This window comes from Desulfomicrobium norvegicum (assembly GCF_900114595.1).
Classification (GTDB): domain Bacteria; phylum Desulfobacterota; class Desulfovibrionia; order Desulfovibrionales; family Desulfomicrobiaceae; genus Desulfomicrobium; species Desulfomicrobium macestii.
Window position 1 is genome coordinate 57,672 of sequence record NZ_FOTO01000001.1, and the last position, 56,166, is coordinate 113,837.

Consider the following 56,166-nt stretch of genomic DNA (forward strand, 5'->3'; position numbering starts at 1 on the left):
ACATGTGGGAGGTTTGCGAGGACGAGCAGTACACGCAGATCATGGGCGCCCAGGACCTGTGTCTGATCAAGTACCTGCGCTGGTTCCGGCAAGCGGGCATAAGCAGCCTGAAGATCGAGGGACGCATGAAGACGCCGTCCTATCTGGCCCAGGTCACGGACATCTACCGCACGGCATTGAACGATCTGGAACAGGGCGCGTTTCGCCCCGCACTGTATCTTGAGGAATTGCAGCAACTCGGCACGCGGTCGCTCTCAACCGGATTCTTCACCCCCGAGCGCATCACCCTGCGCCCCGCCCTGCCCAAAAATCTCAAAAAAAATATCGTCGCCAAACTGATCGAACCCGTCCGTCCGGGACTGTGGCTCATGGACGTCAAGTGCCGCTTTCAGGTCGGCGCCCCTCTTGAAATCGTGCTCCCCGGCCTGCGCCGCCCGCTGCTAGCCTCCGGGGACTATGGCGTTGAAAAAGAGGAAGGCTTTCACCTGAGCACCGCCCACAGCGGGCTGCGCCTGCTCCTGCATTGCGACCATCCAGAGCTTGAACCGGGCATCTTCCTGCGCGCCCACCTGCCCGACGCCCACAACGGCCAGGAAGGCTGAATCATGACCGACACGCCCATGCGCATCTGGGTTGATGCCGACGCCTGCCCCAGGGTGATCAAGGACATCCTCTACCGTGCGGCCGACCGGCGCAAGGTGCGGCTCATCCTGGTGGCCAATTCGCGCTTCCCCGTGCCCAAATCCGAATTCATCGATTTCGTGCAGGTCGGCGCGGGTTTCGACAAAGCGGACCTGGCCATCGTGGAGCAGGCCCGCGACGGAGACCTGGTCATCACCACCGACATCCCGCTGGCTTCGGGGGTCATCGAAAAGGGCGGACTGGGCCTTAGTCCACGGGGCGAACTGTTCACGCCGGACAACATCCGCAGCCGCCTGACCATGCGCGATTTTCTGGACGAGATGCGCGGGTGCGGGGTCATGACCGGCGGGCCTTCGGCCCTTGGCGCCCGGGATCGGCAGGAATTTTCCAATCAGCTGGACCGGCTGCTTACCGGACGCGGGTACTGATCAGGATCGGAGCGATGGACGAAATGGACCGGATGGACCGCGCGGACCGCAACACCCGGGCCGGCATTCAGTCTTTGTCCAGCAGGTAGCGCAACTGGGCCACGGAGCGGCCCGTGCGTCTGGCCAGGGCCTGCAGGGCCTCAAATTCGGGGCGGGCGTAATTTTCCTCTCCGATGACGGTTTCCTTGACGTCCACATCGCCCCAGGGCGTGGGCCGCGTGGACGCGGCGCGGGGCAGCACGGCGCGGGTCGTCTCGGTCATGCGCAGCCCAAGGGTCATGGTCTGGGCAAAGGTCAGATCGCGGATACGAGCCAGATCCCCGGGCCTGCACAGCACCTGCAAAAGTCCCCCGGGCCGGTTTTTCTTCATCACTCCGGGCAGGAAAAGCACATCCAGCGCCCCGGCATCAAGCAACACGTTAAAAACCCCGCCTATCTCCTCCCCCGTGAGATGATCGACATTGGTCTCAAGCACCGTGACCCGCTCCAGCCCCGGCCCGTCCCCGGCCAGAAGCAGGACGCGCAGGCCGTTGACCGTGGGCAGCTCCATGGTCCCAAGGCCAAGCCCGGAGCGCTCAAGACATCCAGAGGGACCTGACGTGAACTCGTCGACCATCCGGTCCAGGAGAAGCGCGCCCGTGGGGGTGATCAGCTCCCCGACCAGCTCCGTCGGGTACACGGGCTTTCCCTGCAAAAGGAGTGTCGTCGCCGGGGCGGGCAGGGGCATGAGCCCATGCGCGCACTGCACCGTGCCCGAAAACCAGGGCAGGCGGGAGCAGGTCACGCGGACGACACCAAGCACTTCCAGAGCCCAAAAGGCCCCGACCACGTCGACCAGCGTGTCCACGGCCCCGACTTCATGAAAGTGCACATCGGCCACCGCGCAGCCATGCACCCGCGCCTCGACCTCGGCCAGACGCTCAAGGGCGGCCTCGCTGCGTGAACGGACATTCTCCGAAAAAGGCAAGGCCCGCACAATAGCCGTCAGGTCGGCCAGATGCCGCAGGGGCTGGGCATGAGGGGCGGCGATGTGCATGCGCTTGCCGCGTATGCCCTTGTCCCGGGCTTCGAGGGCCGCGATTTCGACATCTACTCCGGCCCCGGCAAAAGCGGCGTGCAAGGGGGCCAGCTCCACTCCCAGGTCGGCCATGGCCGCCAGGAACATATCGCCGGCGATCCCGGCTGGACAATCAAGATGCAACTCGGGCATGTGTTTCCTCATAATTCGAATTCGTGACGTGTTCAGCTTGGGGGGTATCACATGAAAATCGCCGCAGTTCAACTGTCCGGACTTCCAGGAGATGTGCGCGGCAATCTGGACAAGATCCGCGCTGCGGTCCGGGTGGGGGCCGAAGCGTCCTGCCGCCTGCTGCTCTTTCCGGAAATATCGGACCTCGGCTACGACATGCCGGCCATCGCGCTCGGCGGCCGCGACTGGTGGCCCAGGGTCCGGGACGAACTCTCGGAACTGGCGCGGGAGCATGAACTCTGCCTGGCCTGCGGCGTGTGCCTGCCCGGGCCGGACGGACTGGCCAATGCGCTGGTGGCCTTCGGCCCGAAAGGCGACATCCTGGCCACCTACCGCAAAATCCATCTTTTCACGGCCACGGATGCCGACGAAACCGGGGTCTTCAGTCCCGGCGGCGAGATCGTCTGTTTCGACTTCGAGGGAATCCGCTTCGGCCTCTCCATATGCTACGACCTGCGCTTTCCCGAACTCTACCGGGCGCAGGCGCTCGGCGGATGCCAGGCCCTGCTCCTGGCTTCGGCCTGGCCCCGGGTGCGCACGGACATCTGGCAGACCCTCTGCACGGCCCGGGCCCTTGAAAACCAGTGCTATCTGCTGGGCGCCAACCGGGTCGGAACCCAAGGAGCCTTTCCTTTTGGCGGACGGTCCCTCTTCGTCACTCCCGGCGGCGAAATCACCCTGGCGGACGAAATGCGCGAGGGCCTGACCCTGGGCAGCATCGATCTGGCCGAACTGACCGCCATCCGCCGAAACATCCCGGCCCTGGCTCATCGAAGACCCGAAATCTATGCCGGAGCTGCCTGCAATTCGGCACGGAGCCTTTGACGGAATGCCGAAAAGGTATTATTCCATGAACAACTTACATGCAATTTCCACTGCTTTGAAAGCAACATTGCCTCATCTAGGGCGGCAACCCGCCTCCAAGGAGAAATAACATGATCATAAAGGAATGGATGACCAAGGACGTTGTCACGGTGGACCCCGAAACCTCCATGATGAGAGCGGCCAAGCTGATGAAGGAAAAAGGCATCCGCCGTCTGCCCGTGGTCGATGAAAAGGGCAAGCTGCTCGGGATGCTCAGCGACCGCGACGTGAAGGAAGCCTCCCCCTCCAAGGCCACGACCCTTGACGTGCACGAGCTTTACTACCTGCTCTCCGAGATCAAGGTCAAAAACATCATGACCCCGAATCCCATAACCATCAGGGAATCGGACACGGTGGTGAAGTGCGCGGCCATCATGCACGACAAGAAAATTTCCGGCCTGCCCGTGCTGAACGACAAGGACGAACTGGTCGGCATCATGACCCAGAACGAAGTCTACAGCGTACTTCTGAGCATAACAGGCGTTTACCACGGCGGAATACAGATCGGCCTCCAACTTTCCGACGTTCGAGGCAGCCTGAAGGAAGTGCTCGACTGCATTCGCGGACACAAAGCCCGCATCAGCTCCATCCTGACCTCCTACGACAAGGTCGAGAAGGGCTACCGCCAAGTCTTCATCCGCATCATGGACATGGACAAGTCCGCACTGAACGAACTGCAAAAGGAACTGACCGAAAAATACAACCTGACCTTCTGGGTTCGGGACAACCTCAACTAAATCCGCTTGCCATCACCCCGGGGCCCGTGGACACGTTCACGGGCCCCGTTCATGTCGGCAGGAGCATCCAGGCAGGAGCATCCATGGAAGAGCATTATCCCATCAAGGACACCTTCGTCGAAATCACCACCACCCTGCAGGCAGCCCTGGACACGGATTACGTCCTCGGCCTGCTGTTCGCCACGGCCCTCATTTCCTTCATCATCGGCCGCATGAGCAAATAAGTTCCGGGTTACGTCCGGTTCAAGGCTTTTTCGAATTCCCGCCATTTGTGCGGGAATTCCTGTTTCCGGGGTCCGCGTTGCAGGCCAGGCGTGGGCAGAATGACAGCGCCGAGGCGGTCAGGCGCGTCTGGCTGCCCCGGCCCTCATGCAGAATCAGGGGAGGATGCACCGCAAGGCCCGCCCCGCCGTTCTTGAAGGCGCGCACAAGCACCAGCCGGGCCGTGCTGTCATGGCGCTGATGCACAAAGAGCAGTTCCTTAGGCTGAAGCCGGGAAGCGCGCAGCAGGTCCAGCAATTCGTCAATTCTTTCGGCCAGATGGATGAAGGCGCAACTCTTGCGGTTGCGCACCAGATACCCGGCGGCCCGCACAAAATCCGAAAGCCCGGCCCGGTGCTCGAAGCGCGCCAGCGTCTTGCTCTCGTCCGGGCAAGTCCGGCCTCGGCCGGGATCGCGGTACGGCGGATTCGAGAGCACCAGATCCATGCTTTCAGGCGCAAGGCCCCACGGCCCGCGCACGTCGGCCCGAAGCAGGGCGAAGCGTTCGTCAAAACCCAGGCGGCGGACATTTTCGCGCGCATGGCGCAGCATGTCCGGGTTCAGATCCAGGCCGACCCCAAAAAAATCGGGGTGGTCAAGGGCCAATCCAAGCCCCACCACCCCGCATCCGGTCCCCAGGTCCAGAACCCGGCCACGCACCTGCTCCCGCCCGGCAAAGGCGGCCAGGAGCAGCGCGTCCATGGAAAAACGAAAACCCGTCTCCGGCTGGGAGAGCCCGCGCGGAAAATTCCGCCGGGCCTGTTCCTCGGCCGTCGTGGTCATGCTATTTCAGGACGGCGCGCAGCCGCTCCATGGCCTCCTGGACGTTGGCCAGACTGTTGAAGGCGGAGATGCGGATGTAGCCTTCGCCGCAGGATCCGAAGCCGGCACCCGGAGTGCAGACCACGGCGGCCTTGCTTAAGAGCATGTCGAAAAAATCCCATGAGCCCATCTTGCCGTCGATCCAGACATAGGGCGAATTCTCGCCGCCGACGCAGTCGTAGCCAAGCGCGGTCATTTCCTTGCGGATGATGGCCGCGTTGTTCAAGTAGTGATCCACCAGCGCCCTGGACTGCGCCTTGCCCTCGGGCGAATATACGGCCGCGGCGGCTCTTTGCACCGGATAGGACACGCCGTTGAACTTGGTGGTGTGGCGGCGGTTCCACATGGCATGCAGGCTGTGCGCGCCCCCCTGGCTGTCGTAGGCCATGCAGGTCTTCGGCACCACGGTGAAGGCCAGACGCGTGCCCGTGAACCCGGCGGTCTTGGACAGGGAGCGGAACTCGATGGCCACCTCGCGCGCGCCTTCGATCTCATAGATGGATCTGGGCAGCTCGGGATCGCGGACGAAGGCCTCGTAGGCGGCGTCAAAAAGGATGAGCGCCTTGTTCTCGCGGGCGTAATCCACCCAGGCCTTGAGCTGGGGCCTGGTGATGGTCGCGCCGGTGGGGTTGTTGGGGTAGCACAGGTAGATGAGGTCCACGGGCTCCCCGGGCAGTTCGGGAATGAAGCCGTTTTCCCGGGTGCCATCAAGATAGACGAGCCCTTCGTAGCGGCCGTCCACGTTCTGCCCGGTGCGCCCGGCCATGACGTTGGTGTCGACGTAGACCGGATAGACCGGATCGGGGATGGCGATGCGGATGTCTCCGGCAAAAAGCTCCTGGATGTTGCCGGTATCGCACTTGGCCCCATCGCTGACAAAGATCTCGTCGCCGGAGATGTCCGCCCCGCGCGACTGGAAATCCTCTTTTGCGATCAGGTCGCGCAGAAAATCATAGCCCTGCTCCGGGCCATAGCCGCGAAACGTTCCGGCGTCGGCCATCTCGTCCACGCCCTTGTGAAAGGCCGCCACGACCGCTTCGGGCAGTGGCTCGGTCACGTCGCCGATGCCGAGGCGGATGATCTTCTTGTCGGGGTTGGCCTGCTGGAAAGCGGTCACGCGCCGGGAGATGTCGGCAAAAAGGTAGGAAGCCTTGAGCTTGAGATAATTTTCATTGATGCGGATCATATGTGGTCCTCATTGGTCGGTTTTTCTGTGGTGAATGGAAACGACAAGCCTAACGTCAAAGCGCGCGCAGTTCAAGTCAGGCTCTTTTGCGCCAGGACCGCCTGCCCAGCACGTTGGCGAAAAGCCGCGCCTGGCTTACGTTCAGAAGCAGGGCCGCCCCCATGTACAGGGCCGCCCAGACGGGGATGAAGAGCAGGCAGATCGGGCCGAGCCGGGTGCTCATCCAGCATCCGCCGAGCATGGCCAGACTCAGGGCGAACGAGACGACCATGTCGCGATTCACCCGGAACCAGGCTCCGCAATGCCGCCGCAGCAGGAAACCAAGGAGCACCACGTTGATCCAGGCCGACAGGGACGAGGCCAGGGCCAGGCCCACGTGCCCGAGCACCTGCATGCCCGTGTAGCCGGCAACCACGAAAACGCACAGGCTTCCCAGGGCCACGCGCACCGGGGTTTTGGTGTCGCCCAGGGCATAGTAGGCCGAGGCCAGGGAGCGCACGCTCGAAAAGGCGGGCAGGCCGACCACGTAGCCAAGCAGGGCCATGGCCGTGCCGTGCACCGCCGCCGAAGAAAACTCCCCGCGTCCGAAGAGCAGGTCCACCAGGGGCAGCGACAATCCGGCCAGGCCCGCGGCGGCGGGCAGGTTCACGAACAGGGTCAGGCCCAGGGAGGTGGCCAGTGTTTCCCGGAACTCCGTGCGTTTCTCGGGCGCGGCCAGAATGGACAGCGAAGGCAGGGTGGCCACGCCCACGGCCACGCCGAAAACGCCCAGGGGAAACTGGAAGAGCCGGTCGGCGTAATAGAGGTACGACACGGATCCCTCGGGCAGAAAGGAGGCCATGCCCGTGCTGATCAGGATGTTGATCTGGTACACGGCGGAACCCAGGATGGTGGGCAGCATGAGCGTGCCGATGCGCCGCACCCCCGGTCCCGTAGGCTCCACCGGCCCGATCCAGGAAAAACCCTTGGAGCGCAGGATGGGCTGCTGCAGGAGCCATTGTCCGATTCCGGCCACAAGCACACCCCAGGCCAGATACACGGCCACGTTCCCGCCGACCTTTATGGCCAGCAGGCTTGCGGCTATGAGCACGATGTTGAGAATGCACGGAGCCAGGGCCGGGATGAGAAAATGCCCCATGCTGTTCAGGATGCCCATGCACAGGGCCACTCCGGAAATGAACAGGATGTAGGGAAAGCAGATCTGGACCAGACTCGCGGTCAGCTCGAAAAGCTCCGGCCGCTTGGCCGCGAAACCCGAGGCTATGAGCAGGGTCACGGCCTTGGGGAAGAGCAGTACGAAAACAGTCAGCAGGCCGAGGATGATCAGCAGCCAGAACTGGATGGATCTGGCCAGCACGAAGGCCGCCCCGTCGCCCTCGCTCTGCCGGATTTTGACGAAGGTAGGCACGAAGGCCATGGTTAGGGAGCCTTCGGCAAAGAGACTGCGGAGCAGGTTGGGGACACGAAAGGCCACGAAAAACGCGTCGGCCAGCACGGACGCGCCCAGGGCGTAGGCCATGATCAGATCACGCACGAGCCCGAGCACCCGGCTCAGCATGGTGGCGCCGGAAACGATGGATGCGTTCTTGGCGATGGTTCGGTTGGTGGACAAGGGCAGCTTCCAGAATGCTAGAGAAATGGGGATCAAACCTCTTGAAACGCCTTTGTTTATCTGCCGAGACCAGACGAGTCCACCAGGATTTGCCCGGAAAAAATCGTGACCTTCGGGAACCTTCCCGGAGGCCGTTTCTCCCTCCTCGAAGCATCGCCGTCCGTACAAAAATACAGGTCCAAGACCGCAAGCCCGTTCTGGACAGCGTCTTGGTTCCACCGCTACATTGTCCTCCATGAACACCTTACAGCTCCCCACCCTCGTCAAGCTCCTCGTTCTGCTCGTCATTCTCGGAGGCTGCGCCGGACGCCAACCGGCACCGGGCCTCTCGACCTCGTTCTCCATCCCGGACGCCGCCAACCCCAACGCGGACGAACTGAAAGCCTTCGAGAACATGTACCTTGAAGATCCGGAAAAATCCCTGGCCGCGCGCTTTCTGCTGGACAACCTGCCCCCGGCCGACAGGCTGTCCATGGATGCCCGCGCGCTGAGCGAAAACCTGGACTATGCATTCCTGGCGCGAGACGCCATGCCCTGGGGCAAGACAGTGCCCTGGGACACCTTCCTGCACTATGTCCTGCCGCACCGCACCAGCCAGGAGCCCTTCCAGCCCCACCGGGCCATGCTCTTCGCCGAACTGGCCCCGCTGTGCGCCACGGCCGGGAGCATGGAGGAAGCGCTTGCGCGCGTTGGCAAATGGTGCGCGCAAAAGGCCCAATACCGCCCCACCTCCCGCCGCGACCTGGGAGTGATGTCCATCCTCGACGCAGGATATGGGCGCTGCGAGGAAACGAACATCCTCTTTCTGGCAGCGGCCCGCGCCGTGGGCCTGCCGGTGCGCCAGGCCATGGTTCCGTGGTGGCAGCACACCGACGGCAACCATGCCTGGGTCGAAGCCTGGACCAGGGACGGCTGGAAATTCCTGGAAAGCGGGACTGAGTTTTCCACCCTGAACCAGACCTGGTTCGCGGCCGAGGCGCCGCGCATGGCCAAGGTCGTGGCGTATGTCTTTGGCCAGCCCCAGGACCCGGCGGTGTACCGCATGGGTACCGGCTTCGCCCTCGTCGACAATACCTCCGCCTACACGCGGGGCACCCCGGTCCAGGTCAGCGTGCGCCTGGCCGACGACCAGCCCGATGCGGGCCGCGACGTGTTCTTCTGCGTCTATTCCCTGGGCGGCCTCAGACCCGTGACCAAGGCCGTCACCAACGACGACGGCATGGCCAGGGTCGTCCTCGGCCCCGGGATCTTCTTCGTTTCCTGCGTCGCCGACGGCGGTCTCGCCTGGACCCTGCTCGACACCCGGGACATGGACGAAACGCGGGTTCGGCTCCAGGCCGACGCTCCCCGCGCACTCCCCGAATCCATCCGCTTTTCCCATCCCGGCCCCGCTGAAAGCGCTTTCAATATCTCGACAAGCACAAGGCTCAAACGCCTGCGCAAGGAGCGCGAGCAGCGCTGGGAGCCATTTCTGCGCGACCTGCCAGCGCCGCTGCGCGAACGTCTGGCCCTGGCGGGAGAAAGCACCCCGCACTGGCTGCGCCTTCTGGATCAGCCCGCCGGTCCATCCACGCCCTGGCTCGTGCCCGTGCTGACCGGCCTCGACGACAAGGACCTGCTGCAAGCCGAACCCGGCAGCCTGCCCCGCGACATCGAGCTTGCGACCTTTGCCAGGGAGGCTTCGGCCAAGGCCAGTCTCTCCTATGACGATGAGATCTTCACCCGCTTCGTGCTCTCCCCCAGGCTTCATCTTGAACCATGGTCACCATGGCGCGCCCAGTTGCTTCCGTGGCTCGAAAAGTACATTGGCCTGCCCCTCGAAAAAAAGATGCAGGCCATCCGGTCCCGCATCGACGGCCTGCCCATCCTGCCGGCAACCCTGTTTGGCCCGCCCCTGACCCCAGGTCAAACCCTTGCAGGCGGTTTTTGTTCCTCGACTTCGGACAAGGCGGTGCTGGCCGCGGCAGCCTTGCGCACCATGGGCGTTCCAGCCCGCTGCGCTGTTGATTTCAAGGGCGTGGAGTATTTTGACGGCGTGAATTGGCAATTCTGGGAGATGCAAGCCGCCGTGCCGGCCCGTGGCGCGCTGCACGTCACGGGAGGCAAGGACTTGCGCCCCTTGCAGGATTTCGGCGTAGCCGGAATCGATGAAGGCTTCCTGCGCACCCTCGATGACCTGCCCTGGGAAAAAACCCGGGACGGCCTGACCTGCGCCATGCAACCCGGAGACTACATCCTGCTTGAACCCAGGCGCGAGGACAGCGGCGTTACGGTCCGGCTGACTCCTTTCAGCGTCACGGACAAGGAGACGACGGTCGTTCAAATCGAGGCAGCGTCACAGGAATTAAGCGAATAAAGTCTCCCGCGATTGCAAGCCCCCGTGCTTTGCTCTACATCACAACATATTGAAACCCACCGCACGAGGATAGCCACATGGACAGACATATTCTGTTGACCGTAAGTGATGACTTCAGCTCCTTGCAGGCCGTACGATTCGTTGCCGGCTTCTTTGCCACCGCCGAATACCCGCAGTTGACCCTCCTCTACGTCGCCCCGAATCCCAAGGCAGGGCTGACCGAGGCGGAGATAATCCAGGATTACGGGAACCTGAGCCGCAGGGAAACCCAGACCAAAAGCCTGGCCCAGACTGCCCTCGACAGGGCCGAAGAACTGCTTGTGAACAAGCATTTCCCCCGGGCCAACATCCACAAGAAAATCACCTTCAAACAGCTCGGCACGGCCAAGGACATCATTCAGGAAGGCATCGCCGGCATCTATGACGCCATCGCACTGGGCCGCAGGGGCTTGTCCCGCCTGGAAGAGCTTATCGACGAAAGCGTGAGCAAACAGATATTCACTACGCCCATGGAAATCCCCCTGTGGATCTGTCGCAGTGACGAAAAACCCGCTCCAAGCGTGCTGCTCTGCACCGACGGCTCTCCCGCCAGCCTGCGCTGCGCCGACCATGTCGGCTTCATGCTCGCCAACGCCCCCGAACACGAGATCACCTTGCTGCACGTGGCCTGCGGCTCATCCCCGGCAGTCCCGGAGGACGCCTTGGCCCAGGCCCGGCGCATGCTCGAAGAAAACGGCGTTGCCGGACGCCGCATTCATCAGAAGATTGTAAAATGCACCAGCATCACGGACACCATCCTGAGCGTGGCCCGGGAAGGCGGATACGGAGTCCTGGCCACGGGGCGCACGGGTCGGGGAGAAAGCAGAACCCTGCACCTTCTGGGTTCGGTCAGCATGAACCTGCTCAAACAACTCGAATCCACGACCTTGTGGATCTGCCACTAGGAACCAGAAAACCCCCGCGCCGTCTCCAGACACGGGGGTTTCACCGCCCATCGCCGCGCTCTACGCGAAAAGCATGTCGTGGATCGCGGCCACCACGGGCTGCGGCACCGCGTCTTCCAGAAAAATCTCATACTTAGTGGCCGTGCTGCTGATGGCCAGCACGCGGTTCCCGGACTCTTCCAGACGCGCTAGCACCGCGCTGACACGGTCGCGCTGCGCCGCCACCCGCGAACCGATGAGTGACAGGCTCACGCACGGGACCCCTTCCAGGGCTCCGGCATGTTTTTCGTCCACGATGACGACACGCAGCCCCTCCACGGACTGACACAACCGGCAGTCCGGAGGCAGGGGCACGCCCGCTTCACAGGCGATCCAGCGCAGACGATCATGATAGACCATGGCCTGCAGGGTATCGCGGTTCAGGTTCCCGTTGGAAACGATGGTGCCGATGAGCCCGGAACTGCTGGACCCGGCGGCGATGCGCACCCCCAGACGACGGGCATACTCCACGGCGTCGTCCTTCAGGACCTTGGCCCCGGCGGCGGACATCTCAAGCATGGTCTCGTAGTCCACGGTGTCCAGACGACGGGCCGAGGGCGCAAGACGCGGGTCCGAAGTGTAGACCCCGTCCACATCCGAATATATCTCGCACACGTCGGCCGAAAGGGCCGCCGCCACCGCCACGGCCGTGGTGTCCGAGCCGCCCCGGCCAAGGGTGGTGATCTCCCTGGCCGTGGACACGCCCTGAAATCCGGCCACGACAACCACGCGGCCCTGATCCAGAGCCTCGCGCAGACGATCGCCCTTTATCTCCAGAACCCTGGCGTCCCCGTGATTGCAGTCGGTGATCAGCCCGATCTGCGAACCGGTGAAAGACACTGCAAGGCCAGGCCTGATGCCGTTTATGGCAATGCTCATCATGGCGATGGAGATGCGTTCCCCGGCCGAGACGAGCATGTCCATTTCGCGCGGGTCGGGGTTTTGGGCCAGCTCCCGGGCCTGACCGACCAGCGCGTCGGTGCTCTTGCCCATGGCCGATACCACAACGACCACCTTGTCGCCGCTCTCGTGCCTGGCCACGATGCGCCGCGCCAGATCCCGGATCTTGTCCGGGGTGGCCACGCTGCTGCCTCCGTATTTCTGAACGACAAGGGCCATGCTTTTCTCCTTATTTCGCCATTTTCACGATGCGCGGTAAAAAAGTTCCGCGAATACGCACCAGATCGGCCTGCGCGGCCATGACTTCCCGTATGTCCTTGTAGGCCATGGGCACTTCGTCGAGGCCGCCCGACAGGAGCCGCACACTCCGCTCCTTGAGGACATGCTCCAGATCGGACCTGCGAAAGCGCGCAAGGGCCTCCTTGCGGCTCATGACCCGGCCCGCACCGTGGGCCGCCGAGCACAGGGACATCGGGTTGCCCAGCCCCTCGACCACAAAGGCCGGATCGACCATGGTTCCGGGAATGATTCCGAAAACATCCCGCCCGGCCGGAGTCGCGCCCTTGCGGTGCACGATGACCTCACGCCCGTCGTGAATCTCCCGCCAGGCGAAATTGTGATGATTCTCGATGCCGAAAAGCGGCGTCAGACCAAGACGCCCGGCCACGGCGGCATGGATGAGAGCATGGTTGGCCGCGCTGTAACGGCCCATGAGCTCCATGGCGGCCCAGTATTCCCGCCCTTCGTCCGTATCCAGCCCCAGCCAGGCCAGATGCCCAAGGGCGCGCGGCAACTCCGGATGCAGGCGTCTGGCCAGCGCGCTGTAGTACTTGGCCACTTCCCCGCCGGTGCCGCGACTGCCGCTGTGGGACATGAGTGCCAGATACGTGCCCTCGGGCAGGCCCGGCATGGCCCTGGGCACATCCAGTACGCCCCATTCGACGAAATGATTGCCCGAGCCGCTGGTCCCGAGCTGGGCCCAGGCCGTGTCGTGCATCCGCCGCGGCACGGGGGAAAAGCCCCAGTCCTCGTGCATGACCGCATGATCCTTGCGGACCTTGAACTGACCGCCGACCCCGAAGCAGGTTTCCTGCTCGATGGCCCGCGCCAGCTCGTCGCCGTTCGTATCGACCAGATCCGGGGAAACCGCAAAAACGCTCATCTTCATCCGGCAGGCGATGTCCATGCCGACGCCGTAGGGGATGACCGCTTCCGTCACGGCCAGCACGCCGCCAATGGGCAGGCCGTAACCGACATGGGCGTCGGGCATGAGCGCCCCGCTCACGGCCACCGGCAAGCCGCATCCGTCACGAAGCTGCTGCACCGCCTTGGGGTCGAGATCCTCGCCCCAGGCCCGCCAGGGAACCTCCGTCACGGAAAAGGCCGCGCCCGGCGACGACTCGCCGCCAAGCATCCCGGCCAGGCCGCCCAGGACCGGATGGTCCGCGAACGACTTCGGATCCTGCGCCAGGCGGACGAAAAGACGGCGCAGGGCCTTGCCGCGTACCCCCTCCCCTTCCAGTTGCCGCGCGCAATCGAGGACCACGGGCATAAGACGCTCAGGAATGCCGAGGGCTACCGGACGAAACGGCAGCTTTTTTTCCGTATTGTGGCTGTTCATGGACATGAAATTCACGTATCCGTTTTTTGACATTTCTCCAAGAGAGGGAAAGCTGGAATATTGACCGAGCGCGGCCAAGATACAGAACAACGCACGTATTCGCGTATATTTTCCAAGAGGTCCTTCTCAGAATGCATTGATTTTACGAATGAAGCATTCTAGTGAAGCGCATTCGTAACACGGGAGGATGAAATGGCCAAATTCCTGTTTATTCTCGGCAAGGACGACAACGAGGCGGCGACCCGCTGTTTCCAGTTCGCACGCATCGCCCACTCCAAAGGGCACCACGTCAACCTGTTCTTCATCGACGGAGGAGTGCTCTGGGCGGACATGTCCAGGGACACGGGCCAGAAGACCCTGACCGGCGACTGTCCGGGAGACTATCTGCCCTATCTTGTCGAAGAGGAAATCGAAATCGGAATCTGCACGCCGTGCGCGAGAAACAGGGGCGTGGACGAAGCGCGGTTCTACGCCAACATGGCTCTGGACGGGGGACCACACCTGATCGACTTGGCCGCGGAAGCGAAAGTCTTCAATTTCTAGGCGGAAGTACCTTTTCGGTATGCCGAAAGTGCGTCGCTAACGGCAGAATACAGAAAATCCTACCATTACAAAGATTGATTTTACCTTAAAATCGGGACAAAATTCACATTGTCCGGTTTTGCAGTGACATCTTTGCAGATCCTGCTTGCCAATCTTTTTTTGGGAGGGTTCCATTTCATGGTTACCGACACTGTCGCCCCCGATGCGAAACTCCCGTCTTGCCCCGTGATCTTGCGCCCAGTGGGACGGTTCGTATTACCCGTACACGAAAGCATGGAGCTTTCCGCGACTTGGTTTAAAGTCAACGGCATAGCCGTCGAGGAGATTCCCTGGAAACCCGGACTAAATAAGCGCAACCTGGACGCGCTCAAGGAATCGCTCGGGACGAAAGCAGGCATGGCAAACGAAATCAAGGGGCTGTCTGTCCGTGAGAGATGGGACGAAACGGATGTCAGCGACCTCTTCGGATTTCCGTCCATGTTGCGCTGTTGCAACGGCAGCAGGGCCGATCACAACCTTGAAGTCTATATAGGCATGCCGGAAGTGATCCTGTGTCTGACAGAAAACCGGCCCTTCGACACGTGCGGACCATGCCTCACCGTAAACGGGCCGATCCTGAACCTTTTCAGAAAGTATCATCACGGCAACGAGATTGTTTCGCCAACCGGCTTTTTTTTCTCCGCAGGGAGAGTCGAAGGCTTGAAAACATGGAGCGAACAAGCCGGCATGAGCCTGGAACGTCCGCCGTCCGAATCATTGCACAGGATTCGCCTGCGCTTTGACGCCCATCTTTTCGCTCATCCCTGTGACCCGCCCCGCATCACTGAAGCCGTCAAACCGGTGACCAGCAAGTACCGGATCGAACTGAAGATTCTGCGCTCACGAGAAAACGTCCTGGCCGGATTGAAAGGTTTGGAGGAGATTTACATCCTACAACCCAAGGACAAGGACTGTCCCGATGTCCCCAGGCTAACGGCCTGCTGGGAGTATGAAGGCGCAGGCGGGGACCCGCAAAAACCGCACATACAGATCAAAATGTCCTGCCGAATCGAGGCCAGAGAAGACGCTCTGCGCATGTGGGACGCAATCATCTGCAATTTCAGTTCGGTGCGGGAATTTTTCGGCGGATCATTGAAAAACGCCTGAACTTGGCAAAGACCTGGCGACACGCCCGATCCGCCACCATCGAGCCGAAAAGGGCTTACACCTCCATTTAATCACTCCGGCGCAGCGATCGCAGAATGAACCTGCGGGTCTCCTCGAAAAGTCCCGGATCTCCGAAGGGGCTCAGAAAAACCGTGCGAACCGCCCCGACCATGGCCGCGTAGATCATGAGCGCGCAGTCCTTGACCGGAACCTGGGCGATGGTTCCGTCGGCGATGCCGCGCTCCAGATTCATCTCGATCTCCCTGATCAATTCCTCGAATTTCGCGCCGATCTTATGGCGATCCAGATGCGGATTATCGTCGCTGAAAGGCGAGCAACGGATCAGGGTGGGAAAAGTCGCCCGGTTGGCCAGGGTATAGGAGAGGTAGGAATTCACGAAAATATCGACAGCCTGGAGCCCGCATTCTGCCGTCTCCGTGTCCCGCCTGATACCCAGCAGCATGGCATCGATCATCTCGTGACCGGCCACCAGGAACAGCTTCTCCTTGTTGCCGAAATAATGGGACACAAGTCCGAACGCCACTCCCGCATGCTCGGCGATCATGCGCATGGTCGTTCCGGCGTAGCCGTATTCGGCAAAAAGGGACTGGGCCGCCGCCAGGATCTCGTCGCGCTTACTCACCAGCGTCCATCCTTCTCATAAGAGCTCCCCATCATTATTACGGCAATTCAAGCGCCAGCCCTACAGGGCAATGGTCGGACCCGGGCACATCGGCGTCGATCCAAGCATCCCTGACCGCGCCGCGAAGTTCCTCGGAGACGAAAAAATAATCGATGCGCCACCCCACGTTTCTCGATCTGGCCCCGAAGCGGTACGTCCACCACGAGTAGGCATCCTCCACGTCTCCGTGACAGTGGCGAAACGTGTCCACATAACCGTGGGCCACGAAACGGTCCAGCCAGGCCCGCTCGATGGGCAAAAAACCGGACGTCTTCTCGTTGGCCTTGGGATTCTTCAGATCGATCTCGCGGTGGGCGGTGTTGAAATCCCCGCAGACCACGATAGGCTTCTCCCGCCTTAGCTCCTGGGCGTGCTCCAGAAAAGCGTCGTAGAATCCCATCTTGAAATCGAGGCGATCCTGGCTCATCTGGCCGTTGGGAAAATAGATGTTGAAAAAATGAAATTTCTCGAACTCAAGGCGGATGACCCGGCCCTCGCCCTGAAAACGCGCATCGGGCAGGCCCCGGTGCACGGCCAGGGGCTCAGGGCGGCTGTAGCAGGCCGTGCCGGAATAGCCCTTCTTGCTGCGCGCGGCGTTCCAGTAGCAGTGATAGCCGTCAAAGAGACGATCCCCGCCGACCTGGTCCTCCTCGGCCTTGACCTCCTGCAGACCGAGCACGTCGGGTGCGGCCCGGTCGAGCCAGTCGCGGAAGCCCTTGCCAAGGACGGCCCGGAATCCGTTCACGTTCCAGGAATACATGCGCAGGATCATGCCACGCTCCGCAAGACCGCCACAAGGCCCGACGGAGTCTCGTCGATGCGCACATACCCGCCCTGGGCAAAGGCTCCGGGATTCAGCACGTGTGACCGGGCGATCATCTCCTCGCCGGCCCCTTCGTGGATATGGCCGGTGACGACGATGGCAGGCTGGTACTTCTCGATCAGCGCACGCACCCCCGGACTGCCGACATGGGCTCCCGAAGGCAGCTTGTCGACCACTTCCGCGCGCGGCGGGGTGTGTACCATGAGAATGACGTGCTCGAAGGCTCCGGCACGCTCCAGCACGTCGTGGATCCACTGGCAGATCTGGCTTTCGTCAACCTCGGAAGGAGTGCCGAAGGGCGTGGGAGTGGAATAGCCCACGGCGGCCAGACAGATCCCGCCGCCCAGGTCCACGACCTGGCCGTGAACGTTGATGCCCTGTTCGGTGAGCACCCGATCCACGGCCGGCGTGTCCATGTTCCCGATCTGGGCATGGATGCGCGGATTGATCGCGGCCACGGCGGACACGATGTGCCCGGCGCCATCGCGCGTGCCCAGATTGGTCAGATCCCCGGACAGAAAAACTCCGTCGGCGCGGCCGAGATCGTCAATCCGCTCCACGGCCCCGATGCGTTCGTGAATGTCCCCAAAAACTATCCAAAAGCGGTTTGCCATTTGCCTGTCATCCCCTCTTTGAGTAAATGTCGTGTTTTCACGGCATGGTAAAGGAGCGCCTCACGTCATGCAAGAGTCCAGCAAAAACCTTCTGCGAATTGCCCTGCGCAGACAACGTCAGAATCTGCCCCTGAACCTGGTGCAGGAAGACAGCGCCCGCATCCGGGACAACCTGCTTTCCCTGGAGCGCATCCGCCTCGCCTCCAGCGTCATGCTTTATCTTCCGGCCCGGGGCGAAGTCGATACGTGGCCCCTGCTGGACCATTTCTGGGCGCGCGGCAGCGAAGTCCTTCTGCCCGGCTGCCGCGACAACGCCCCCGGCATAATGGACGCGTACAGCGTAACCTCCCGCGAGGAACTGGGCCCCGGCTGCTTCGGCCTGATCGAACCTCGGGCCGATCGGGCCCGGCTGGTTCCGGCCCCACGGCCCGAGGTCATCATTCTTCCGGCCTTGGCTTTCGACCGGCGCGGATACCGCCTCGGCTTCGGAGGCGGCTATTACGACCGCTTTCTGCCCTCCCTCGGCCACGCCCCCCTGCTGGTCGGTCCGGCCTACGCCTTCCAGGTCCTGGACAGCATTCCGGTCGAGCCATGGGACCGGCCGGTGGAAATGATCGTCACCCCTGAATCCATCCTGCACATCCTTGCGGAGGCACAGTCATGTCTTTGAAATATATCGATTTTCACTTCCCTGGCCTTGACAATGTGGGCTGCGTCTTCACCACCCGGCAGGGCGGTCACGGCACGGGCGCCTACGCCGAGTCCAACATGTCGCTTGAGGTCGGAGACGATGAGAAGGCCGTCCTGGCCAACAGAGCGGAACTGCGCACGGCCCTGGGCTTTCAAGTCTGGCAGGAACTGAGGCAGGTGCACGGACAGACCATGCACATGAATCTGGAGGATGATTGCTTTGAAGGGGCAAGACTGGAGGGGGACGGGCTGGGCACGGACCGGCCCGGGCACGGACTGGTCATCAAGACCGCGGACTGTCAGCCCATTCTGCTGGCGGACGCCGCCGGACGGCACGTTGCCGCCCTGCACTGCGGGTGGAGAGGCAACGCCGTCAACTTTCCCGCCGCCGGAGTGCGCAACTTCTGCGCCGCCTACGGCCTTGATCCTTCCGGGATCATGGCCGTGCGCGGCCCGAGCCTTGGCCCGGGCAGGAGCGAATTTGTCAATTTCGAAACCGAATGGGGCCCGGGATTCTCATCCTGCTTCAACCCGGCCACGCGCTGCATGGATCTGTGGAGCCTGACCCGGGAGCAGCTCATCGAGGCGGGCATTCCCTCCGGCAACATCTTTGCGCTGGACCTGTGCACGGCCTCGTCCCCGGAGTTCTTTTCCTACCGCCGTGACAAAATCACCGGCCGTCAGGTGGGCGTCATCTGGATCAGGTAGCCGCTCCGGCACTGGAGCGGCACCCGGTTCAACCCTTGCGACTCAATGCGTGACGGCCCAGGGGCGTTATCAGGGCGCCGTTTCGGTACCCCCCGATGCGCTTGTTTTCCTGACGCACCTTCAAAAGCTCTTCCTTCAAGGACTGATGCAGGGCCCTGGCCTCATGGCGCAGGTGCGTGTTCATGTCCTGGATGCTTTTGAGCTTTTCCAGGAAAACCTTGTCCTGCTCGCCCATGTCGCAGTTCATGAAGGCCATGATGGCTGTCTCCCGTTCCCGAACCGCCGTCCCGAGACGATCGGCATCCTGGCTCGCGATCAGCCCCAGCTCTTCCTGGCCAAGCGCCATGATGTGATCGTAGGTGTCGCGTGATTCAGCCATTCTGTTCCTTCCTGGCCGAAACCCTGACCGACTCGCGCAAGCGGGCGACCATGTTCTTGGTCTTCTCGACCACGGGCAGGTATTCGTACTCGAGCAGATCCGCGAGCAGAATCCAATCCTCGTTCTCCTGAATCTCGATCATCTCCGAAAAAAGAGACGAAAGATCCGACAGCGACGCTTCGAATTCGGCGGAGGTGTCCGTGGCGAATTCATTGCGAAGCACGCCGACCATGTTCAAAAAATCGCGGTTCACTTCCAGCAGGTCGCCATAAAGCTCCAGGGCCTGATCGTCATCCGCCTGACGGAAGAAATCCGCCACCTGCCGCCCGGCCTTGCCCATCAGGGTCACGACCTTGTACAATTCGCGGGTGATGTCCTGGGCCATTTCAGTGGTGGGCACGGAAACAATTTCCACCCGATTGATATGCGAGGCGTCCATGTCCTCGGCCTGATGAGGGTAAATCTCCGAAAAAGCCTCGTCGTTGACCAGGACATCGGTCACGATACGACTGTTCATGCGTATGTCTTCCATGACTTTTTCGATGATCTGTTCAAGATTTTCGAATTGACGAACCTCAAGTGGGCTCTGCTGGCCGTCTATAATGATCATTTTCCTGTCCTCCGCCTACTGGGAATAATTTTGCCGTATGTCCCGGACTAATCAACATTCATGCCAGCGCAAGCCGATGCCTGAAAACATCGAGCAGACCACGGTACCTGGCGCACAATTCAAGAAAAGCCGCCATGCTCACGGACTCGGCCCTGGACTGGAAGCGCCACATGGGAGCAAGTATCCCAAGCGAGGGGTTGCGCGAAAAAAAATCCTCTAAATTCTGACAGTTGACGAGAAATTTCGGTTTCATTGGCGCATCCGGACGGAGCGCCAGAATCCGGCCCTGCTCTTCGACCAGGGTCAACATGAGGGCGGCGTGTTCAAGATCGCGCACCAGGGCATCGCGGAAATCGGAACCCGGCCCGGGCCAGGAAAAATTTCCCGCACCGGACTTCTGGTCAAGAAATTGACGATAGACCTCGCGCTGAATCCTGATCCAGCGGCTGCGATCCTGGCCCTCGTGGCCGGACACGGAAAAAAGATCCATGAATCCGGACTCATCACGCCGAGCCTGCCAGATCCGTCCCTTGAAACCGGGCGCGACGCTCAAGGCTTGCCCATCAGGATACCCGACCAGCATGTCCCCGACGGCCTCGCCCTCGATGGAATCGCGGCAGATCAGTCCATGGGGGCATTTCTCCCCGAAGGAGCACGGATGACAGGGCAGATCGGGCTCCAGGCTCAGGCTGCCCTCCAGATAGGGCCCGGTGTCGAAAGGCTGGGCCGTGGCCAGGAAGATCGCCGCCACCGGCACGCCAAGGCCCGCCGCCAGGTGCATGGTGCCCGTGTCGTTGGTCAGCAGCAGATCCATGCGCTTCAGCACCGCCGCCAGCGTCGAAAGATCGGTCCGGCCGGTCAGGTCCGTGCAGGGGTAGTCGGCCAGGTCCATGAATTCCCGCGCCAGATGGCTCTCCGACGCCGTTCCCAGGAGCACGGGCATGCGCCCGGTCCTTGACCACAGCACGCTCCCGGCGCGCACGAAGGAGGCCACGGGCCAGCGTCTGTAGTCCTGGCTGGCCCCAAGCTGAAAGGCCACCCGCCGCCCCGTGCCGCCAAGCAGTTCATCCGCCGCCGCCAGCGCGGGAGCCTCGGGCGTCTTCAATCTGAATTCTCCCGGATCAAGACCGGCCACACGCTGAAACAGGTCAACCAGGTTGAAGGGGCTGCACCCGCGATGGGCGGAGGCCGCCTGCAGAAAAGTCGCCCAGTGCGTGGAGTACTCGCCAAAACCATGGCTATCGAGGCCAAAACCCTCCACCTGCCCGTCATGCATGGCGCGGGACAGCAGCCGTGCGGAAAGGGTCGGCGTGAGGTTGACCATCCGGTCAAAGGGAGTCTGTCGCCACTGATCCAGCCAGGAGACAAGTTCCTCCATGGCCAGAGGCCAGCCCCGATCCAGTTGGGCCAGAAGACGCGCCCCGGGCAGGGCCCGGACCTGATCCACATCGCGCAGCAGGCCCGCCGCGCCCTTGAAGGAGTCCAGGCAGACCAGCCCCGCGCTGTCGCCCCGCCGTCGCAATCCGCTGAAGACAGGCTGAGTCTGCAGCAGATCGCCGAAGCGGGTCAAATTGATGACCAGAGTATGCATTCTAGGCAATGAACAAAAGGCGTGCCAAAAACACGGGGGTTCGGGCCGCCGTCGGGACGACCGCTGCATGCGGGGCGCGGGGCATCAGTCCCCCTTGTCCAGGATCTCGTTCTTGTAGGTCTCGAAGTTCGACGCGGCCTTGATGGCCGTGGCGACGAAGGCGAGAAAGGAAAAAAAGATGAGCGTGATGTTGAGGATCAGCCATCGTTCCTGTCGCAGGTTCCGCCCCAGGATGACCTGATCCGGAGCCAGATAGTAAAGTCCCAGGGACACGCCTCCGGCCAAAAGCAAGGCGATGATCTCGAAGATGAGCAGATATTTGCCGGACAGTAGCAGGAAAAGGATGCCGTTTCGCACGCCCTGAAGAAAGAGCAGCTTCTTTTCGAGCTTGTCCAGGTTCTGTTCGGCCTGGCGCATGGCCTCGTGCCCCTGCCTGAATTTGTCGGGAACGTAGAGGTCAAGATGGCCGATGAGACTCACTCCCTCGCCGCATGCATTGAAGAGCTTGGTGAAAGACCCGAGCATCGACGGAAAGGGGAACCAGGACGCCTCACGCTGAATCTTCTTGAGCCGCTCGCGAATGGCCGAACGGCGGTTGGCGAGCTCCTTGATGTCCTTCTTGACCCGGGCCTGGATGTCCGCTCGGATGGCGATGGTGCCGCGCAGCAGCTTGGCCATGGAGGCGTAGTTGTTGACCCCGGCATAGCTGTTCAAATCCTCGATGCGCACATGGAACATGTTGTAGGCGTCGTGGTCGGAAGGCAGCCACTTGTCCAGCAGGTCCGGCAGGTGCTCCACCGCGCCGATGACCTCGTGGGAACGGGCCCTTGCATCATCCCAGATCTCCCACAGGTCGCTCAACAGATGGGAACGCCCGCCCTCCAGCTCGGTGTCGAGCAGCACGTTGCTGAAGTAGTCGGGATTGTCCTTGATCAGCTCGCGGATGAGCGCCTGGGCTTCATTGAGATATCCTGACTTGATCAGGCAGACGGCCTGCCTGTAGCGGGCCTGACTGAACCGGGGGGATTCCCCGAGCGCCCGGCCGTAAAGGCGGATGGCTTCGGGATAGTCGCCCGTGATCTCCCGCAGGCGGCCCTGAAGAAGCTGGATGTAGGAGCGCTGCAGACTGGTATAGGCCAGGCTCTCGGCCTCCTCCCAGAAGCCCATGGCACGCTTGAACTCATCGCGCTCCATGGCCATGAAACCAAGGAGCACCCGTGGCTGATAATTCTTGGGCGAACTGAGCACGACATGATCGACCTTTTCCATGGCCCGCTCCAGACTCCCCGTGCGCAAAGCCTCCAAGGCCTCCCAGAGTTGCGCCTCGCTTTGGGGCCGCTGCTCTTCTATCCCTCGCGGCCATTCCTTGCCCTTGGCGCGCCAGACGGAAGCCATCATGCGCAGCTGGCAGATCATGTCGACCTCGAACATGGACCGGACGACCAGCCCAGGATCGGTCTTTTCCCCCAGCAACATGTTCAGACCGCGAATGACGTCGGGGGCGACCTGCTTTTCAATCCCGGCCAGGATTCCGGGCAGAGCGTCAAGATCCAGGCGGGCAAAGCGGGTCATGTCCGTGACCTGCACGTTTCCGGACTGCAGCATCCTCGAGGGGCATTTTCGCGGCTGGTGCGAACGCAGTCCGCAATAGAAACAGGGGCTCTCGCCACCGGAAATCAGGCTCGTAGGCAGAAAAACATTCAGGCTGCCGCGCCGCCGCCCGCACTTGCTGGAATGGAAACGAACCTGAAACAGGTCGGACAGCTTGGAATTGTCCATGGAAGCGCGTGAATCCACCGGCGCGATCCTGGAGTCGGCTATCTGGAAAATCGTGGCCAGGGGCAGATGCAGGGCATTGGACTCAAGGGAGTCCACGACATAACGGACCTTGCTCGCAAATTCTGGAGTGAAGGGCTGGTCGCCCATCTCGACGGCCATGTATTTGCAAGGCCAGGCCGGCTTCTCCTTGTCGTCGATCATGCTCAGCAGTTCCGAGGTCAGGGCGCCCATGACGCGCGGCGAAGTCACTCGCAGAACCAGGTTCAGATCCTCCGCCAGCAGATAGGAGACCTTGTACTGCTGGAAGATCGCTTCCAGCCGGTCGAAGTAGGCCCGCCAACCCTTGGTGAAGGTCTTGTCCTGCCGGGAGCCCTGAGGACGGATGACCCAAAGCCAGTTCAACTTGTAGGATACGCTGACCTGCTCGCTGCCTTCCAGCTCGAACCAGTCCCCCAAAAGACCGTCCGGGCTCTGCACGTGCTTGAAGGCCAGGCCGGTCAGGGTTCGTCCGAGTTCCCGCATGCGCGCGCTGACGCGGACAACGAGTCTCTTGGGGAATTCGACGCAGAGGGAGTGCAGTTCGGACTTGACCTTGAGGGATTGGCCAAGCTTATCATCGACGATGAGGCTGCCCTCGAAGACGGTCACGCTCGTGGCCATGGGATGAAGCCTGGCCCAGTTGTAGAGTCTGGCCAGCCCGAGCATGACTTCGGAGGAAGGAAAAAACCACAGGGTCTGCGATGTTTCCTCCGCCAGAGACCAGCCGCCGATATCAGTCAGGGTCTGAAGAAAACTGACTGGCAGAGGCTGCGAATGCACCAGCCAGCAGACGAAGCCGTTACTCAGCAACCTGGGTGAGGCTTGTTTTGTCACCTTCGCCAGGAGCGGCTCGATGCAGGTCATTTCATTCTCCGTTCACAGGCGCTTTAAGCGACTGGTTCTTTTGGATACAACGCATGCGCCAACATGACACGCAGCACCTGCAAGCGCAACCCGCGGATGGCCCAGTTACGGCTTGACGACGGGTGGTCCTTTTCCTAGTCAACAGCCAAACCAATCACCCTCCTGCGCAAGGAATCCGGCATGTTTTCTCTCTATTTCAACGACGACCGACTGGCCCTGCTGCACCGCCTCGTGGACCTCGCCCTGGAGGAAGACGGACGCGATCTGACCTCCGAAGCCCTGTTCCCGCCCGCCTCACAGCTGGAAGCATCCATCGTGGCCAAGGAAGAGACCCTGGTCGCGGGCCTGCCGCTCATCGACATCGTCTTTGAGCGCATGCGCGGCCCAAGGCCCGTCGTGACCCTGCTCGCCTCCGACGCGGACGCTGTCGCGCGCGGACAGGAGGTTGCCCGCATCCGAGGTTCGGCACCCATCTTGCTCAAGGCTGAGCGGGTCATCATGAATTTCATCTGCCATCTCTCCGGCGTGGCCAACGCAACCAGCCGCTTCGTGCAGGCTGTGGAAGGAACCGGAGTGCGGGTGCTCGATACCCGCAAGACCACCCCCGGCCAACGCTATCTGGAAAAATACGCGGTACGCATGGGCGGGGGGCACAACCACAGGGCCAACCTTGAGGAAATGCTCATGCTCAAGGATAATCACATCGATCAGGCGGGTTCCATCACCGCCGCCGTGTGCGCGCTCAGAAAAGCCTACGACGTCTGCCCTCCCCTGGAAGTGGAATGCCGCACGCTCGAACACGTGCGCGAGGCCGTGAGTCTCTCGCCCCAGCGCATCATGCTCGACAACATGCCCGTGGACACCGCGGCCGAGGCGCTGCGGCTCATCCCGCCCCACATCGAATCGGAGATCAGCGGCAATGTCACCCTGGCGACCATCCGCCCCCTGGCCGAACTGCGGCCGACGTTCATCTCAACCGGCGCCATCACCCACTCCGCCACCGTCGCGGACTTCTCCATGCGCCTGACACAAAGCTCCCGGGAGAATGCATGAACCAGAAAATTTCCGCCATCAGGGACAGGCTCGGCAAAGAGCTGTGCATCCTCGCCCACCATTACCAGGCCGACGAGGTTGTCCGGCACGCCGACATCCTGGGAGATTCCCTGGAACTGGCCAGGCACATCGACGGCCTTGAGGCGCGGCACATCGTGTTCTGCGGGGTGCATTTCATGGCCGAAACGGCAGCCATCCTGGCCAGGCCCGAACAGAAGGTGCACATCCCCGACCCTGGAGCCAGTTGCGTCATGGCCGAGATGGTTCCGGCCCTCCTGGCCGAAGAGGTCCTGGCGCGACTCAACCGCGACGGGGCGCGCATCATCCCCCTGACCTACGTCAACTCGTCCGCCGCCGTGAAGGCCGTCTGCGGCAACCATGGCGGCAGCGTATGCACCTCGGCCAACGCCCCGACCATGCTGCGCTGGGCCCTTGCCCAGGGGGACGGAGTCCTCTTTCTGCCCGACGCCAACCTCGGCCGCAACACGGCCCGCATCCTCGGCCTGTCCGAAAGCGAGATCGAGCGGCTCGACATTCGGGGTCAGGGGCGCTTCGTGCCCGCGGCCGACCCTACACGCAAACTGTACCTGTGGCCGGGCCTGTGCGCCGTCCACGCCAAATTCAATGCCGGACAGGTGACGGCCATCCGCGCAAGCGAGCCCCATGCCCTGATCTTCGTGCACCCGGAATGCGACCCTGAAGTCGTGTCCATGGCCGACGGAGCCGGCTCGACCACCTTCCTCATCAAGGCTGTGGCCGAAGCGAAAAGCGGCAGCACCGTGTATGTCGGAACAGAATGGAGCCTGGTCAACCGTCTGGCGGCCAGACATCCCGACAAGACCATCCGGCCGTTGCGCAGGGCCCTGTGCTCGAACATGGCCAAGGTCAACGAAACAAACCTCGCCCGCATGTTGCAGGAGCTTGATACCGCCCTGCCGGTTCGGGTCGAGGAACACATAGCCCGGCCCGCCCGCATCGCCCTTGAGCGCATGCTGACCGCCTGCAGTTAGGAAATTCGCCATGACAACACCCACCCGCATGAAAACCGAAGTCCTGGTCATCGGCTCGGGAATCGCAGGCTGCACCGCAGCCATCTGCCTGGCCGACAAGGGACACGAAGTGACCCTGCTCTCTTCGGGCCCCTCTCTGGACAACGGCAATACAGCCCTGGCACAGGGCGGCATCGTCTACAGCAGCAACGAGGACTCTCCTGAAAAGTTGGCCAAGGACATCGGCACCGCCGGGTGGGAGTACAACTACGAACCGGCCGTACGCCACCTGTGCGAGGACGGCCCGAAGGCAGTGGAAAAAATCCTCTTCGAGCGCGTGCAGGTGCCCTTCGACCGCACGGAACAGGGAGACTGGTACCTGACCAAGGAAGGCGGCCACGCGGTGCATCGCATCCTGACCTGCGCCGACTACACCGGGCGCGCAATCCAGGACAGCCTGGTCCGCGAAGTGCTGATCCACCCCAATATCCGCACCCTCTACAACCGGACGGCCATCGACCTTCTGGCCACGCGCCACCACTCCACCAAACTGGAATTCCGCTACCAGTTGAACAACCAGTGCGTCGGAGCCTACGTCTTCAATTCGGAGACCAACGAACCCAACACCATCCTGGCCGATTACACGGTCCTGTGCACCGGCGGGCTGGGACAGATATTCCTGCACACGACCAACACCTCGTCCTCCATCGGGTCCGGCATGGCCATGGCCCACCGAGCGGGCGCGACGGTCATGAATCTGGAATACATCCAGTTTCATCCCACTTCGCTTTTCCACCGCGCGGATCGCAAATTTCTCATCTCCGAAGCCGTTCGCGGCGAAGGGGCCCGTCTCTTCAACGCCAAGGGCGAGCGTTTCATGGCCCGCTATGACGAGCGCATGGAACTGGCCCCCCGCGACATCGTGACCCGGGCCATCGTCGACGAACTGCTCAAGACCGGAGAGGACTGCGTATTTCTGGACGCCGCCAACTACGTGGATCAGAACCTGCGCAAACGCTTCCCGACAATTTACGAGAAGTGCAAGCAAGTCGGCGTGGACATGTCCAAGGATCCCATCCCGGTAGTGCCCGCCGCGCATTATTCCTGCGGAGGGGTACTGGTCGACAACAGGGGCCGAAGCACCCTCGACGGGCTCTATGCCGCCGGCGAAATCGCCTGCACGGGCGTGCACGGGGCCAACCGTCTGGCCTCGACATCACTTCTGGAAGGGCTTTTGTGGGGCATGAACGCGGCGGAAGACATCCATGAACGCTATGAAGGATCATGCCAGTTGTGCCAGCGGCTCCAGGATTCCATCGCCGACTGGATCACCTCCGGCAGGACCGAAATGGAGGACCCGGCGCTCATCAACCAGGACTGGGCGACCATCAGGCACACCATGTGGAACTACATGGGCATCATGCGCACCACCCCGCGCCTGGAGCGGGCCTTCGAAGACCTGCGCAACCTGAACAAGCGGCTGCACTCCTTCTACAAATCAATCCGCATCTGCAAGGAGTCGGTGGATCTCTTCCACGGCTGCCAGACCGCCTACATCGTGACCACGGCGGCCTTGCGCAACAAAAACAGCCGGGGCTGCCATTTCCGAAAGAACTAGCAGGCCCGGCTGATCGCGGCCGAAGTCAGACCCGGCAGGGCCCTAGCTTGGATCAAAAAGAAAATCGGTGAACAGCTCCCGAAAAAGGTCGCGTCCCTGCTCGGGTGACATGCCCCCCAGGACTTCCACTCCCGAAGACTGCACCCAGGCTGTCAAAAGGCCAAGGCAAACCAGGTTGCGCTGCAGCAGGACATCTTCCTCGCCGCTGCGCAGGGCCACAAGATAATCTCCGCGCGAGGTGACCGTGAACCCTTCCCTTTCAAGGATGAGGCGCATGATCCCGAGCCTGCTCCGCCGTTGCGCCCTGGTTCCCGTCCCGCCCTTGAAACGAAAGCGCACGTACTTCTCCACGCCATCCTCGCACGAACATTCCGCGACATACAGGTTCTGCTCAAGCCGCAAGGTGCAGTGCATGAAGAACTGGGAAAGAACCGCGTAGCTGCTGTAATGCGGCACCGACGGGGTCTCTTCGTGACGCGCGCCGGACCAGGACACCGCAGGACAGACCAGCCCCAGAAGCAACGACCAGGCAGGGATGGAACGGACATCCTCCGTTGAGATGACGGCCCGCTCCGCCGCCGACGGAAAAAGCCCGCCGCCCAGATTGAAGATGTTGATGACCACGGGAATTTCAAGTCGAAGCTGCTTGATTCCGGCCAGGCCCCGGGCAGGTTCCCCGGCAAAGGCAAAAATCTGGGCCAGCCCCCGTTCCATGCACAGGCAGATCAGATCGTGCAGGGAGCGGCAATGCTCAGGGCGCAAGGCCTCGCCCTGATCCTTGAAAACGTGCAACCTGGTGACGCGAGGCAGAATCTGATCCAGACGCGCGACCAGGGCCGCCGAATCGGGAACGCCATCCCAAAGGGCGCAGTTCCGTGATTCCGAGGCCGTATCGACCGGAAAAACGGCCACTGTGAGCGGATGTTCCTCGTCGGCAAGCCCCTTGGAGAGGCGCAGGGCGAGCGCCGAGGGCGAAAACTTGCAGGCCGTGGCTTCAAGCCACGCCGTGATGAACTCGGTGGGCCGCACTCCTCCGACCTTGCCGATCATGACGGCATCGTCGCCGCTGCCGGCAAACACGCGCAATTCGAGAAACCTGCCGCCCGGAGCGAGTTCCACGGCCGCGATCTCCATCTCGGTGAGCAACCGGTGCGGCAACGATCCTCCGCGTATCAGCTCACGGGCGCTCCTGCCCAAATCTTCGGTGGCGGGCTCATCCATCAGATCCAACTGGCGCAACAACTCGTCCAGATCATGACGCATGTCGTTGGCCTCAATGAAATACTGAAACAAAGACGGCGTGAGCACGAGAACCGGGCCAGGGTCCAATGGGTCGAGACGCTTTGAAATCCAGGAGAAGGAGGCTTTGCCTTGCGGCGAATCCAGCGTCAGCAGATACGGGGGATTGGCGGACGTGGCCGCGTGTTCAGTGGACAGGCGGGTATAAAAGCTCAATTTCGCGACCCAGTCGTGGGCGTCCATGAACTCCACGGGGTTCATCACCTGCAACTGGTCCACAAGATCGCGAATGGCGGAGCACAGCTGATTCGCCAACCCCGAAACACGACACCAGTCCACCACTGCCCCGCCCATGGACAGGTCCTCGAAGTGGGCCAGAAATTCAAGGCAGGTGCTGGTCTGACGATGTATCCGGTGAAAGGCATTGTATTTGGGCCGGGGAATCGATCCGGGTGCGAACGACTCGAAACTCCAGTGCGAAAAAAGTCCTGACTGTCGCATCATCTACCTCCCCTTGCCAAATCCGTCAGGCGCCTCTTCCGCGAACGCGCGGCCAGGCCCGAAACGATGCCGCCAAACGGCGCGGTCATTTTCGGGGTGTATCCTCAGGCCCGCCGGATGGGCGCCCATCCTCTTCGGGGTTACCGGGGGCAACCCCGGTCGAAGGCTTGAGCAAATCCATGAAGGGAACCATCTGCGTTTCGTTGCCGTGCTTGCTCCAGTCCAGTATGCGCCGATAGAACGGAAAGCGGCGCATAATTTTCCCGTAAGAAATCCGCAAGGCAATGTATATGGGAAAAAAGAAAAACGGATAAAAGACGCTGTCTCCGACGCCCGGTACCGCAAAAGGCAACGTGATCGGAATGCCGCCAAAACGGATGTCCAGCCAGGCCATGGCGAAAGGAAGCGGCCAGATGGACAGGGTGAACGCTCCGGCCTGGCTGAAAAAATACTTCCCGAATGCTTCGTGAGCCTGCCTGTTGACGGCCTTGTACGCATCCTTGTCGGAATGTTTCAACGCCTCGACGGAGAGGTTGTGCTGGCGGACCATTTCATCGCGGTACTTGCCGTACACCTTGCGATTGAGCCTGCGGGCCAAATGCGATGTGAAATCCCCCGTGATCACACAGAGAAGACTCAGCACGGCAAGACCCGTCAAAAAACCGCCCCAGGGGTGATCGAAGAGGCGAAATCCCCAAATGAACATGGGGTCCATCATCAAAAGAATATTTCGTAGTGTTTCCATGCAACAAAAATGGCCCCGACAAAGCCGGGGCCATTGGGTGTGTTCGTTTGTACAAGTGGCGCCTAGCCGAACAGAATTTCGATGACGCGTACGTTAAAGAAACCCTTCAAAACATAGTCAATGCCTACATAGAAAGCAAGAACGATGAAAATGCGCTTGAGCAGCTTGTCGGAAAAATACTTGGAAGTATGCGGACCGACGATGGAGCCGATGGCGACGCCGACCATTTCCGTACCGATGAGAACCCAATCAACCGGGGTGCCCTTGGTCATGAGGGTCAGGATACTGGTGACCATGCTGACCAGAACGGCCAAGGCGGAAGTGCCGGCAGCCAGGTACATGGGCAGCTGGGTGATGCTGGTCAGGAAAGGCACCAGCAGGAAGCCGCCGCCGACACCCAGGAAGGCCGCCAGGGCGGAGATGACAATACCGCCGACCACGGGCAGCACGGGATTGAAGCTGAACTCGACACCGCAGAACGTGAACTGAACCTTGGAGAAGGTGATGCCGAGGATCTTGACGCCGGTCGGAGCGGGGCCGCCGCCGGTGCGCTGAGCCTTGACAGCGGCTTCAAAAGCCTGTGCGGCCTGCTTGGCCTTGACCTTTTTGGACTGACCGGCAGGAGAGGTTTCCCACAGCAGGTAGCATCCAAGAGCCAATACGAAGAAACCGAACCAGCCCTGGTAGGCTGAGAAGGAAACCTTGCCGGCCGACAGGGTCGCGGAACCCCATGCGCCGAGCAGGGAGCCGGCGCCCAGCGCCAGGCCCAAAGGCAGAACAAGGCGGCCCATCTTGCCATAGTTGATGGCGGAAATGAGTGCGGACAGACCGACAAGGAACTGGTTGGAAGCACGGATGGAGTCGGTAACGGTCTTGTTCAGGTCGGGAGCGGAGGTCTTGAAGCCCTTGGCGTAGGCGCCCAGGCCAAAAACGGTAACGTGGCCGACACCGGCCATGACGCCGCCGAACGCGCCGACAGTGGAGAAAATCCAGCCTACCCACACCGCCCAGAGCAGCGCCATGATGGGATTGATCTGGGGAGCTCCGGGGATGCCGAGAAAACCGGCGGGCTTGGCTGTATCGATCTGACCGGCTTCGGTTCCCACGGGAGCCATGGCAATGGCCTTTTCCAATTTGGAACCGGTGACGGCAGCCTTGGGAGCTTCAGGGGCGGCAGCGGCCTGAGCGGCTACTTCCGTCTGAGCGGCCGCAGGCGCGGCAGCTTCCTGCTGAGCCCAGAGGGGGCCGACAACGCTCACAAGTACAAAGAGAGCGGACAAAACCAGAACACGAAAACGTTTAGACATAAATCCTCCCTTTTCTCCCATTTAAAAAATGACACTAAGCTGAAAATTTCCGAGTAGTTATCGGACTTCACCACCAGACTCGGCTCATCTTGAAAAGATCATTTCGCCTACCACTGTTTCAAGGATAATGGCAAACTAAGATTTTTCGTGGCCCGCCTTGCTCCTTTTGTCACATTTTTCACCAAACTTTCTCTCAAAACACCCCTTCAAACCTCTTTGATTCGTTACTAATTTCACAATACCAGATCCTGCAATGCACGGCATCTTGCGGTCCGAGATGCAAGGACAGCCCAATGGTCCGCAATCACGATAAAAAAAGGCGCCCCGAAGAGCGCCTTAATGAATGTCAGGAAAGAACCGTACTTCAGGCAGTGGCTGGTGCGGGATGCTCATCGACATCGATGCGGGGCTTGAAGAAGGCCAGAATCGGAGCACCCACGAATACGGACGAATAGGTGCCCGCCACGACGCCAACGAGCATGGTCAGGGCAAAATCATGAATCACGCCGCCACCGAAGACATACAGGGAGAACACGGCCACGAAGGTCGTGCCTGCGGTGATGAGCGTACGGGACATGGTTTGGTTGACCGACTTGTTGATAACAACGTCAAGGGAAGGCGAAACCTTGGCCCGGATGTTCTCACGGATACGGTCGTAGATGATGATGGTATCGTTCAGGGAGTAACCGACAATGGTCAGGAGCGCCGCGATGATGGTCAGATCGACATCCTTGTTCAGCAGGGAAAATAGCCCCAGCGGAATCATGACGTCGTGGATAAGGGCGACAATGGCTCCAAGAGCGTACTTGAGGCGCAAGACGACGCACAGCACCAGGGCCGCGACGGTCGCGACGATGACCGACAGGCTCGTGGGCGCATTGAGAAAATCAAGCACGTAGACAACCGAAGCCAGGCCGGCGGCCATGAGTCCGGCGACCATCCACTTCTGCTCGAAACGTCCGGAGATATAGGTGGCTATGAGCAGAACCGCGTAGAAAATAGCCTCCAGGGCTTTCTCACGCAGATCGGCTCCCACCTTGGGGCCTACCATTTCAAGACGCTGAATTTCATGGGTCACACCGGGGAAGGCGGACTCAAGCCCGGTGTTCACGGCTTCACGGACCTGATTGGCGGTCTGCTCGGAAAAGGACGCTCGCAGCAGGATCTCGTGATCCCCGGCGTCGCCAAAATCCTGGACCACAAGACCGGTCAGGGCGGGGCTATCGAGAGCCATGCGAATCTTGTCCAGTTCAACGGACTGACTGAACTTGACCTGGACGTTGAAGCCGCCGGCGAAATCGATGCCGTATTGCGGGCCGCCCTTGACGAGCAGGGACAGGAACCCGGTCAGAAGCAGCACGGCGGAAAGGACATACGCGTACTTACGCATCCCGACAAAGTCGATGTTCGTATCGCGTTTGATAATTTCAAAGGACATGGTCTGCTCCTTAAATGCTCGGTTGGGTGCCGGGCTGACGTCTGGCCAGCCAGGAGTCGAAGAAGATACGGGACACGAAAATGGCCGTGAACATGGACGCCAGGATGCCGAGCGTCAGGGTGACGGCAAAGCCGCGCACAGGGCCGGTGCCGAACTGGTACAGGATGACCGCGGCAATGATCGTGGTCACGTTGGAGTCGACGATGGTCTGGGTCGCCCGGCTGAAGCCGTTGTTGATGGCTGCGGCCACGGACTCGCCGTGCCGGAGCTCTTCACGGATGCGCTCGTAGATGAGCACGTTGGCGTCAACCGCCATGCCCAGCGTCAGGATGATGCCCGCGATGCCGGGCAGGGTCAGCGTGGCGCCGAATGCCGCAAGGCCGGCCAGGATGAGGCAAATGTCGAGGATGATCTCGAAGGCCGCGATCAGTCCGGCCCGGCGATAGTAGATCGACATGAAGACAACCACCATCAAACCGCCGATCAATGCGGCCATCATGCCTTTGTCGATGGATTCCTGTCCAAGGGAAGGTCCGACCGATCGCTCTTCGAGAATGTTCACCGGAGCGGGCAGGGAACCGGCCCGGAGCACCACGGCCAGATCATGGGCCTCTTCGGTGGTGAACTGCCCGGTGATGGATGCGCGGCCGCCGCCGATGCGGTCCTGGATGACCGGCGCGGAATGAACCGTGCCGTCGAGCACGATGGCCAGACGCTTCTTGATGTTCGCGCCGGTGACCTCTTCGAAGATGCGGGCTCCGCGCGCGTTGAAATTCATGCCGACATATGCCTGCCCGTAGGAATCGAACTGCACGTTGGCGTCGGTGATGTACTCGCCGGTGAGCACGACCTCGGATTTGAGCACGATGGGCGTCTTGACTTCCGAGGCGCCCCGTTTGTCCTGCAAATAGGCAAGCTCGCTCTCGGCAGGAACCGTTCCGGCCACGGCGGCCTGCACGTCGGCGGCGTCGTCGACCAGCTTGAATTCCAGATGCGCGGTGCGGCCGATGATGTTGATGGCCCGCTTGGGATCGTCAAGACCCGGCAGCTGAACAATGATGCGATTGCCCTGCTGCTTGCGGATGTCGGGCTCGGCCACTCCGAACTGGTCGATGCGGTTGCGGATGGTCTTAAGGGCCTGATCCATGGTCAGGTCCTGGAGATACTTCACATACTCAGGGGTGGCGCCCAGCACATAGCGCAGCTGCCCGTTACCGCCATCCTCGGTGGATATGATTTCCATGCTGCCGAAGCGGGCGGCCAGCAGTGCATCCAGTTCCGTCTTCTGCTCCTGCTTGAGCAACGTGAATTCGAGCCTTCGACTGTCCAGCAGACGCGGGCGCAGGACCGGAATTTTCTTTTCCCGGGCTTCAAGGCGCAGGTCCTGCCCAATGCTGGTGATGGCATTGCCCAAAGCGGCATCAAGATCCACACCCAGAGTCAGATGAATTCCGCCTTTGAGGTCAAGTCCGAGGCCGATTTCATCGGAAGGAAGCAGCGCCCCCAGCGATGAATTCCGAACCGATGGAATTGAGGGCAGAACATGTATCAGGGCCAAAAAAATCACGAACGCGGCAAGCAATGCCCTCCAGCGCAAACTACCCATGAGCATCATCCTTATCCAAATCAAACAGGTTGAATGTTGCCAAAATCTCAATCAGCAACCGAGGCCCAAAGCCCCGGTCACGCATACAAAACAAGGCCTGTTCCCGGTTACGGAAACAGGCCTGCCTTATCGTATGCCGTATGAAAAGGCTACTTTTTCTTGTCCTTGGGCTTGCTGCCGCCCTCGGCGGGGATGAGACCCGATATGAAACCGCGACCGACCTGCACGTGCATGTCATTGCCGAGATCAATGGTCAGGACATCTTCCTTGGCCTCGACCACGCGGCCATGCAATCCACCGGCGGTGACCACGCGATCGCCGCGGGTCAGATTCTCAAGCATCTGTTTGTGCTCTTTCTGTTTTTTCTGCTGCGGGCGGATAAGCAGAAAATAAAAGATCACGAACATCAAGATAAGGGGCATGAAGGTCATCAGCGGATTGCCGGGCTGACCTCCGGCCGCAGGGGCCTGTCCCATGGCATGGGCGAGATTTTCAAAAAACATGGTGTTCCTCCATTACGAATTATCGCGAAAACTTGCGGTCTGGCTACACCGGCAAAGCCTGAAATACAAGGCCAAAGCGGACTAGATCCCCAGAATCTCCCGAAACTCGGCTATCTCCTCGCGCACCTTGCGAAGCTGCTCCTGCTGCGGGGGAGTCTGGGCCAATGCCTCGGACTTTTGCAGATGAAAATTATACTTACTGAATTTTCTCTTGTATGCAAAAGACTTGGCGAAATTCAAGTGCGCTTCGAAAGCGCGCCCCATGGCTGCCTGATAGCGGGCGAGATATTCCAGTACCTCGGCATCGCGGGGAACGGCCTTGAGCACCCGCTCCATGGCAGAAACGCTGGCCGCATGATTCCCCTGCTCAGCCACGGCCCGCGCATAGAAAAAGAGGGCAAAGAGATCGTTCGGATCACGCAGGACGACTTCCTGAAGATATTTCGCAGCGGTGGCGAGGTCCCCGTATTCGAAGGAAAAGCGTCCGTATTCACGCATCCACAAAGGGTCATGGGCATTGCATGCCAAGGCCTCTTCAAAACGGACCCTGGCCGCCTCGATCTGTTGCAATCTGCTGAGGGCGATGGCCTCGCCAAGCACAAAGAGGCACGTCGATTTTCCGGTGGACGTGAAAATGGCCTTGGCGGTGTTGGGATCCGTGTACCAGGCCTGGACCAGCAGCTTGACGCGCTGAAAAGCCTCGTTGTCCGAGGCGCGGTTTCGCACGTTGGCGGGCAACCGGGCAATGCGCTCCTGCATGTAGACCACGCGATCGTCCATGCCCGGATGCGTGGACAGATACGAGGGTACATCCCCACCGCCGCCAAGCCACTGCAATTTACGGATCTTGTTGAAGGCGGTGGTCATTCCCGCCGGTGCAAACCCGGCATCAACGAGATAACCGAGGCCGTACTGGTCCGCATCCTTCTCGTTTTCACGCGTGTATTTGAGCTGCATGGCCTTGGCCCCGGCCACGGATCCGAGCACCAGGGCCCCGGCGCCATCCCCTCCCCCCTGGGAACCGACCAGCACGCCGGCCAGGATTCCGAGCAGGGAACCGGCCCCGACCAGCTGGCTCTTCTCGATGGACTTGGCGATATGCCGTTCGGAGACGTGCGCCAGCTCATGGGCGATGACGCTGGCCAGTTCGTCCTCGTTGTCCATGTTGGCGATCAGGCCCGTGAAAATCGTGATGTGCCCTGCTGCCGAAGCAAAGGCGTTCAGGGCGGAATTCCTGACCACGGTCGTCTTGATGGGAAAAGGCTGGGGAGGCATGGCCGCGACCAGACGGTCGACCAGCGACTGCACGTAACCGATGATCCGGGTGTCTTGGATCACGGGAAAGCGAGTCTCGATAACCAGATCGAACTTGCGGGCAAGCTCAATCTCGTCGCGGATGGTGAATTCACCGAAACTTGAAATAGCCGCGGGGGGAAAGACCAGGGCGATCAGGCAGGCAAGAACGAGAACCCGCAAACGTATGCCCCGGACACAGGTCACGACACGGCCCTCCTCGGGTCCACGAGTACCGCGCCGCCTCTTTTGAAGCCGCTGAGCAGAAAGCGCCGCACGGGACCCGTTTGCTCAAGCTCTTCCCGGCGCTGCGCATCGTCCCCGGAAAGCTCGCTGTCGCGCTCCTTGAGCCGCAGCTGGAAATACTCCCGGAAGATGTCTTCGACCTGGGCATAGGACTCGGCCCCGAGCTGATCCAGATCGGAACGGCTGATGCCGAGCCCGTCCGTGGGCACGGCTTCGATGGCTGCCTGCAGAGGCGCGGGATCATCCAGGCGCGCACAGAGCATGCGGGCCAGGTCGTATTCGACGCTTTTGGGCACGAGCTGAATGGGGCTGACATCTCCCACGTCGCCATGCAGGGTCCAAAACCCGGTCAGAAGTTCATCGAGCTGATCCGTGGAAAGGACGCATCCGCCGTGAATCTGGGCCATGTGGTAGAGAAAGAGCATGCGGGTGCGGGCCTTCAGGTTGCCTTCGGCCACGGGAGAGGAACCGGGGCAGATGTCCGCGAAGGTGCGTGAAATCTGTTGGTACAGCGCGGTGAAATCCTGAAGATGAGCGAAGGAAGCGCCCTTGGGAGGATTACCGTAAGCCTGGGCCACGCTCAAGCCTCGCGCGGTCTCCTCGGGGGTATTTGTCGCGATGGGCAGGCAAAAACCCAGATATGGAATGCGGCGATGATGCAGCAAGGCCGCGAGGAATGATGAATCGATCCCGCCGGACAACCCCATGACATAAGTCTTCAGGCCCGAGCTGCGCAGGTATTCCTGCAGAAAATCGCCCAAGGCATCGAGGAGCTGTTCGGAAGGCTCGATCGCAAGCAGATCGAGCCACAAAGCAAAATCATCGTCGCGAGGACATTCCATGCGTGGCAGGGCAGCCATTCAACCTCCTGTTCAGGAATTCATCATGTCCAGAAAATCCTTGTTGCTCTTGGTTCCGCGCATTTTGTCCAGCAGAAAATCCATGCTGTCCACGGAATTCATGGAGGCCATGATGCGTCGCAGAATCCAGACCTTGTTCAGGACATCGGGGGCAAGCAGCAGCTCTTCCTTGCGTGTTCCGGAACGGTTGAGATCGATGGCCGGGAAGACGCGCTTGTCGGAAAGATGGCGATCAAGATAGATATCCGAGTTGCCCGTGCCCTTGAACTCCTCGAAGATGACCTCGTCCATGCGCGAGCCGGTGTCGACAAGAGCGGTGGAGATGATGGTCAGGCTGCCGCCCTCCTCGATGTTGCGGGCCGCGCCAAAAAAGCGCTTGGGGCGCTGCAGGGCGTTGGCGTCAAGGCCGCCGGACAGTACACGTCCCGAAGAGGGCGTGGTCGCGTTGTAGGCTCGGCCCAGGCGGGTGATGGAATCAAGCAGGACCACCACGTCGACCTTACGCTCGACAAGACGCTTGGCCTTTTCGAGCACCATCTCGGCCACCTGCACGTGCCGTTGCGGCGGCTCGTCAAAGGTCGAACTGATGACCTCGGCCCTGACCGTGCGCTCCATGTCCGTGACTTCCTCGGGGCGTTCGTCGATCAAAAGGACGATGAGGTAGGCATCGGGATGGTTGACGCTGATGGAGTTGGCGATGGCCTGCATGAGCATGGTCTTGCCGGTACGCGGGGGGGCCACGATGAGAGCGCGCTGCCCCTTGCCTATGGGAGTCATGAGATCGAGGATGCGGGCGGAGTAGTTCTTGTCGCCGTTTTCCAGGCGGAACTGCTCGTCGGGATAAATGGGGGTGAGGTTGTCGAAAAGAACGATGCGCTTGGCTTCTTCGGGTTCGCGGAAACAGATCTCCTTGACCCGCAGCAGCGCGAAATAGCGCTCCCCTTCCTTGGGCGGACGGATCTGCCCGGAAATGACATCACCGGTACGCAATCCAAAGCGCCTGATCTGTGAAGGCGAAACGTAAATATCGTCAGGGCCCGGCATGTAGCTGTACATGGGCGAACGCAGAAAACCAAATCCGTCAGGCAGGATTTCAAGCACGCCTTCGCCGAAAATGGAACCGTTTTGGGAAGCGCAGGCCTGAAGCAGGGCGAAAATAAGCTCCTGCTTACGCAGACCGCTCATATTTTCAATCTGATACTCGCCGGCAATGTCCATAAGTTCGGACATGGACTTGGTTTTCAACTCAGAAAGATTCATAACAAACCCTCATAACAATGAAATGGCTGGGACCTGAGACCGCAGAAATGGAACAGACCAAAAAGAAAAAAGCATGTACAATGCAAAATTCGAAAAATAATATTGGAATATAGGAGTACTCTGATATGAATATGAAGCCCTTCAAGGGATCAATAAGGAAATTATGAACATCTGCTTGCGGACTTGTAGTGTCAGGCAGGAATGAATTGAATATTTAGCTGATCGCAGAATAAAAAACAAGGGGCCAATGGCCCCTAATCAACCTCGACCTCGCTTTCTGCGTCCTTGGCATGCAGAATGTCGGCAAACAAGTCTTCAATGGACTTCTTCACTTCAGCCTGATCCTGCTTCAAGGCAAACGACAGCTCAAGAGAGATCAGGCCCATGGCCTGCTCCAGCAAACGCCGCTCTCCAAAGGAGAGTTCCTTGTCCTTGCCGATGAGGATGAGTTCTTTCAGCACGTATGCGACATCGCGCAAGTCGCTGCTTTTGAGTTTTTCCGAATATTCGCGATAGCGGCGATTCCAGTTCTGACCGGAATAGCCTGTAAAGTCGCTCCTGTCCTGGAGGTAGACACGAATCTCCTCCGCCTGCTCAGGAGAATAGACACCACGCAGTCCGACATTTCGAGCGTTCTTCACTGGAACCATCAAGGTGACGTTATTACTCAATATACGCACGATGATCAGTTCAGTGGCAACGCCGCCGATCTCCTGGGTCTCAATCCTTTCGACCTTACCGACCCCCTGAGCGGGATAGACGACAAGTTCATCAACTGAAAACACAAGTGACCTCCAGAAATACGTAATCGAACTGCAAAGGAAGATGACTATAGATCAAAATCAAGACGGCGTCCACTAGGAGCTGGAACAGACAACTGGCTTCAGCGGGTATGAAGACGGCTCGTGGCCGCTGTCAGACCTTCACGGCAATAATGCACGACCGCGTCACGCGCGACATCGAGGGTCCTCGCGACCAGCTCCCATTCGGCGGGCATGAAGGAACGCAGCACGTAATCGGCCATGGCCTCGCTGCCCTCCGGACGGCCGATACCCAGACGTATCCGAGCGAAATCGCGGGTGCCAAGATGCGCGGCCACGGATTTGAGCCCATTGTGACCGGCCAGCCCACCGGAAAACTTGAGACGAACCGTACCCAAGGTCAGGTCGAGCTCGTCGTGGGCGACGAGTATCCGATCCGCCGGGATCCCGTTTTTTCTGCTGAGCTCTCCCACCACCTGACCGCTCAGATTCATGAAGGTCAGCGGCTTGACGACAATCCAGCGCCGGGAGCCGTAATCCTCGCTGACCTCCCAAAGCTGCGCGTTGAGACGCGCGCTGCGGGCGGCGCAGACAGTTCCGGGCTGACCGTCCCAGTACTCAAGGAGGTGATCCGCGAGCATGAAACCGAAATTGTGCCGGGTCCGGGCGTACTTTGTACCCGGATTGCCCAGACCTACTATCAGGCCGTCATATGTCATGGGGAACCGTCAGAAAAGAGGGTGGTCGAAAAAGAAAAGAGGGCCCTGCCAAGGCAGGGCCCCCGGGAATGTCGAACTATTCTTCTTCTTCGCCGGCCTTGGCGCCACGGGCGGTCTGAATCGCGACAACGGGGAAGTTGCGCTCGTAAACAGCCTTGACCCCTTCGGGCAGAACGAGCTGATCGACAAGCACCTTGCCCCCGATTTCAAGCTCGGTCACGTTGATGACAACGGAATCAGGGATGGCAGTCGGCAGACAGCGCACCATGACACGCTCCTGCAGGATCTCCAGCTTGCCGCCCAGCACGACGCCCTTGGCGCGGCCGACGGTCTCGACGGGAATGGTGACCTGCACTTCCTTGTCGAGCTCGATACCAATGAAGTCCACGTGGTCATAGCGACGCTTGACCGGGTGCTTCACGAGCTTCTTGAACAGGGCGTTGCGCTTCTGCACTTGACCGTCAACTTCGATCTGCAGCTCAATCATCTTTGAGTAGCGAACCTTTTCGAAAGCCTTGCCCAAAGCCAGGTTGTCTACGGAAAAGGAGATATTTTCACCCTTAGAGTTGTAGAACACGCCGGGAACCAAACCATTGGAACGCATACGGGAGCAAGGGCCTTTTCCCCTTTCCTCACGAGGCGTTAACTGCAAACTTGCGACTTCAGACATGCTTTTCTCCTTTATTCATCAACTAAAAAATCAATCTGTTGTCTGTCCGGGTTCAGCTGAACAGAACACTGACGGAAGATTCGGAATGGATATTATGTATAGCCTTGGCAATAAGACTGCCAACGGAAATTACCTTGAACTTGTCACTGCTCAGAGCCTGGGCATTGAGCGGGATGGTGTCGGTCACGATGACCTGCGAAAACGCCGAGTTGTTCAGACGTTCCACGGCAGGCCCGGACAGGACCGCGTGGGAGGCGCAGGCAACGACATCCTCGGCACCGTTTTCGGCCAGCATGTTCCCGGCCTCGGTCATGGTGCCCGCTGTATCGATCATGTCATCAAGGACAACCGCGATCTTGCCCTTGACGTCGCCAATGAGCTGCATGGCGTGGGCCTTGTTCGGCCCTTCACGGCGTTTGTCCACGATGGCCAGCCCGACACCAAGGCGTTTGGCGTAAGCCCTGGCCCGCTCCGTGCCGCCCGCATCGGGCGAAACGATAATCAGATTATCGCCGAGCTTGCGGATATATTCAAGCAGAACCTGAGCGGCATAGAGGTTGTCCACGGGCTTGTTGAAGAAGCCCTGGATCTGGCCGGAATGCAGGTCGATGGTTAGAACGCGGTCCACGCCGGCCACAGTGATGAAGTCAGCCACCAGCTTGGCGCTGATCGGCGCGCGGGGCACGACCTTTCGGTCCTGACGGGCGTAGCCGAAATATGGCACCACCGCCGTGACCCGGCCCGCGCTGGCGCGCTTCAGGGCGTCGAGCATCAGGCAGAGTTCCATCAGGTTATGATTGACTGGAGCGCAGGTGGATTGCACCACATACACGTCGTCACCCCGAACGTTGTCGCCCATTTCGACGCGGATCTCTCCGTCGCTGAACTTGTCGACCAGAGAATGGGTCAACTTGCAGCCCAGATGATCACAAATGCGGGCAGCCAAAGCCGGATTGGCGGTTCCCGTGACGATTTTCAGCTCGCCCATGCGTGGCATAATCTGTCCTTGGATAAAAAAATGGCTGGGGCGGGAGGATTCGAACCTCCGGATGACGGAACCAAAATCCGTTGCCTTGCCAGCTTGGCGACGCCCCAACATAGGTCGCCCGGTTTTTTAGGCCCGTGGCTTCCTTTAGTAAAAGAAAAAGAGCGTCGGGTTTGCAGACCCGCAGCCCAACCCCCAACCTTCACGAATCAAAACCCAGAGGCTCACCGGACCTGCTTGCGTGACATGCGTGCCCCATGGCCCGCATGGCGCCGGCACATCGGCTTGCACACTCCACGGAAGAAAAAAGAGCCACAAAACTAGAACCGCTTCCACTCATGACGCATGCGTCCGGAAAGTGATTCAGTATTTGCTTTTTAACCTCGTAAAGCGTTGGAAATTCATGAAAAACGACTTCTTCAAATCCATTCCAAAGCTTGGGCGGTTTCGTGAAGCAAAGACTCATAATAGGGCTGTTTTCGGGTGTCAACTCTTTTCTTGGACGCACGCTTCCGTTTGCGCGCATCTCGTCCCATCGCCTGTAGGCCCATTTGGTGTTGACGTGTACGGCGGGACAGACCACCAGCAGTGTGTAGTCGGCCAGGTCGCAGGCCACCGGTTCGAGCTTCTCGCCGATCCCTGTGACCCAGGCCGGTACGTTGCCCAGGAAAAAAGGCACGTCGGCCCCCAGCATCAGAGCCAGCCTGGCCAATTCGCCCCTGGCCAGGGCGTGTTCACCGGCCCGCGCGTTGAGCCAGGAAAGAAAGGCGGCAGCATCGCTGCTGCCGCCTCCCAGGCCCGCACCCATGGGAATGTTCTTGTGCAGGTGCACCGACACGCCCGGAGCAAAACCTGTGACGTCGGCAAACTTCTGGTATGCCCTGGACAGGATGTTCTCCTCGGCGCCAAGGTCCGAAGCGGAGCAGGACAGGCGCAGGCCCTGTCCGCCAGACAGGCGCACGTCCAGAATGTCGCAAGGCGCGGGGAGCGGGTAAAAGAGGCTCTCGATCTCATGATAGCCGTCTTCCCGCACCCCGACGATGTCCAGATAGAGGTTGACCTTGCAACCGGCGCGAAGCTTCCAGACCATGCTCATCCTTGCGTGCTCATCCTTATGTGCTTCCCGTCGCGTTTCTAGGGCAGGGGCACGGTGCGGAAGACGTTGCGTCCCTGACGCTTGATCAGCAGCATGACAACGCCCTTCTCCTTGCCGTCGCCCTCGATCACGTCCCGCAATGCCTTGACCGTGTTCACCATCTTGCCGTTGGCTTCGAGGATCACGTCGCCGGCGCTCAAATCGTTTTGCGCAGCCTTGGAATCCTCGCTCACTTCGACGACAAGAAGCCCCCGAGCCTGCTCGAGCTCCAGTGCCTTTGCTTCGGCTTCAGTCACGGGCCGAACGCTCAGTCCAAGGACATCCTCGCCCTGGCTGCCCGGAGCGCCGGGTCTTCCCTGGGCCACCTTTTCCGCGCTGCGCTCGCCCAGAACCAGAGGAATCTTGACGGTCTTTCCCTCGCGCCAGACCGAGAGATCGATCTTCACGCCGGGCAGGAGATCACCGATCTTGCGGGTCAAATCGCCGGCGTCGGCCACGGGCACGCCATCCACGGCGACAATCACGTCTCCGGCCTTTATCCCGGCCTTTTCCGCCGGATCTCCGGCGGTCACCGACGAGACAAGGGCGCCGCGAACCGCTTCAAGCCCCAGGGCCTTGGCGGAATTCTCATCCACGTCCTGGATGGACACGCCGAGCCAGCCCCGTTTCACGATCTTGTGTTCCTTGAGTTGCTCGATCACCTGACGGGCCAGGCGACTGGGAATGGCAAAGCCGATGCCCTGCCCCGAAGCCACTATGGCCGTATTGATGCCGATGACTTGGCCGTCCATGTCGATGAGCGGTCCGCCGCTGTTGCCGGGGTTGATGGAGGCGTCGGTCTGGATGAAATTGTCGTAGGGACCGGCGCCGATGGTGCGACCCTTGGCGCTGACGATTCCGGCCGTGACGGTGTGGTCAAGACCGAAGGGGTTGCCTATGGCCATGACCCACTGCCCGACCCTGAGCGCGTCGGAATCCCCGAAGGTCAGGAACGGCAACGGCTTGTCTGCCTTGATCTTCAGAAGCGCCAGGTCCGTCTCCTTGTCCGTGCCGATGACTTCGGCGTCGTAAGAGCGGTCGCCGTTCTTGTCGACCTGCAGGTTAACCTTGATGGAATCCGCGCCTTCGATGACATGGTTGTTGGTGACTATGTACCCGTCAGCGGAGAAGACAAAGCCCGATCCCAGCGAGCGCTGTTCGCGCGGAACGCCTTGTCCCTGCTCCCCGAAAAAGCGCTCGAACTGGTCGAAGAAATCTCCGAACGGGTGCTGACCCTGCGGACCTTGCCGGAAAAACTGCTGCATGTTGCGCTGATTTTTGACGATCTTGACGGTGCTGATGTTGACCACCGCCTGGCCCGATTTTTCCGCGAGCTCCGTGAAGTCCGGCAACTGCGCGGCCATGGTGGCCGAAGCCACAAACACGAACATGATGGTAAGGAGTCGAATTACATATTTCATGAGAGACCTCCGTGTCTTGTTGACAACCTGCAAAAAGCATCGATCATGCCAGAGTCAATCCGTTGATCGGCAAGGAAAAAAAATTTGTGTCCCGGCTTGCCGTGCAAAATCCCGCACATCTGCAATCAACGACGGAAACTTGCGCCTCATTTCTGCACTTGCGAAGCGCCCTGCTCCAGCAGGAAGCTCATGGCCATCCACTCCGACCAGTACATCCCGCCCCGGCCCGAACCCACGAAACCCACATGGCCGCCGGTCGGGGGCGTGAGCAGGGTCAGGCGGTCGTTGGCCCGGACCTCCTCGGCGGGATAACAGCGCGGCCCCAGAAAAGGATCGTTGGCGGCGTTGATGATGCATGTCCGTCGGTCGATTCCAGCCAGGTACTGCCGCGAACTGGAACGTCGCCAGTAGTCGAGCGCATCGCGGAAACCATGCAGAGGGGCCGTGAAGCGGTCGTCAAACTGGCGAAAGGTGCGCAGCTTCTCCACTCCTTTGAGGTCGAGGGCTCCGGGAAAAAGCCGACCCTTCTCGATAATCTTCTTTCGCAGCTGGTCAAGCAGGTAGCGGGTGTAGAGCGCGCACTGCGGACGGGCCAGGGCCCGGGCAGAATCCTCCAGATCGCAGGGCACGGAAATGGCCACGGCCCCGCGCACGAACTCCGGAATGATGGACGGGTCCTCTCCGAGATACTTGAGGATGACGTTTCCGCCAAGGCTGAATCCGACCAGGTGCACACAGCTGTAGCGACCCAGGGCCTCGATCATGAGCAGGGCCTCGTGCAGGTCGCGGGTCCAGCCCGAATGATACATGGAGACCTTGCGGTTCGGCTCCCCGCTGCACCCCCTGAAGTTCATGGCCACGGCGTCAAGCCCATGCTCCCGAGCGGCCTTGACCATGCCCAGCACGTATTTGCGCCTGGAGTGCCCCTCAAGGCCATGCATGATGAAGACAAGACCGCGGCTCCCATCCCCCCGGGACCAGTCCAGATCCACGAAGTCGCCGTCCGAGGTTTCAAGACGCTCCCGCTCGTAGCACGCGTCCGCCATGGGGCGGAACAACGGCGGAAAAAGCGTCTGAACATGCCCCGAGGAGAAGGGGAAGGCTCTCGCCAGCCGCACCAACGCCTATTCCTCCACGCTGACCCGGGTGATGATGACCGGCTCCTTGGGCACGTCCTGATGAAAGCCGAAGCTGCCCGTGGGCACGCCCGCGATCGCGTCCATGACTTCGATCCCCTCGACCACCCGCGCGAACACGGCGTAGCCGAAATCTCGCGAGCCGTGATCCAGGAACGCGTTGTCGCGCAGATTGATGAAAAACTGGGAAGTCGCGCTATCCACGGCCTGGGTGCGGGCCATGGCCAGGGTGCCACGCTGGTTCTTGATGCCGTTGTCGGCCTCGTTCTTGATCGTATCGCCGGTCTTCTTTTCGCTCATGGTCTCGGTCATCCCGCCGCCCTGGATCATGAAATTGGGGATGACGCGATGGAAGATCGTTCCGTCGTAAAAGCCCTCGCGCACATAATTGAGAAAATTCTCGCAGGTCAGGGGGGCCTTGTCCGCGAACAGTTCAATCTTCAGCGTACCCTTGGAAGTTTCCATTACTATCATTTCTTGAGTCTCCTGTTTGTTTCTTGCGCGCCAGGCAGATTCCGTCCTGCTCCGGCGCATGATTCGGTAAAAATGCGTAAATGTTGACCGCGTCCCAGCGCCTGCCGTCCCGGATCAGGACGTTGAAGGCCTGGGCGTCGGCAAAGGCGGTGTTGTCCGCGACCAGCAGCCCTCCGGGACGAAGCAGGCGATGGCAGACGGGTTCAAGCTCCGCGTAGTAGCGCTGGTCCACATCCAGAAAGACCAGATCGAAGCCCGCAGCACCGAAAGGCAGGGCGCGGGCGTCGGCGCACAGCAGGGCGCAGCTCTCCTCCAATCCGAAGGACGCGAGATTGGCCCGCGCCTCGCGGCAATGGGCCTCGTGCATGTCCACGCCCAGGACAATCCCGCCCGTATCCCGCACGGCCCGGGCCAGAAACGTCGTGGAATAGCCCACGGCCGCGCCCAGTTCAAGGACGCGCACGGCTCCCATGATCCGGCACAGCAACGCAAGCAGCCCGCCCATGACCGGTCCGATGACCGGAATCCCACGCGCGGCGGCCTCATCGGCCAGCCCGCGCAGGCCCCGCTCCCCGTCCGAAGCCAGGGCACGAAAACTGGCGTGCGGATCTTTCACGAGCCGGGGCACGGCGTCCACTCCAGCACCAGGGCATCCTCGCCGCTGTCGGCGTAGTACGCCCTGCGCACCCCCACCTGCACAAAACCGCAGCTCCCGTAAAGGCCCCGGGCCGCGACATTTCCGGCGCGAACCTCAAGAACCGCACGCCGGGCGCCGCCCAAGCGCCCCTGCTCCAGAAAAAAATGCAGCACCGACCGGCCAATGCCCTGACCGCGCAGCGCGGGAGCCACAGCCACGTTGACTATTTCAAGCTCACCCGCCACACTGTATGCCGTCAGATATGCGCACAGTCCGTCAGGGTCAAAGGCGCCCACGGCCAAAAAGCGATCCTGCCCAAGAAGCTCTCTGAAATGCTCCGCGTCCCAGGCGTCGGCAAAAACCCGGGCCTCCAGGGCGGCAAGCGCCGATGCATCCCGAGGCTCAAGCAAGCGCAGCTCAAGACCCTTTTCAACCATCTCCACCTCTTACCAGCGCGGGAATTCATGTTTTTGGAAACAGGCCAGGAAAAAATCCACGTCGTGGACGAAAACAACCTGCCCCTGGCCATCATGGCTTCGGAGCAGGTCCATCTGCAGGGACTCAGACACAGGGGTTTTCTGCTCTTGCTGACGGATGCAAAGGGCCGCCTCTTGCTGCGCAGGCTGAGCAAAAGCCACCCTCTGTATCCGGGGCGCTGGGACATCGTGGGAAGCGGGCACATCATGGCCACGGAGGCCGCCGAGGAGGCCGCCGAGCGGCATCTTCCTCCCGTCACGGCCGATCTGACCGGAAATCTGCGGCATGCGCGAACGCTGACCGAAGGGGCGGGAACGGGCAACGAGATCGTGGAGGTCTTTTGCGCCGGACTTTCAAGCCAGGCCGCCCGGCATCTGCTTCAGGACCTCTCCTTCATGGCCGTGGACCCGGACGAGCTCGGCGCCCTGGCCACATCCTACCCGGACCAGCTCTCCCCGACGCTGCTGACCGTATGGAACGCACGTCTGCATCGTCCGGACGCCGCTAGTTGATATAGACCTTCGAATAACACGCCTCGTCCTCAAGGGAACGCCCCGTCCCGCGCACCACCGTGGTCAAGGGGTCGTCGTCGATATGCACCATGAGCGAACTCTGCTGCGTGATGAGTTTGTCCAGGCCCTTCAGGAGCGCCCCGCCTCCGGCCAGAAGCAGGCCGTTGGTGGCGATGTCCGCGACCAGCTCGGGCGGGGTCTTCTCAAGGGCTCTGCGCACGGCCGCGACTATGGCCGCGACGGGCTCCTTGATGGCCTCGCGCACGTGCGAGTCGTTCAGGATGATGGACTTGGGGTTGCCGTCGACCAGGTTCTTTCCCGCCACCCGGTACTGCAAAGGCTCGGGCAGGGGCACGGCCGAAGCGATGTGGATCTTGGCCGCCTCGGCCATGTTCTCACCGATCAAAAGCTGAAATTCATCCTGCACGTAGCGCTGGATGGCATCGTTGATCTCGTCCCCGGCAATGCGCACGGATTCGGAATAGGCCACGGCGGAAAGTGAAATGACCGCCACCTCCGTGGTCCCTCCGCCGATATCGACCACCATGTTGCCTCTGGGTTCGTGGATGGGCAGGCCCGCGCCGATGGCCGCGGCCATGGGCTCCTCGATGAGTTTGACCTCTCGCGCTCCGGCCTGCAGCGCCGACTCGATCACCGCCCTCTTCTCCACCTGGGTTATCCCCGCTGGCACGCAGATGACCATGCGCGGCTTGACGATGCGCATGCCGGTAATGACCTTCTTGATGAAGTAGGCGATCATGGCCTTGGTGACCTCGAAGTCGGCGATGACGCCATCCTTCAGAGGGCGCACGGCGCGAATCCGCTCCGGGGTGCGGCCCAGATATTCCTTGGCCTCCCGGCCCACGGCCAGAATGGCGTCGTTGCGGATGTCGAGGGCCACCACCGAAGGTTCGTTGAGCACGATCCCGTCCTTGGGAGAATACAGGAGCGTGTTGGCCGTGCCGAGGTCCATGGCCAGATTTTTACCGAGAAAACCGAAAAGCTTGCTGAAAAACATATTCGCCCTGCCTGACTTAAGGGTGATAATCGGAATTGTCGAAATCGGTGGCGTCGCCCGGGTCGGTTACGCTGGGCGGGGCAAAACGCCTGACCTTGTTCCTCAGATACAGATTCTCCAGAAAAAGAGCCAAATAATCCGCGGCCATGTTGGCAAAGGCCCGGATTTCATTACTGATGACCCGGCTTTCGCGATCCCCGAAGACCAGTACGCCCCGGCAACGGGTATGCACCTTGAGGGGGAAAGCCATGAGGGTGTTCAAAACCGGGCCCGGGATGTCGCGGCCAAAAAGGGGCGTGCGGCCAAGCTCGCTCTTGCCGTCGCCAAAAAAGACAGGCTGATTCTTCTTGAAGACCCAGCCCAGAAGCCCGCTGCCCGTGCTGAACGACTGCCTGGCAGTGAAATTCTCGGGCATGAAGGGCTTGTTGCTGCCTTCAAGGAGGTAGTTGTTCCCCCACTCGTCGCTGACCACGAGAAAAGCGTATTCGTAACCGCTGGCCCCAGCCAGAAGCGCCAGATAGCGGTTCAGGAAATCCGTCCATTTGGGATGCGCCTCGCGCAGGGCGTAGACCTGTTGCAGCACACGATACAAGGCCTGCTCGCGATTCGAGACCCCGCCCTCGCCCACATCGTCCATGATGGCGGCCACGACCAGGGCGAAGAGGGACAGCAGGCGCTGGTCCTTGGACGTGAAGGCATAGGTCTTCTTGCTGTCCATGCACAGGGCCCCCAGTCCACCGGGCAGGGGGCAGCCCACGAAAACCTTGATCTGCTCGTCCTGCTCCGCGCCATAGTAGCCAAGGAAGGTGTTCTTCTCGTCGAACTTCTCGACGACAAGCGACGAATCGTTCTTGAGAATCCAGCCCACCAGTCCTTGCCCCTGCTCGATCTTCGCGCCTTTGCGGATGGAGTCCCCAAGACTGAAGGAGGTGATCAAATCGAATGTCCCGGCGGAATTGCGGCAAAAGAGAACCACCGAATAGGCGTCAAAAACGCTGCCGATGCTCTCCAGCAATCTGTCCAGGGAAGGGTATTTCATGGTCATGGGATGGACACTCTCACGGCGCGCCTATGGTTCGAAACACGCATCAAGGCAAAGATTCGAACATACAGGGAATGAGAACGCTCTTCAACCACCGGAGGGGCCGGTGGCACGAGCTGAAAATCCTGTTTACTGGCAACGCAAAACATGAAAAATAGTCTACACACAACCGTAACAAACACAATGAGATAGTTGGCACCAGCATGAAATGGCAAAACGCGTTCTCCAAGATCCCGACCTTCAAGACCCTGAAAAGCGGGCATCTGCTGCCGAAATCTCCATTGCGCGACCTGGATGAGCTGCGGCGCTTCCTGGATTTCATCCACATCAAGTTCTGTCTGCTCAAACCATACGCCGAGATCAAGGGTTATCCCGTGGTCGACGCACGAGATCTCCTGCCTTCGTTCGAGCCGTCCCTGACCGAATTCCCGGAGCTGCCGGGCTTCTCCATGGTCGCCTTCGGGCGCTCTCTGGACTACTTCAACGAAATTTTCCAGTTCGACCTGCTGCACACCTGCCGCGACCCTGACAGCCGGGTGCTCGGAGAAAGTTGCGTGCTTGAGACCTCGCTGCACGACAAAAACCTGGCCTGCTTTCTGGCCCACATGCCAAAAGAGATGCGCGAGGAGTTCAAGGAGGCGACAAAAGACCACCAGATCTCGGACATCTCCTCCTATTCCCTGCTTGTCGGATTCCTGAGCCGCATGGACCGCGCCCACGTCCTCTCGCTGGACCGCGACGGCCAATTCTACCTGTCCGGGATTTACGCGTCCCTGCCCTCGGATCTGGACACGGAGCTCAAGCGTTTCGGACTCAGGAGCCGCAAATTCAAGTCCAACGACAACCTGCTTTACGAAAACAACCGCGAGTTCGTGTACCAGTTTCTCATGGAGCTATACGGCTACCCCATCTCTTCGGAGCGCAAGACCTCGGCCGCCATTTTCGCCAGACGTCTGCACAAGATGGGAGAGAATTTCCTGATCAAGGCCCTGGGCCAGTCGGACCGGACCCTGACCTCCATTTTCAGCACGCAGTCCGGACACCCCTACCCGCGAGTGGAAAAGATAGCCCTGGTTCCCGTGGAAATTCGCGGCCTGGATGTGATCGATCACCTGGACAAGGAAGGCTATTTCTTCGACCGCAAGCGACGCACGGTCATCCTGCGGGTGGTGTACCGGCAGCACAAGTTCGACATCAACAACGTCCGCCAGGACCGCGCCCTGTCCGTCTGGCGGCAGGAGATCATCCATCCCCTCACGGGCCAGGTCTGCACCTCTGTCAACCTGCTCAAGGACACCTATACCATGAGCCTCAAGCTCAACGACATCGTGCGCGGGGAGTTTCTGGGCCGGGTGGTCTACAAGAAGAACGACATCATCGAAAACACCGAGACCCACGAGAAGCGCCTCAAGTTCCTGCACTCGTGGCTGAGCAAGCATCAGCGGCGCATGATCGGGTATTCCGATGAATTCTACGCCGAGATCGTGCGCGTGCTGGACGGATACCTGACCGACCCCGCGCTGGCCGAGGAATTCGGCGAGCACCACGAACTCCATCAGGAAGTCTGGACCACGTACAGTTACATCAAGCAGGCCAGGGAGATCAAAGAACTGGAGGACCTGAAGAACCGCATCCACAAGGGGAAAAAGATCTCCTATCTTGAGATGCTGCGCCTGAGCACCGGCATCCTGGCCGACCTGAAATTTGAATTCGCCAATTATTTCGACCCACTGGTCTCCAAGGCCATCTTTTTTTCCGAAGCCATGCTCAACGACCGCTATCTGATCAAGACCTACATGACGCCAAAAGAAGACCAACTGACCCAAAACGGCGTCACGATCAGAAAGCTGTATCGAAGACTGGTCTCCCTGGTTGACGAACTCAAAGCCATACGCAAGACAAAGACCGAAGCGTAAACCCATCACCCTATAACAGCGGGAAACACCTATGTCCGAATTGCTGACCACCCCCCTTCATGCCTGGCACAAGAACAACGGGGCCAGAATGGTCCCTTTCGCGGGCTGGGACATGCCTGTCCAATATGTCGGCATCCTTGAGGAACACAAGCACACCAGAACCAACGCGTCCATCTTCGACATCTCCCACATGGGAGAATTCCTGCTTGAAGGCGACGGCGCGACCGAAGCGCTGGCCACCGTGGTGACCCACAACCTGGCCACCCTGGCCCCGGGGAAGTGCCGCTACGGTTTCCTCCTCAATGAAACAGGCGGCGTGCTCGACGACCTCATCGTCTACCGGCTGGACACGGAAAAATACATGCTCGTTGTCAACGGAGCATGCATCGAGTCCGATTTCGCATGGATAAAAAGCCACCTTCCGGCAAGCCTGACCCTGATCGACCAGAGCTTCGACATAGCCAAGATCGACCTGCAGGGTCCGGAATCATTCGACGTGCTGGCCCGCGTCATGCCCGGTGACTGGACGAGCCTTGGCTACTTCGCCTTCCGCGAAGTGGAGTTTGAAGGATTCAGGCTCATTGTCAGCCGCACGGGCTACACGGGCGAGCTTGGCTGCGAATTCTACCTGCCCTGGAGCAAGGCCGAGGTGCTGTGGGAAAAGCTCATGGCCGACGAAACCGTCCGCCCGGCGGGCCTTGGCGCACGCGACACCCTGCGCCTTGAGGTCGGGCTGCCCCTCTACGGCCAGGACCTGGACACGCAGCACACCCCGGTGGAGGCTGGCTACGGAGGCATGCTCAAGAGCGAAGCGGAATACATCGGCAAATCCGGACTCGGCAATGTGCGCGAGAAACTGATCGGCCTGCGCATCGACGGCCGCCGCAGCGCCCGCCATCACGACGAGGTCTACGTCGGCGAGACCAGGGTCGGCACGGTCACCAGCGGCTCCATCGCGCCAAGCCTCGGCTACTGCGTAGCAATGGCCTTTGTCCGCGCGGACATGGCCGACGCCGAAACCTTCACGGTCAAGGGACCGCGCACCACCCTTGAAGCCGCACGCGCGGACATGCCCTTCTACACTGCCGGCACTGCCCGCAGGAAACTGGCCTAGATGTCGCGCCTCAACTCCTTTTATCTGGCTCCCGCCCTGTGGCGGGAGCCTTTTCTGCTCGATGGGGAGGAGTTCCACCACCTGACCCGCGTGCTGCGCGCCAAGGCCGGAGAAACGATCCGCCTCTTCAACGGACGGGGACGCTGGGGGCTTTTTCGCATCGATCGGCTGGACAAACGGGACGCGGGCCTGAACCTCATCGAGGAACACGCTGTACCTGAACCGGCCTCGCCCCTGACCCTGGCTGTGGGCTGGTCCAAAGGGCTGCGGCGCGGATTTCTGCTGGAAAAGGCCGTGGAACTAGGGGCTTCGGCCGTCTGGTTCTGGCAGGCGGCCAGATCGCAAGGGGATATCCCGGATGAAGGAAAACAGGGATGGGACCGGCAACTCGCGGCGGCGGCCAAGCAATGCGGGGCCGTCTGGCTGCCGGGCATCCGGACCTTCAGGGGACCTCTCGACGTGGCCCAGGCCGCCGGGGACATGGGATCGAGGGTGCTGTGCTGGGAAAAAGAGGACGCGCGCCTCATGGACCCGGACACACTGATGGATTCGCGGGGCAGCGTGGCGGTTCTGGGACCCGAGGGAGGCCTGGACGACAGGGAGGCGCGCATCTTCCTGGATCACGGCTTCACCCCGGTCAGTCTGGGTCCGAGCATCCTGCGCTTCGAGACCGCCGCCACCTTCGTCCTGTCGCTGCACCTGTGGGCGGCGAGCAGGAAATGACACACTCCACGCTCCGGCCTGCCGGACGGACCAAATCGCCCTAAAGCCTGGACATTCGCTCCAGCTCCTCCTCCAGAAAACGACGCAGGTCCGCTTCAAGTTCCATGGCCCTTGAGTCGTCTCCCGCGGTGGCGACCTTGAAGAACTCCGCGCAAAGACCGCGCGCCTCCCTGCTCCATGTGCTGGTGAAGCCCTGCTTGCCACCCTCGTCGACGAGGGCCGGCAGAAAGTCTTCGCCCCGCCAGGCGTGGGACCAGTGAATCACGTACCAATAGTGCAGCAGGAAACGATCCAGCAAAACGAACACCCACTGCACCGTGTCCAGGGGACCGACCTGCACGCTGCGCTGCCCGATGCCCAGCCCCAGCACCTTGCCCCGCACCAGCCGCTCGCCCTGAAACAGGGCCGCGAGTCCGGCGGTGGCTCCACCCACGGCGGCGAAAAGCCCCAGGCTGCTGCCAAGCGTCGCCAGGTCCAGCGCAACCCCCGCCGCTCCTCCGGCGGCCACGGCCGCGGCCACGAGTTTGCCCTTGCTGAGGCCCAGGACGGTCCAGGTGGTGCGGGAAAACAGATCCTGCCGCAGCACCGACTGTTCCGGCAGCACAAAGGAGCGCCGGTCATGGCGGAATTGCAGACAGACCTGTTCGTGCAGCGTTTCCTCCTCCTGTCTGATCCGCTCCTCCAGACGTGAAACCAGACGGGCCTCAACTTCGGCCTTGCGGCCTGGGTCGGCGAGGTGCGCCGTCTCGGCCATGCCAAGCACCCGCCGCAGAAAATCGCAGACCAGGGCCGCGCACTCCGCGTTCCTGCGCCGCCAGTCACGCGCGAAGACATCCACCACCAGACCCAGCGCGTCCTCCCAGTCCTGTTCGAGCGCGCGCAGGCTTTCAAGCAGACGCATGCGCTCGGCAAAGGTGGCGCGCAGGGCGTTGAAGGTCCGCACCATGTTGAAATGCCTGCGCAGCTCGGTCTTCCATTCCTCCAGAAACTGCTCCTCCCCGGTCTTGCAGTTGAGGATGGCCATGCGTGGCCTGCCAGTCAGGCGCAGAATCTCCATCTCGGCCTTGTCGACCTGCCGCAGGGGCCGGGAGGCGTCGAGCACATAGATGATCCCGGCTCCGTCGCGCACAGGGGTCAGCAATTCGCACTCGTGAGCCATGCCCGGATCGTCCCTGAACTCGGCCAGGAACGCCTCGAAGACCTCGCTTTCCGATCCCCGGAACTTTCGCATCCAGCCCAGGGTCTGCACCGGGTTCTGAAAACCCGGGGTGTCCACGAAGGCGATGACGTCTTTTCCGTCGATGCTGACCGGATAGGTCATGGACTCCATGGTCTCGCCCGGACGTGGGCTGATGCGAATGCGGTCGTTTTCGACCAGGGTGGCCACCACCGAGGATTTTCCTTCGTTAGGATGACCTATGACGGCAAAAACGGGCATGGAATTCATGTGCTTGCTCCAAAAATGTCAACACGCAACGGGGCCAGGCGCGCCACTGCATCGGACCAGACCTCCCGCGCGGCGGCATCGGGGGCGGTCATCCAGTCTCCTCCGGAGGGCCGGCCGCAGAGAACAAGGATCAGATTCCGGCCGCGGCCGTTTTCCTGACCAAGCAGCGTCAGGGCCAGCAGATTTTCACGGATGGGCGGCTGCCAGGCCTCGATGAGCACCACGTAGCGCTCAAAACCTCCGGCCCAGTCGATTCCGGCGCAATCGTCCAGCATCTGCCGGATTCCATCCATGTCCAGGCTGACGGGAATCACGCGCCCGGGGGGATAGCCGCAGACCCGCCGTGTCAAACCGGAAAGCAGATCATCCCTGATCCGCCCCACAAGCTCCGGCGGCAAGAGCAGCACGCAACCGATCCCGGCCTGACCCTGCAGTTCGGATTGCTCCGTGCCCGCAGCCGCGCTGACGCCAAGGTGCAAGGGGGCGGCCGGGATTTCCCCGGCCCTGGCCGAGCCGAGCAACGGCGCCTGCATGCGATCGACGATGCGCCCGAGGTCGGGATGGACAAAGCGGCGCTCCGCGCGGCGCAGCATCCAGTGGGCCGACGCCAGCAGAATGAATCTGGGCAGCAGGGCATAGACCAGCAGGCACATGCACAGAAACGGCCACCAGGCCACGAGATCCGCGCTGGCCAGGGCCTGGATGCCGTCCTTCAGGACGATGCGGCTGCCCTCGATCTGAAGCAGCGTCGGCGTCAGGCCCCACGGCTCGGGCAGCCAGGACCACGGGGCGGACAGGGCCGTGACCAGTGTGTGCATGCCCTGCGCTCCGATCCGCAGGGTGGACTGCCAGCCAAACGCCAGATCCGTGACCGCGACGCTGACGGCCAAAGCGGCCAGGGAACCGAAGGCCAGGCAGAAGCCGCCCAGATGCAGGAGCCGCAAGCTCTCCCAACCCAGCATCCGGGCCGGCCAGCCTCGGCGCAGGATGAGCGCGCGGACAAATCCGGCCTGGGGCGAAAGGCTGCCGGGCCGGCGCCAGACAAGATCGAACAGGGGACGCAGCGGGATGCGAAATTCGGTCCGGCGCAGCCCTCTGCACACCAGCAGCCCGGCGGCCAGCAGGCTGAGCCCGGCCTGGGGCAAGACGGCCAACAGCAAAAAAACCGAGACATTGACCGGCTCGATTCCCG

54 protein-coding genes and 1 tRNA gene (2 of these 55 running past the window's edge) are annotated in these 56,166 nt (G+C 60.9%); 18 read left to right on the forward strand and 37 right to left on the reverse strand.

The window, feature by feature from the left end; translation table 11 throughout:
* Together BMZ24_RS00245 and BMZ24_RS00250 are read left to right on the forward strand one after the other, a co-directional pair.
* On the forward strand, positions 1–602 hold the end of the coding sequence (locus BMZ24_RS00245; RefSeq protein ID WP_092188095.1) for a peptidase U32 family protein. It extends 652 nt beyond the left edge of the window; only the last 602 of its 1,254 coding nucleotides appear in the window; the start codon falls outside the window, past its left edge; its stop codon occupies positions 600–602.
* A gap of 3 nt (positions 603–605) precedes the next feature.
* A complete protein-coding gene (locus BMZ24_RS00250; protein ID WP_244150253.1) occupies positions 606–1,070 on the forward strand; it encodes a YaiI/YqxD family protein in 465 nt (154 codons plus the stop codon).
* Positions 1,071–1,137: 67 nt separating this feature from the next.
* Here BMZ24_RS00250 and larC read toward each other — a convergent pair whose 3' ends face one another.
* The gene (gene larC / locus BMZ24_RS00255) at positions 1,138–2,280 is read right to left on the reverse strand and encodes a nickel pincer cofactor biosynthesis protein LarC (protein WP_092188097.1); all 1,143 of its coding nucleotides are present in this window, start codon (positions 2,278–2,280) and stop codon (positions 1,138–1,140) included.
* Between the two features lie 51 nt (positions 2,281–2,331).
* Between larC and BMZ24_RS00260 the strand changes: the two genes are divergently transcribed.
* The 3 genes from BMZ24_RS00260 to BMZ24_RS19620 all read left to right on the forward strand — a co-directional run bounded on the left by BMZ24_RS00260 (position 2,332) and on the right by BMZ24_RS19620 (position 4,144).
* Positions 2,332–3,144: a carbon-nitrogen hydrolase family protein gene (locus tag BMZ24_RS00260; protein ID WP_092188099.1), complete on the forward strand. Its 813-nt coding sequence runs from the start codon at positions 2,332–2,334 to the stop codon at positions 3,142–3,144.
* Between the two features lie 110 nt (positions 3,145–3,254).
* A complete protein-coding gene (locus BMZ24_RS00265; RefSeq protein WP_092188101.1) occupies positions 3,255–3,920 on the forward strand; it encodes a CBS and ACT domain-containing protein in 666 nt (221 codons plus the stop codon).
* 83 nt (positions 3,921–4,003) lie between these two features.
* Positions 4,004–4,144, forward strand: coding sequence for a hypothetical protein (locus tag BMZ24_RS19620; RefSeq protein WP_153304597.1), 141 nt, complete (start codon positions 4,004–4,006; stop codon positions 4,142–4,144).
* 19 nt (positions 4,145–4,163) lie between these two features.
* On the opposite strand, the gene BMZ24_RS00270 is transcribed toward BMZ24_RS19620, so the two are convergent.
* From BMZ24_RS00270 to murJ, 3 genes are all read right to left on the reverse strand, one after another.
* Positions 4,164–4,964: a tRNA1(Val) (adenine(37)-N6)-methyltransferase gene (locus tag BMZ24_RS00270; RefSeq protein ID WP_092188103.1), complete on the reverse strand. Its 801-nt coding sequence runs from the start codon at positions 4,962–4,964 to the stop codon at positions 4,164–4,166.
* A 1-nt stretch (position 4,965) separates the two neighbouring features.
* The gene (locus BMZ24_RS00275; RefSeq protein WP_092188105.1) at positions 4,966–6,189 is read right to left on the reverse strand and encodes an LL-diaminopimelate aminotransferase; all 1,224 of its coding nucleotides are present in this window, start codon (positions 6,187–6,189) and stop codon (positions 4,966–4,968) included.
* 76 nt (positions 6,190–6,265) lie between these two features.
* Positions 6,266–7,801, reverse strand: a complete 1,536-nt coding sequence (gene murJ, locus BMZ24_RS00280) for a murein biosynthesis integral membrane protein MurJ (RefSeq protein WP_092188107.1) — start codon at positions 7,799–7,801, stop codon at positions 6,266–6,268.
* Positions 7,802–8,036: 235 nt separating this feature from the next.
* Between murJ and BMZ24_RS00285 the strand changes: the two genes are divergently transcribed.
* Both BMZ24_RS00285 and BMZ24_RS00290 read left to right on the forward strand, forming a co-directional pair.
* A complete protein-coding gene (locus tag BMZ24_RS00285) occupies positions 8,037–10,157 on the forward strand; it encodes a transglutaminase domain-containing protein (protein ID WP_092188109.1) in 2,121 nt (706 codons plus the stop codon).
* A gap of 77 nt (positions 10,158–10,234) precedes the next feature.
* Positions 10,235–11,101, forward strand: coding sequence for a universal stress protein (locus BMZ24_RS00290; protein ID WP_092188111.1), 867 nt, complete (start codon positions 10,235–10,237; stop codon positions 11,099–11,101).
* A 60-nt stretch (positions 11,102–11,161) separates the two neighbouring features.
* Here the strand turns inward: BMZ24_RS00290 and BMZ24_RS00295 are convergent, their stop codons facing one another.
* Together BMZ24_RS00295 and BMZ24_RS00300 are read right to left on the reverse strand one after the other, a co-directional pair.
* A complete protein-coding gene (locus BMZ24_RS00295; RefSeq protein ID WP_092188113.1) occupies positions 11,162–12,259 on the reverse strand; it encodes an aspartate kinase in 1,098 nt (365 codons plus the stop codon).
* Positions 12,260–12,269: 10 nt separating this feature from the next.
* Positions 12,270–13,694, reverse strand: a complete 1,425-nt coding sequence (locus BMZ24_RS00300; protein ID WP_092188115.1) for an RtcB family protein — start codon at positions 13,692–13,694, stop codon at positions 12,270–12,272.
* A gap of 159 nt (positions 13,695–13,853) precedes the next feature.
* Between BMZ24_RS00300 and BMZ24_RS00305 the strand changes: the two genes are divergently transcribed.
* Positions 13,854–14,204 carry a DsrE family protein gene (locus BMZ24_RS00305; RefSeq protein ID WP_092188118.1) on the forward strand — a complete coding sequence of 117 codons (351 nt, stop codon included), beginning with the start codon at positions 13,854–13,856 and terminating at the stop codon, positions 14,202–14,204.
* Between the two features lie 177 nt (positions 14,205–14,381).
* Positions 14,382–15,350 carry a hypothetical protein gene (locus BMZ24_RS00310; protein ID WP_143077799.1) on the forward strand — a complete coding sequence of 323 codons (969 nt, stop codon included), beginning with the start codon at positions 14,382–14,384 and terminating at the stop codon, positions 15,348–15,350.
* Between the two features lie 67 nt (positions 15,351–15,417).
* Here the strand turns inward: BMZ24_RS00310 and BMZ24_RS00315 are convergent, their stop codons facing one another.
* Genes BMZ24_RS00315 through BMZ24_RS00325 form a run of 3 tightly spaced genes read right to left on the reverse strand, consistent with a single transcriptional unit; the run spans position 15,418 to position 17,469 of the window.
* Positions 15,418–15,993 (reverse strand): TetR/AcrR family transcriptional regulator, encoded by a 576-nt coding sequence (locus BMZ24_RS00315; RefSeq protein ID WP_092188122.1) that lies wholly within the window; start codon positions 15,991–15,993, stop codon positions 15,418–15,420.
* 37 nt (positions 15,994–16,030) lie between these two features.
* Positions 16,031–16,804, reverse strand: a complete 774-nt coding sequence (locus tag BMZ24_RS00320; protein ID WP_092188124.1) for an exodeoxyribonuclease III — start codon at positions 16,802–16,804, stop codon at positions 16,031–16,033.
* Entirely contained in the window at positions 16,801–17,469 is a 669-nt protein-coding gene (locus tag BMZ24_RS00325) for a metallophosphoesterase family protein (RefSeq protein ID WP_092188126.1), read from the reverse strand. Before BMZ24_RS00325 ends, BMZ24_RS00320 begins: the two co-directional genes overlap by 4 nt.
* Before the next feature lie 67 nt (positions 17,470–17,536).
* Between BMZ24_RS00325 and BMZ24_RS00330 the strand changes: the two genes are divergently transcribed.
* A complete protein-coding gene (locus BMZ24_RS00330; RefSeq protein WP_092188128.1) occupies positions 17,537–18,139 on the forward strand; it encodes a 5-formyltetrahydrofolate cyclo-ligase in 603 nt (200 codons plus the stop codon).
* The gene (locus BMZ24_RS00335) at positions 18,130–18,867 is read left to right on the forward strand and encodes a purine nucleoside phosphorylase YfiH/LACC1 family protein (RefSeq protein WP_092188130.1); all 738 of its coding nucleotides are present in this window, start codon (positions 18,130–18,132) and stop codon (positions 18,865–18,867) included. Before BMZ24_RS00330 ends, BMZ24_RS00335 begins: the two co-directional genes overlap by 10 nt.
* 28 nt (positions 18,868–18,895) lie before the next feature.
* Here the strand turns inward: BMZ24_RS00335 and BMZ24_RS00340 are convergent, their stop codons facing one another.
* The 4 genes from BMZ24_RS00340 to BMZ24_RS00355 all read right to left on the reverse strand — a co-directional run bounded on the left by BMZ24_RS00340 (position 18,896) and on the right by BMZ24_RS00355 (position 24,129).
* Positions 18,896–19,246: a hypothetical protein gene (locus BMZ24_RS00340; protein WP_092188132.1), complete on the reverse strand. Its 351-nt coding sequence runs from the start codon at positions 19,244–19,246 to the stop codon at positions 18,896–18,898.
* Positions 19,239–19,856 (reverse strand): DUF8043 domain-containing protein, encoded by a 618-nt coding sequence (locus tag BMZ24_RS00345; RefSeq protein ID WP_092188134.1) that lies wholly within the window; start codon positions 19,854–19,856, stop codon positions 19,239–19,241. Before BMZ24_RS00345 ends, BMZ24_RS00340 begins: the two co-directional genes overlap by 8 nt.
* 58 nt (positions 19,857–19,914) lie before the next feature.
* On the reverse strand, positions 19,915–21,447 hold the full coding sequence (locus tag BMZ24_RS00350; RefSeq protein ID WP_161948993.1) for a glycosyltransferase family 9 protein: 1,533 nt from the start codon (positions 21,445–21,447) through the stop codon (positions 19,915–19,917).
* Positions 21,448–21,531: 84 nt separating this feature from the next.
* Positions 21,532–24,129 carry a tetratricopeptide repeat protein gene (locus BMZ24_RS00355; RefSeq protein ID WP_092188138.1) on the reverse strand — a complete coding sequence of 866 codons (2,598 nt, stop codon included), beginning with the start codon at positions 24,127–24,129 and terminating at the stop codon, positions 21,532–21,534.
* Between the two features lie 180 nt (positions 24,130–24,309).
* On the opposite strand from BMZ24_RS00355, the gene nadC reads away from it, so the two are divergent.
* Genes nadC through nadB form a run of 3 tightly spaced genes read left to right on the forward strand, consistent with a single transcriptional unit; the run spans position 24,310 to position 27,789 of the window.
* Positions 24,310–25,182, forward strand: a complete 873-nt coding sequence (gene nadC, locus BMZ24_RS00360; protein ID WP_092188140.1) for a carboxylating nicotinate-nucleotide diphosphorylase — start codon at positions 24,310–24,312, stop codon at positions 25,180–25,182.
* A complete protein-coding gene (gene nadA / locus BMZ24_RS00365; RefSeq protein WP_092188142.1) occupies positions 25,179–26,192 on the forward strand; it encodes a quinolinate synthase NadA in 1,014 nt (337 codons plus the stop codon). Before nadC ends, nadA begins: the two co-directional genes overlap by 4 nt.
* 10 nt (positions 26,193–26,202) lie before the next feature.
* Positions 26,203–27,789 (forward strand): L-aspartate oxidase, encoded by a 1,587-nt coding sequence (gene nadB, locus BMZ24_RS00370; RefSeq protein ID WP_092188144.1) that lies wholly within the window; start codon positions 26,203–26,205, stop codon positions 27,787–27,789.
* A 42-nt stretch (positions 27,790–27,831) separates the two neighbouring features.
* Here nadB and BMZ24_RS00375 read toward each other — a convergent pair whose 3' ends face one another.
* The 20 genes from BMZ24_RS00375 to rimI form a co-directional block, all read right to left on the reverse strand.
* Positions 27,832–29,532, reverse strand: a complete 1,701-nt coding sequence (locus BMZ24_RS00375) for a hypothetical protein (protein WP_092188146.1) — start codon at positions 29,530–29,532, stop codon at positions 27,832–27,834.
* An 82-nt stretch (positions 29,533–29,614) separates the two neighbouring features.
* The gene (locus BMZ24_RS00380) at positions 29,615–30,274 is read right to left on the reverse strand and encodes a hypothetical protein (protein ID WP_143077801.1); all 660 of its coding nucleotides are present in this window, start codon (positions 30,272–30,274) and stop codon (positions 29,615–29,617) included.
* Between the two features lie 62 nt (positions 30,275–30,336).
* Entirely contained in the window at positions 30,337–31,581 is a 1,245-nt protein-coding gene (locus BMZ24_RS00385; protein WP_092188150.1) for a sulfite exporter TauE/SafE family protein, read from the reverse strand.
* A 364-nt stretch (positions 31,582–31,945) separates the two neighbouring features.
* Entirely contained in the window at positions 31,946–33,019 is a 1,074-nt protein-coding gene (gene secF / locus BMZ24_RS00390) for a protein translocase subunit SecF (protein WP_092188152.1), read from the reverse strand.
* A 10-nt stretch (positions 33,020–33,029) separates the two neighbouring features.
* Positions 33,030–34,625 carry a protein translocase subunit SecD gene (gene secD, locus BMZ24_RS00395; protein WP_092188154.1) on the reverse strand — a complete coding sequence of 532 codons (1,596 nt, stop codon included), beginning with the start codon at positions 34,623–34,625 and terminating at the stop codon, positions 33,030–33,032.
* Positions 34,626–34,774: 149 nt separating this feature from the next.
* A complete protein-coding gene (gene yajC, locus BMZ24_RS00400; protein WP_092188156.1) occupies positions 34,775–35,128 on the reverse strand; it encodes a preprotein translocase subunit YajC in 354 nt (117 codons plus the stop codon).
* Between the two features lie 81 nt (positions 35,129–35,209).
* Positions 35,210–36,628: a beta-barrel assembly-enhancing protease gene (locus tag BMZ24_RS00405; protein WP_092188158.1), complete on the reverse strand. Its 1,419-nt coding sequence runs from the start codon at positions 36,626–36,628 to the stop codon at positions 35,210–35,212.
* Positions 36,625–37,527 carry an NAD(+) synthase gene (gene nadE / locus BMZ24_RS00410; RefSeq protein WP_092188160.1) on the reverse strand — a complete coding sequence of 301 codons (903 nt, stop codon included), beginning with the start codon at positions 37,525–37,527 and terminating at the stop codon, positions 36,625–36,627. Before nadE ends, BMZ24_RS00405 begins: the two co-directional genes overlap by 4 nt.
* A gap of 12 nt (positions 37,528–37,539) precedes the next feature.
* Positions 37,540–38,787, reverse strand: a complete 1,248-nt coding sequence (gene rho / locus BMZ24_RS00415; protein ID WP_092188162.1) for a transcription termination factor Rho — start codon at positions 38,785–38,787, stop codon at positions 37,540–37,542.
* Positions 38,788–39,041: 254 nt separating this feature from the next.
* Entirely contained in the window at positions 39,042–39,572 is a 531-nt protein-coding gene (locus BMZ24_RS00420; protein WP_092188164.1) for a CarD family transcriptional regulator, read from the reverse strand.
* Between the two features lie 98 nt (positions 39,573–39,670).
* Positions 39,671–40,267 carry an aminoacyl-tRNA hydrolase gene (gene pth / locus BMZ24_RS00425; RefSeq protein WP_092188166.1) on the reverse strand — a complete coding sequence of 199 codons (597 nt, stop codon included), beginning with the start codon at positions 40,265–40,267 and terminating at the stop codon, positions 39,671–39,673.
* Positions 40,268–40,343: 76 nt separating this feature from the next.
* Positions 40,344–40,937, reverse strand: coding sequence for a 50S ribosomal protein L25 (locus BMZ24_RS00430; protein ID WP_092188168.1), 594 nt, complete (start codon positions 40,935–40,937; stop codon positions 40,344–40,346).
* Between the two features lie 52 nt (positions 40,938–40,989).
* Positions 40,990–41,925 (reverse strand): ribose-phosphate diphosphokinase, encoded by a 936-nt coding sequence (locus BMZ24_RS00435; protein ID WP_043811625.1) that lies wholly within the window; start codon positions 41,923–41,925, stop codon positions 40,990–40,992.
* 31 nt (positions 41,926–41,956) lie between these two features.
* Positions 41,957–42,032: transfer RNA gene (locus BMZ24_RS00440), tRNA-Gln, on the reverse strand.
* Positions 42,033–42,124: 92 nt separating this feature from the next.
* Positions 42,125–43,012: a 4-(cytidine 5'-diphospho)-2-C-methyl-D-erythritol kinase gene (gene ispE / locus BMZ24_RS00445; RefSeq protein WP_244150254.1), complete on the reverse strand. Its 888-nt coding sequence runs from the start codon at positions 43,010–43,012 to the stop codon at positions 42,125–42,127.
* Between the two features lie 44 nt (positions 43,013–43,056).
* Positions 43,057–44,478 (reverse strand): DegQ family serine endoprotease, encoded by a 1,422-nt coding sequence (locus BMZ24_RS00450; protein ID WP_092188172.1) that lies wholly within the window; start codon positions 44,476–44,478, stop codon positions 43,057–43,059.
* A gap of 146 nt (positions 44,479–44,624) precedes the next feature.
* Positions 44,625–45,596 (reverse strand): YheT family hydrolase, encoded by a 972-nt coding sequence (locus BMZ24_RS00455; protein WP_318779600.1) that lies wholly within the window; start codon positions 45,594–45,596, stop codon positions 44,625–44,627.
* A 6-nt stretch (positions 45,597–45,602) separates the two neighbouring features.
* Positions 45,603–46,088 carry a peptidylprolyl isomerase gene (locus tag BMZ24_RS00460; protein WP_092188176.1) on the reverse strand — a complete coding sequence of 162 codons (486 nt, stop codon included), beginning with the start codon at positions 46,086–46,088 and terminating at the stop codon, positions 45,603–45,605.
* A complete protein-coding gene (locus BMZ24_RS00465; protein WP_143077802.1) occupies positions 46,048–46,704 on the reverse strand; it encodes an O-methyltransferase in 657 nt (218 codons plus the stop codon). The genes BMZ24_RS00460 and BMZ24_RS00465 overlap by 41 nt, the downstream gene beginning before the upstream one ends.
* Positions 46,701–47,162 carry a ribosomal protein S18-alanine N-acetyltransferase gene (gene rimI / locus BMZ24_RS00470; protein ID WP_092188180.1) on the reverse strand — a complete coding sequence of 154 codons (462 nt, stop codon included), beginning with the start codon at positions 47,160–47,162 and terminating at the stop codon, positions 46,701–46,703. Before rimI ends, BMZ24_RS00465 begins: the two co-directional genes overlap by 4 nt.
* A 27-nt stretch (positions 47,163–47,189) precedes the next feature.
* On the opposite strand from rimI, the gene BMZ24_RS00475 reads away from it, so the two are divergent.
* Positions 47,190–47,714, forward strand: coding sequence for an NUDIX hydrolase (locus tag BMZ24_RS00475; RefSeq protein WP_092188182.1), 525 nt, complete (start codon positions 47,190–47,192; stop codon positions 47,712–47,714).
* Here BMZ24_RS00475 and mreB read toward each other — a convergent pair.
* On the reverse strand, positions 47,707–48,732 hold the full coding sequence (gene mreB / locus BMZ24_RS00480; protein WP_092188184.1) for a rod shape-determining protein: 1,026 nt from the start codon (positions 48,730–48,732) through the stop codon (positions 47,707–47,709). The genes BMZ24_RS00475 and mreB overlap by 8 nt on opposite strands.
* Before the next feature lie 16 nt (positions 48,733–48,748).
* Positions 48,749–49,777, reverse strand: coding sequence for a GAF domain-containing protein (locus BMZ24_RS00485; protein ID WP_092188186.1), 1,029 nt, complete (start codon positions 49,775–49,777; stop codon positions 48,749–48,751).
* A gap of 200 nt (positions 49,778–49,977) precedes the next feature.
* Here BMZ24_RS00485 and BMZ24_RS00490 point away from each other — a divergent pair, with 200 nt between their 5' ends.
* The 3 genes from BMZ24_RS00490 to BMZ24_RS00500 are packed head-to-tail and all read left to right on the forward strand — an operon-like array spanning position 49,978 to position 53,527.
* Entirely contained in the window at positions 49,978–51,690 is a 1,713-nt protein-coding gene (locus BMZ24_RS00490; protein WP_092188188.1) for a hypothetical protein, read from the forward strand.
* Between the two features lie 31 nt (positions 51,691–51,721).
* Positions 51,722–52,804, forward strand: coding sequence for a glycine cleavage system aminomethyltransferase GcvT (gene gcvT / locus BMZ24_RS00495; protein WP_092188190.1), 1,083 nt, complete (start codon positions 51,722–51,724; stop codon positions 52,802–52,804).
* Positions 52,805–53,527: a 16S rRNA (uracil(1498)-N(3))-methyltransferase gene (locus BMZ24_RS00500; protein ID WP_092188192.1), complete on the forward strand. Its 723-nt coding sequence runs from the start codon at positions 52,805–52,807 to the stop codon at positions 53,525–53,527.
* A 40-nt stretch (positions 53,528–53,567) separates the two neighbouring features.
* On the opposite strand, the gene BMZ24_RS00505 is transcribed toward BMZ24_RS00500, so the two are convergent.
* Together BMZ24_RS00505 and BMZ24_RS00510 are read right to left on the reverse strand one after the other, a co-directional pair.
* Entirely contained in the window at positions 53,568–54,974 is a 1,407-nt protein-coding gene (locus tag BMZ24_RS00505; protein WP_092188194.1) for a GTPase/DUF3482 domain-containing protein, read from the reverse strand.
* Positions 54,971–56,166 carry the 3' portion of a DUF2868 domain-containing protein gene (locus BMZ24_RS00510; protein ID WP_161948994.1) on the reverse strand. The gene runs 319 nt beyond the window's last position, so only the last 1,196 of its 1,515 coding nucleotides appear in the window; the start codon falls outside the window, past its right edge; the stop codon is at positions 54,971–54,973. The genes BMZ24_RS00505 and BMZ24_RS00510 overlap by 4 nt, the downstream gene beginning before the upstream one ends.

Bases quoted from the DNA above. Each gene is read 5' to 3' on its own strand.
- BMZ24_RS00380 (WP_143077801.1), bottom strand. From the start codon at position 30,274: ATGGAAACACTACGAAATATTCTTTTGATGATGGACCCCATGTTCATT.
- BMZ24_RS00295 (WP_092188113.1), bottom strand. From the start codon at position 12,259: ATGGCCCTTGTCGTTCAGAAATACGGAGGCAGCAGCGTGGCCACCCCG.
- rho (WP_092188162.1), bottom strand. From the start codon at position 38,787: ATGAATCTTTCTGAGTTGAAAACCAAGTCCATGTCCGAACTTATGGAC.
- BMZ24_RS00450 (WP_092188172.1), bottom strand. From the start codon at position 44,478: ATGAAATATGTAATTCGACTCCTTACCATCATGTTCGTGTTTGTGGCT.
- mreB (WP_092188184.1), bottom strand. From the start codon at position 48,732: ATGTTTTTCAGCAAGCTTTTCGGTTTTCTCGGTAAAAATCTGGCCATG.
- rimI (WP_092188180.1), bottom strand. From the start codon at position 47,162: ATGGTTGAAAAGGGTCTTGAGCTGCGCTTGCTTGAGCCTCGGGATGCA.
- BMZ24_RS00490 (WP_092188188.1), top strand. From the start codon at position 49,978: ATGAAATGGCAAAACGCGTTCTCCAAGATCCCGACCTTCAAGACCCTG.
- BMZ24_RS00505 (WP_092188194.1), bottom strand. From the start codon at position 54,974: ATGAATTCCATGCCCGTTTTTGCCGTCATAGGTCATCCTAACGAAGGA.
- BMZ24_RS00305 (WP_092188118.1), top strand. From the start codon at position 13,854: ATGGCCAAATTCCTGTTTATTCTCGGCAAGGACGACAACGAGGCGGCG.
- BMZ24_RS00265 (WP_092188101.1), top strand. From the start codon at position 3,255: ATGATCATAAAGGAATGGATGACCAAGGACGTTGTCACGGTGGACCCC.
- secD (WP_092188154.1), bottom strand. From the start codon at position 34,625: ATGGGTAGTTTGCGCTGGAGGGCATTGCTTGCCGCGTTCGTGATTTTT.
- nadB (WP_092188144.1), top strand. From the start codon at position 26,203: ATGACAACACCCACCCGCATGAAAACCGAAGTCCTGGTCATCGGCTCG.
- BMZ24_RS00250 (WP_244150253.1), top strand. From the start codon at position 606: ATGACCGACACGCCCATGCGCATCTGGGTTGATGCCGACGCCTGCCCC.
- larC (WP_092188097.1), bottom strand. From the start codon at position 2,280: ATGCCCGAGTTGCATCTTGATTGTCCAGCCGGGATCGCCGGCGATATG.
- BMZ24_RS00270 (WP_092188103.1), bottom strand. From the start codon at position 4,964: ATGACCACGACGGCCGAGGAACAGGCCCGGCGGAATTTTCCGCGCGGG.
- BMZ24_RS00320 (WP_092188124.1), bottom strand. From the start codon at position 16,804: ATGATCCTGCGCATGTATTCCTGGAACGTGAACGGATTCCGGGCCGTC.
- BMZ24_RS00285 (WP_092188109.1), top strand. From the start codon at position 8,037: ATGAACACCTTACAGCTCCCCACCCTCGTCAAGCTCCTCGTTCTGCTC.
- BMZ24_RS00330 (WP_092188128.1), top strand. From the start codon at position 17,537: ATGCAAGAGTCCAGCAAAAACCTTCTGCGAATTGCCCTGCGCAGACAA.
- BMZ24_RS00475 (WP_092188182.1), top strand. From the start codon at position 47,190: ATGTTTTTGGAAACAGGCCAGGAAAAAATCCACGTCGTGGACGAAAAC.
- gcvT (WP_092188190.1), top strand. From the start codon at position 51,722: ATGTCCGAATTGCTGACCACCCCCCTTCATGCCTGGCACAAGAACAAC.
- BMZ24_RS00435 (WP_043811625.1), bottom strand. From the start codon at position 41,925: ATGGGCGAGCTGAAAATCGTCACGGGAACCGCCAATCCGGCTTTGGCT.
- BMZ24_RS00290 (WP_092188111.1), top strand. From the start codon at position 10,235: ATGGACAGACATATTCTGTTGACCGTAAGTGATGACTTCAGCTCCTTG.
- BMZ24_RS00430 (WP_092188168.1), bottom strand. From the start codon at position 40,937: ATGTCTGAAGTCGCAAGTTTGCAGTTAACGCCTCGTGAGGAAAGGGGA.
- BMZ24_RS00300 (WP_092188115.1), bottom strand. From the start codon at position 13,694: ATGTCAAAAAACGGATACGTGAATTTCATGTCCATGAACAGCCACAAT.
- pth (WP_092188166.1), bottom strand. From the start codon at position 40,267: ATGACATATGACGGCCTGATAGTAGGTCTGGGCAATCCGGGTACAAAG.
- BMZ24_RS00500 (WP_092188192.1), top strand. From the start codon at position 52,805: ATGTCGCGCCTCAACTCCTTTTATCTGGCTCCCGCCCTGTGGCGGGAG.
- BMZ24_RS00355 (WP_092188138.1), bottom strand. From the start codon at position 24,129: ATGACCTGCATCGAGCCGCTCCTGGCGAAGGTGACAAAACAAGCCTCA.
- yajC (WP_092188156.1), bottom strand. From the start codon at position 35,128: ATGTTTTTTGAAAATCTCGCCCATGCCATGGGACAGGCCCCTGCGGCC.
- BMZ24_RS00275 (WP_092188105.1), bottom strand. From the start codon at position 6,189: ATGATCCGCATCAATGAAAATTATCTCAAGCTCAAGGCTTCCTACCTT.
- BMZ24_RS00340 (WP_092188132.1), bottom strand. From the start codon at position 19,246: ATGGCTGAATCACGCGACACCTACGATCACATCATGGCGCTTGGCCAG.
- BMZ24_RS00345 (WP_092188134.1), bottom strand. From the start codon at position 19,856: ATGATCATTATAGACGGCCAGCAGAGCCCACTTGAGGTTCGTCAATTC.
- nadC (WP_092188140.1), top strand. From the start codon at position 24,310: ATGTTTTCTCTCTATTTCAACGACGACCGACTGGCCCTGCTGCACCGC.
- BMZ24_RS00375 (WP_092188146.1), bottom strand. From the start codon at position 29,532: ATGATGCGACAGTCAGGACTTTTTTCGCACTGGAGTTTCGAGTCGTTC.
- BMZ24_RS00460 (WP_092188176.1), bottom strand. From the start codon at position 46,088: ATGATAGTAATGGAAACTTCCAAGGGTACGCTGAAGATTGAACTGTTC.
- BMZ24_RS00325 (WP_092188126.1), bottom strand. From the start codon at position 17,469: ATGGCAAACCGCTTTTGGATAGTTTTTGGGGACATTCACGAACGCATC.
- ispE (WP_244150254.1), bottom strand. From the start codon at position 43,012: ATGGTCTGGAAGCTTCGCGCCGGTTGCAAGGTCAACCTCTATCTGGAC.
- nadA (WP_092188142.1), top strand. From the start codon at position 25,179: ATGAACCAGAAAATTTCCGCCATCAGGGACAGGCTCGGCAAAGAGCTG.
- BMZ24_RS19620 (WP_153304597.1), top strand. From the start codon at position 4,004: ATGGAAGAGCATTATCCCATCAAGGACACCTTCGTCGAAATCACCACC.
- BMZ24_RS00260 (WP_092188099.1), top strand. From the start codon at position 2,332: ATGAAAATCGCCGCAGTTCAACTGTCCGGACTTCCAGGAGATGTGCGC.
- BMZ24_RS00310 (WP_143077799.1), top strand. From the start codon at position 14,382: ATGGTTACCGACACTGTCGCCCCCGATGCGAAACTCCCGTCTTGCCCC.
- BMZ24_RS00485 (WP_092188186.1), bottom strand. From the start codon at position 49,777: ATGACCATGAAATACCCTTCCCTGGACAGATTGCTGGAGAGCATCGGC.
- BMZ24_RS00350 (WP_161948993.1), bottom strand. From the start codon at position 21,447: ATGCATACTCTGGTCATCAATTTGACCCGCTTCGGCGATCTGCTGCAG.
- nadE (WP_092188160.1), bottom strand. From the start codon at position 37,527: ATGGCTGCCCTGCCACGCATGGAATGTCCTCGCGACGATGATTTTGCT.
- BMZ24_RS00385 (WP_092188150.1), bottom strand. From the start codon at position 31,581: ATGTCTAAACGTTTTCGTGTTCTGGTTTTGTCCGCTCTCTTTGTACTT.
- BMZ24_RS00335 (WP_092188130.1), top strand. From the start codon at position 18,130: ATGTCTTTGAAATATATCGATTTTCACTTCCCTGGCCTTGACAATGTG.
- secF (WP_092188152.1), bottom strand. From the start codon at position 33,019: ATGTCCTTTGAAATTATCAAACGCGATACGAACATCGACTTTGTCGGG.